This window comes from Nostoc sp. FACHB-892 (genome assembly GCF_014698795.1).
Classification (GTDB): Bacteria; Cyanobacteriota; Cyanobacteriia; order Cyanobacteriales; family Nostocaceae; genus Nostoc.
Map to the genome: position 1 here is coordinate 173,014 of NZ_JACJTR010000012.1, position 47,386 is coordinate 220,399.

Here is a 47,386-nt window from a genome sequence, read left to right on the forward strand (position 1 = left end):
CAAATAGGTCGCAATTTACTAAAAAAAACGTTACCAGAGCGACTAGCAGATCGATTGTTTGAAATTGTCGATCATCTCAATCAGGGAATTGAGCTTATTACAGATCAAGCAGAACGTAATGAAATTGCCAAACTGAATCTATTGGCAGGTCAGAAAGCAAAAGGAGCGATCGCCTATACTGTGGCGAAAAAATATTTAGCTACAAGTAGAAAATTGCTAGCAACTTTAAGCTGGCAAACAAACTATGATCTGACATTAGATTTATATGTAGAAACAACAGAAATCGCGTATTTATGTGGCGAATTTGAAGATGTAGAACAGTGGGCAAGAGTCGTTCTACAAGAAGCCAAAACGGTTCTCGATAGCGTGAAAGGTTACGAAGTCAAAATTCAAACCGATATCGCACAGAACCAGCCATTAAAAGCAATTAACACAGGATTGCAAGTTTTGCAACAACTGGGAATCAGTTTTCTTGAAACGGCTAGTCAATCAGGTACTCGCTTTGAACTGGACACAGTTTTATCCCTTTTTATCGAGAAACCAATTGGAAACTTAATTCATTTACCCGAAATGACTGATCCGAACCAATTGGCGGCGATGCGAATTCTATCCAGGATCACGTTTGCTGCACAAAATGCTGCTCCTGCATTAGTGCCCCTATTTGCATTGAAGCAGGTCAACTTGTCAATTCAGTATGGCAATGCGTTTGTGTCACCTTCGGCATATGCCACTTTTGGTTTAATTCTTTGTGGGATGGTCGGAAACATTGAGGGTGGCTACCAGTTTGGACAGCTAGCTCTAGAGATGTTGTCACAGCCAAACACCCATTCACTCAGAGCTAAGACGCTGTTCGTTGTCAATGTTTTCATTATCCACTGGAAAGAGCATTTGAGAGAAACATTGGAGCGCTTACTAGAAGGTTATCAAAGCGGGTTGGAAACTGGAGATTTAGAGTTTGCTGCCTACTGTGCTATCTCTTACTGCTCTCAATCGTTTGAAGTCGGTAAGGGACTTATGGAACTTGAACGCGAGATGAAGATATACAGTGAAGTACTCTGTCAAATCAAGCAGGAAACTGTAGTCACCTGGATTCAAATATTTCAGCAGTTGGTTTTAAATTTGATAGGATGCTCAAGCAATCCCTACCGTCTAGTGGGGGAATTATATAATGAAGAGAATAAACTGCCACAACATGAAGCAGCAAATGATGGAACTGCTCTGTTTGAGGTCTATTTCAACAAACTTTTCCTGTGCTACCTATTTTCCGAGTATGCACAGGCTGTTGTAAGCTCAAGCCTAACAGAAAACTATTTGCCTCAAATCACAGCGACACCTTTTGTTCCTTTGTATTATTTCTATGATTCTTTAGCAAGAATTGCAGTATACCTTGGAAGCAGCGATCAAGCAAAGTCGGAAATCCTCAAAAAAGTTGCTGTTAGTCAAGAAAAAATGAAACAATGGGCTAATTCTGCACCGATGAATCATTCGCATAAATATCATTTAGTTGAGGCAGAGAAAGCGCGAGTTTTAGGCCAATTGCTTGAAGCAGAAGAGTTCTACGAGCAAGCGATCCAGGGAGCTAGGGAAAATGGATATATCCAAGAAGAAGCATTAGCATACGAATTAGCTGCCAAATTTTACTTATCTCGCGGTCGGGAGAAATTTGCTCAAACTTACATGAAAGAAGCTCACTACTGCTATGAACGTTGGGGAGCCACTGCGAAGGTCAAAGATTTGGAAATTCGCTATCCAAAGTTTTTTCCTCAATCGCCAGGTATGGCTTCCACGTCAATTCGCACGACTTCTGGAAACACCTCTAATAACTCAGACATTCCTTTCGATTTAGTGACGCTGATGAAAGCATCTCAGGCGATTTCGAGCGAAATTGAACTGGATCAGTTGCTCGATTCCTTAATGAAGATTCTAATCGAGAATACTGGCGCACAAACAGGAATTTTAATTTTGCAAGAAGCTGGAGAATGGAAAATTGAAGTTACTTGTAAAATGAATTTCGATCTGGGTGAGAACACTTGCACCATAAAAATGGTGCCGTCGCTTTCAATAAGTAGCTGCCTTCCCACAGCGATTATTAACTATGTTATTCGCACAAGAGAAAGCGTAGTATTGAATGATGCAACCCGTGAGGGCAAATTTACGCTTGATCCTTACATTAAAAAGCATCAACCTCAGTCAATTCTATGTGCGCCGCTCTTTAATCAAGGCAAAATAACTGGCCTTGTGTATTTGGAAAATAATCTATCGACTGGAGCTTTTAGTAGCGATCGCATCAAGATGCTACAGCTTTTATCGGGACAAGCTGCGATCGCCATTACCAATGCCAAACTTTACGCTGAAGTGAAGGAACGAGAAAGCCGTCTCATACAATTTATCGATGCAATGCCGATTGGGGTTACTGTCCATACCTCCACGGGACACATTACCTATGCTAATCGGGCAACTTATCTATTAACAGATAAAGCTGATCTCTTAACGGAAGCACCACATCAGCAAATCTCTGAAATTCATCAAGTTTATAAAGCTGGAACTAATCAGTTATATCCTACTGACCAACTGCCCATTTTTCGGTCTCTGGAAGGAGAGACGGTTACTGTAGATGATATAGAAGTTCGTTTATCAGATAAAACCATTCTTGTACAAATTTCCAGTACACCTGTGTTTGATAAAACTGGAAAGATTGCCTATGCTATTACCGCTTGTCAAGATATAACCGAACGCAAGCAAGCGGAAAAATTGTTAGCCGATTACAACCGCACCTTAGAGCAACAGGTTGCAGAACGGACAGTAGCTTTACAGGAAAGCGAAGCCGCACTATGCTATCGAGAACAGGAATTGCGACTAATTACTGATGCTCTTCCAGTTTGTATCAGTTATGTGGATACCAATCAACGTTATCGCTTTGTCAACCGCACCTATGAGATGTGGTTTAACTGTCGACGAGATGAGATTCTGGGTAAATCTGTCTCTGAACTTTTGGGTGAGCCAGCTTATCACATTGTGGAACCCTACATCAATCGAACACTGGAAGGGCAACTAACAAACTATGAAGCAGAAATTCCCTATCCGCTTGGCAAAAAGCATATTAGTGCTACCTTCATTCCAGATTTTGATTTCAATGCTCAAGTCAGAGGATTCTATGGTCTGATTACAGACATTGGCGAACAGCGAAACGCTGCACTGCGTGAGCGCAAACGCGCCGAAGAAGCCTCAATCCTAGAAGAACGCAACCGCATGGCGCGAGAAATTCACGACACTTTAGCACAAGCTTTCACTGGGATTCTACTGAATGTTGGAGCAGCGACACAAGTGCTAACAGATGATTTAGAAGCGACACAGGCACATCTAGAAATGATCGATGAATTGGCACGAACCGGGCTTGCCGAGGCTCGTCGTTCAGTGGTAGCGCTCCGTCCCCAACTATTAGAAGATGGCAGTTTACATAGTGCCCTTTATCGTCTGGTAGCTCAGATGAGAGCTGCTGCTGATACCGCTCTTATCTACGAGATGAAAGGCACAGCCTATCCAATGCTTGCCGAGGTTGAGAATAACTTACTACGGATTGCACAGGAAGCACTAACCAATGCCGTAAAATACGCTGATGCTTGCGAAGTTCGTGTTGAATTAGTGTATGAAAATACACAATGCATCTTGTGTGTTAAAGATGATGGAAGGGGCTTCGGGGTTGGTAGCATACCAAGAGTTGGCGGATTTGGATTGCTGGGAATGAGCGAGCGTGCAGAATACATTGGAGCACAGCTGACAATTAAGAGTCAACCTGGGCAAGGAACAGAAATTGTTGTCATTGTAACTCGAGAGTAAAAGTTATTAAACAGGCACTTATTATAAAAGCAACGTGTAGTAATATCTCAATTTTTAGTTTTGTACTTTCAATTTTTTAATAATTATGAGGCAATCAATGACTATTCGTGTTCTGATTGTTGACGATCATTCCATTATCAGACAAGGATTAGCAACCATCATTAACCGCGATCCAGAAATGACGGTGATTGCTCAAGCAGAAGATGGGCAACAGGCGATAAATCACTTTTGTGATTACAAACCAGATGTAACGCTAATGGATTTACGGATGCCACAGATGGGAGGAGTTGAAGCCATTACTGCTATTTGTACTGAATTTAAATTTGCCAGAATTGTTGTGCTAACAACCTACGATAGTGATGAAGATATCTATCGCGGATTGCAGGCAGGCGCTAAAGGATATTTACTTAAGGATGCTAAACCCAACGAACTTTTGAGTGCGATTCGCACAATTCATCGCGGTCAGCAGTATATTCCACCATCCGTAGGGGCAAAACTGGTGCAGCGGATGAGCAATCCAGAACTAAGTGAGCGAGAGTTAGATGTACTTCGTTTAATGGCACAAGGAATGAGTAATTTAGAAATTAGCACTACTTTGAGTATCAGTGAAAGCACTGTTAAATCTCACGTTAATCGAATTTTAAGTAAATTAGGAGTAAATGATCGCACTCAAGCCGTAATTGTTGCAGTTAGACGAGGAATTGTCAGTTTGTAAGCAAGTTGTACTAAGGTTTGAATTTGGATTCCAACTAAAGTTGGAGTTAATCTTCCACTTATGTATGGACTGATTCATCAATCATTGTATTGTAAAAAAGTTTCAACTCTGGGTGGACTACAAACAAAAGTCAATTACATATATTGAATTCATGCAAATACAAAGAGCAATTTAGTTACTTTGCTTGAGTTTGCTTTGCACAGATCGCACAAGAAGGGGTATATGATAATCGCTTGCGATGAGCATACTTCCCCTCGGAGGTATTCAGTGAGTTATGATCATGACCACAGTTCGTTATATCATGTCCGGTTGATTGCTTATTAAACCCGAAGAACCCCACCCCGCCAAAGCTACGCTTTCTTTCCCCTCCCGAAGAGCGGGGAGGGGTTGGGGGTGGGGTGCAATGACTATGGGAATCGTAACTAATTATGCGGACATGATATTATTCGTTCCACCTTCAACACAGGATCACATACAAGGCGTGCTGGATGCAACCGTGGTGTTAGTGATGTATGGGGATTACCAATGTCAAGAGAGTGCAAACGTTTATAGGCTAATTAAAGTTATTCAGCAACAGCTTAGTGTTTTTTTAGGAGAGGATTATTTGTGCTTTATATTCCGTCATTTTCCACAAACACAGAGCCATTCTCATGCTCAACGTGCGGCTGAAGCAGCTGAAGCGGTTGGCGTGCAAGGCCAGTTTTGGCAGATGCACAACACTTTGTTTAACTATCAACAAGAGTTGGGAAACAGTTATCTTGTGGAGTATGCCAATAATTTAGGACTAAATATTCCCCAATTTCTGCAAGATATCTCCAATCAAGTACATATAGCTCGCATTCATCAAGATATCGAAAGTGGATTACACAGTGGAGTCACTGCCGCCCCAGCACTGTTTATAAATGGAATTCGATATACCAATCGCTGGAACCTTGAACAGTTGATGGCAACTATTGCCACTGCAAGTAATTAATGAGAAAGGTCAGCAATTATGCAAAGAAGAACCAGTTTTGAAAGTAAAGGTCTAAGGGACTTCCCAATAAAAAAATATACCATCACTGCGGGACGCTACGCGTAGCTTGCTTCCCCAAAGGGGTACGCTATAGAGGCAGGGGGAAAGCTCCTCACCTCGAAGCAATCTTTCTTACCCCGTTATGCCTGATTGTGGGTGAGAAGGACTTTCTTGCATCTCCCAACTTGACCGCCTCTGTCTATACGCGGGCGATGGAGCCTAAGTCTCTCATAATCTTGAAGGGCGGACACTTTGACGGTTTCCAGGGAGAGGGCTTTGAGATTGCAAGTACAACTGCCTTGGAATGGTTTGAGAAATATTTGTAGCAAGCTTAAAAGTCTTTCCAGCATTCTGAAGCAATCTGACAAGACAGAAACTTTGAGAAAAAACAAGGAAATATACAAAAAGTTCTAAGAGCTTACTTATGATTAAGAGTGAGTCTAAGACGGTAACAAAAATCCATGACTTTGATGTTGCTGTTGTAGGTGGGGGTGTGTCAGGTGCCTATTGTGCCTGGCGACTCCAGCGAACTCCAACTGAGCAACTTGGATCGGATCTCGCGCTTCTTGCCAAGCAGCACCCAAACAAGAAGCTACGCGTGGGTTTGTTTGAGTATAGCGATCGCATCGGAGAGCGTTTATTATCATTACATCTTCCTGGTGTCGATCTGCCAGTAGAGCTTGGCAGTGTGCGTTTTCTTGAAAGCCACAAGCGCGTAGTGAAGTTGGTAGAACACTTTGGGCTTAGTAAAGAAGAGCTTCCGGTGTCCGATCCCAATGGTAAACACCTTTTCTATCTCCGTGGATACCATTCCACAGCCTCCGACTGGAATCGACCAGGGTTCGATCCGCCCTATCGATTAGAAAACAGCGAACTAGTACCGATATCCTGCTTGAAGCACAACTGCATTTACAACCAATTAATGGATAACTAAGGAGGCGGCAAATAAAAGCTACATCGATGCAAAGTAGATTTTGACTGCTTAATACACACATCATTTATCAATAGGAACAATCTCATGACACAATCTCTCTGGTTTTTTGGCGCTCGCCTCAACATCATTGCCGATCACACAACAACTGGAGGTCAGTACGATCTGATCGAAGGCTACTTCCCTCCTGGATCACAGACTCCTCCCCATCGCCACACGCGCTATTCTGAACAATTATATGTGTTGGAAGGAGAAATGACGGTCTGGGCAGGTGAAAATAAGGTTGTACTGAATGCTGGTGAAAGCTTTTTGATTCCGGTTGGCACACCTCACGTTGTTGCTGCACTCAGCGATAAGCCAGCTCGCGGCTTGGTCGTTGCTTCTCCCAGTGCCTTTGCCCGGCTGATTGCAGCAGTGGGAACGCTGGATGAGACACAACCAACGGATATGGAGCTAGCTGAACGCATTACTGCTGAGATTGGTGACGAAATTCTGGGGCCGCCCGGAGCTTTACCCACCGCTTAATTCTATAAGAACATTGTAATCCTTTCAGCATTGGTCGATTTCTTAATTTGTAACAGTCGATACTTTGTTCTTCAGCGATCGCTAGAGGCTGGTGAAATCATTGGGCGCGTTGTCATTGAAATATAATCTATTATGAAAAATGGAAAAATCGGCGTTGGTATCATTGGTGTTCATCCCTCGCGCGGATGGGCTATGACCGCGCATATACCTGCGTTGCAAGCATCACCTGATTTCAAAATCGTTGCATTGACAAATTCAGATCCAACTATGGCAGAGGAAGCGGCACTCAAGTTTAATGTACCGTATGCCTTCCAACTTCACGAGGATTTGTTGGCGTGTCCAGATGTGGATTTGGTTGTCGTTACCGTCAAAGTGCCATATCACTTTGAATTGGTGAGTGCTGCAATCCGGGCTGGAAAATCAGTTTATTGCGAATGGCCTTTGGGTAACGGACTGCAAGAGGCAGTTGAACTGGAAGAACTCGCTAAAAAATACAAAGTTCATGCGGTGGTGGGATTGCAGTCTCGCACAACACCGGAGGTTAATTTTATTCGTGACTTAATTCGCGATGGTTATGTAGGCGAGGTTCTGTCCGTTTCACTTATTGGTTCAGGAATGATCGGCAAAGCAATGATTCTTGAACAATTTGCTTACACTTTAAATCCAAAGAATGGCGCTGGCATGATAAACGTTGCCTTTGCCCATGCGATCGATGCTGTGGGTTATGTGCTGAACTCTGAGTTGAGTGAGGTCATGGCAACGTTAGATAGCAGGAGAAAGACAGCGCAGGTAGTCGAAACAGGGGCGATCGTTGCGATGGAGACACCAGATCAAATTGTCATCAGTGGTAAAATGAATAGTGGCTGCATGGTTTCTGCCCATTTTCGAGGGGGTTTATCACGAGGCAGCAATTTCAGATTAGAGATTAATGGGACGCAAGGCGATCTGATTGTCACAAGTTCGCTTGGCTATCCTGGGCTTGGCGAAACTAAAGTCCAAGGCGCTCAAGGTGAAGATGCTGCTCTTCAGGATCTTGATGTCCCGCAAAAATATGTAACGGCAAATGCAGATATAGGGATAATAGCAATGACTGTTTCCAATAACTATGCCCTACTTGCCGCCGACTTTAAAAGTGGAACAAAAACAACACCGACATTTGCAGATGCCGTGATTTTGCACCGTCTCATAAATGCAGTTGAACAATCGGCTGCAACTGGTAGTAGACAACATACTTAAAATTCCTGCGAAAGATTGCTAAACATCATTCGGTAATTACAAGCATCATCATAAAAAACTAGACGGATCGAGCGAACAAACCTACAGGCAAATCATTACAATCGGACTTTTGACTGCTCGTGAGTTAGAGATGCTGTGACAGATTATAGAAAAATGCTATTCTGCACTGCCATACTATGAACAACCCCGAAAATCCTCGACTACCTCTGCCGCCTTTCGATCATGAATCTGCCATCCAAAAAGTCCGAATTGCAGAAGATGCTTGGAACACACGCAACCCTGAACGAGTATCACTTGCTTACACGTCGGATAGCGTTTGGCGCAACCGCTCAGAATTTCTATTTGGTCGTGAGGCGATTGTTCAGTTCTTGACACGCAAGTGGCACAAAGAATTGGACTACCGACTGATCAAAGAGCTTTGGGCTTTTCGGGACAACCGAATTGCTGTCCGCTTTGCTTACGAATGGCATGATGATTCTGGCAACTGGTTCCGTTCCTACGGCAATGAGAATTGGGAGTTTGACAAATATGGATTTATGCGGTGGCGTATTGCCAGCATCAACGACCTGCCAATTCACCAGAACGAGCGCAAGTATCATTGGATACTTGGTCGTCGCCCCGATGATCATCCAGGGTTGTCCGACCTCAATCTTTGAAAACCGAAGCAACACGAATATTTCTAACAAACCGCACTTATTTGGTAAACCTGGGCGGCAAAAGGGTCATCACTGGTTGTAAATAAATTTTTTACCTCTCAACAATCATACAGATCATCATGAAAAAACAAGACGGAAAAATTGCAGCCGTGACAGGGGCATCTAAAGAAATTGGTGCCTCAATCGCCCAATACTTAATAGCCAAAGGTAAGGAGAAAAATTATGAACATTAACAAAAATGACACTGCAATAGTAGTTATTGATCCGCAAAACGATGTCTTGAGCGAAACAGGGGTTTCCTGGGATTTAGTAAGGACCAGCGTCAAAGACAATAACACCATCGAGAACATTGAGGGAATCTTCAAAGCCGCGAAAGAGCATGAATTTGAGGTTTTCATCTCCCCTGACTATTACTACCTCACCGACTACGCCTGGAAATTTGCCGGAACTGTAGAACAAATGATGCTTAAATCTAAAGAGTTTGATCGTAGGGGTGTGTTGAACCTCGACGGTTTATTGGGGTCGGGTGCTGACTGGCTTGATCGCTACAAGCCCTTTATTGAGGATGGCAAAACAATCGTACTCAGTTCCCACAAAGCTTATGGCCCACAGAGCAACGATTTTTGATTGCCTACACACCATTTATGGGCAAGTTGGTAAATCAATAAAACACGTTCTGCAACATTTATTTACAACGTGTCCCAATTTACACGTATCCCGGCTGAACCCCGACGACAGTATCTCTCGGAATCATTTATAAAAAACTAGTAACCTGACGCAGCTCGAGGATAATTTGAACAACACCAACTACAGCTATAAGCCCAATCAACTTCATAGCTGATAAACCCGCGCCAGCTACAGCGAGAATTAGAATAACAGCTGCTGCCACAAAGCGATACCCGGCCCGGACTTTGCAACGTAATCTGGTGTCAGTGCTAACACCAGTAAGATAGATGATTCCAAGGGTAAAAAAGCACAGCGCCAAGCTAACGCAAATAAGCCAGCGATCAGCAGACGGCAGTACCAGACTTGTATCACTTGCTAGGGCGTGCTCCACCCCAACTCCGGTAGCGGCAATACCAATCACCAAGGGTAAGTGCATATAGACCCAAGTCTGATAAGCTCTTATGTGGCGGCAAGCACGAGCAGCCTGGATTGCTGAACCACCAAGGTTGTCAAAATACAGCCACCACAAACTAAAAGCGATACTCAAGCCAAACATGGCAGTATATGCTGATGAGAAATTCCACTGCTGCTGTGCGACACCATTAACTACTGCTAAGACTGTCTCGCCTAGCACAATTAAGGTAAATAAGCCAAAACGCTCAGGCAAGTGTGAAGCATGTGGAGCCAGTTCCACATGCACAGACTTTCCTGCTGTCAATACTATTCCAAATTCTACTGTCAGCGCTAAGATCCAAAACCCAAATCGCAGTGGCATTGGTACAAATGCCGACGCCAGCCAAACCAATGCCCCTAGTCCAGAACCGCTCGCGATTCGGGTCGTTAGTGGTCGTGCTGCAACTATATGCTTTCCAGCACGTAAGAATTCGAGGATAAGCAACACCCGAACAACAGCGTAGGAAAGGGCGAAACCAACTGAACTTTTACCCAACCCGTCGTGTACGTTCACAGCTAGTGCCGCCACTGCAAGCATTTGTAAGGCGGTCAGGAGTCGGTGTCCCAAATCATCAGTATCAAATAAATTGGCGTAGAACGTAGCTCCAATCCAAGACCACCAAACCGGCACAAAAAGCAGCAAAAAGCCAAGGAAGCCCGATAGTGAGACATCCCGATTGAGATTGTGAGCAAGCTCCGAAATCACAACCACGAAAAATAGATCAAAAAAGAGTTCCAACCACGTCGCGTGCCGTTCTTCTTCCTTACCTTCACTAATACGTAATTCAGGAGATTTCAACCATTTATTCATACCACACACTCCAATACTGCTCGCTTTGTGCATTTTCAAGCATAGAAATTGGGTTCGGGGTAAAGGTTTTTCTTTCCCCCTTCCCCTTTTCCCCAAAACCCGACAAGTATTAGTTCGCTTTCGTAATTTGGCGGGGTAAAGGTGTTTTATCCTTTTCCCTTTAACCAATCCGAAAAAGCGCATTTTTGGGTCGGCAGACTAGTATTGCCACACACTCCTTAATCAACTGTGCATAAATTGCATCGTTGTATTATCAGATGGTATAAATTGGCATTGATGGCATTCAGATATTGTTTCGGCCAAAGATATGGGCAAAATAACTTGAAAACGGGTGTTTCCTGGTTCGGAGAACAAGCGGATTTCGCCTTTATGCTTTTCAACAATTCGGTAACTAATGACTAAACCTAAACCTGTTCCCTGACCCACCCCCTTAGTGGTAAAGAACGGCTCGAATATCCGCTTTTGGATCTCTGGCGGAATGGCTGGACCGTTGTTGGCAATTTCTACTAGCACACACTTATTTTCTTGTGCTGTGCGAATCCTGATTTGTCCTCGTCCACTCATTGCATCAATCGCATTGTCAATCAGGTTCGTCCATACCTGGTTGAGTTCGCTACCATACACCGAGATTAGCGGTAAGCTTTGGTCATAATCGCGTGTTAAACTAATGCCGCCCTTGAGCTTATGACCGAGAATAGTCAGCGTACTTTCAACTCCCTGGTGTATATTCACCTCCTGCATCGGAGCCTGATCCATATAGGAGTACTCTTTAATAGCTTTGACCAGTTCGGAAATGCGCCCCGAACTTTGGTCAATTTCGTCCAACAGCTCAATTCCTGTGAGTGTAGCGTCGAGCCAAGCTAGAACTTCAGTGAGTGATTCTGGGGGTAAATGCTCCACAATGGTATCCAGGCATTGAGTATCCAGTCCTCCCCGGACTAAGGAAGAAACAATTTTCCAGCCATCAGGTACGTTGTGTAAATCCAGCCAGCCTGTCATCTCTTGCTCGTGATCGCTCTGCGCCAGTAAATCTTCTAAGTCACAGGGGGTTTCGGCACGTACAATTACTGAGTGAAGCAAGTTGTCAAGAAACAACAGTTGTTCTTTTGTCATTTGCTGGTGATTGAGTTTGAGTCCAAGGTATGGCAATTGTTGAAAGATTTTGTGCAAGTGCTTCCCACCTCGGACGACGGCTGTTGCAGGGTTGTTCAACTCGTGGGCTAGACCAGCTGCTAAAGTGCCGAGTGCAATTAGCTTTTGGTGGTGTTGTGACATAGATTCTAACATTTGCACCCGTTGCGCCGTGATGATTAAAAGGTCACGCGTAATCGACGGACAGGTTGTCAGCATTTCCCAGAAAGTATCTGTGTCCCATTTCAACATATAGCTTGGTTTCACGGCACGCACGTTGACGAGATGGTGAGGAGCATCTAAGAGAATCAACTCATGACCTGTATATGTCCCAGCACCAAAACTCATGACGTGTTTTTCTGCATTGCCGACCTTTTTGGTAAACTCAATTTCGCCTTCTATCAGCACATAGAAATAGTCTAGTGGTTCTCCCTCAATGGCTATGTATTCTCCCGAAACCAGACATAGTTGGCAGCCGTGTTCAGATAACCATTGCAATTGCTCATTTGTCAATTGTGCAAAAAGTGACACTTGACGCAAAGCATCTAACATAATTACACCTTACTTAGATATTGATGGATGAACTGAATAGCGATCGCACCCTCTCCAACGCCAGAAGCAACTCGCTTTACAGAGCCGTTACGCACATCTCCAGCCACAAATATGCCTGGTACACTGGATTCAAGCAGGAAGGGTTGGCGATCCAGCTTCCATGCCTTTGAACATCGTTTATTGGCTATCAAGCTTGGCCCAGTTAAGATAAACCCTTGTTCGTCTCTCTCGACAATCCCAGCCAACCAATCAGTGTGTGGCTTTGCGCCAATTAAAATGAACAGCAGCTTTGTGGGAATGGTTTCCTGTTCGTGGGTTTTAGTGTTAGCGATCGTAATTGCTTCTAGGTTAGTCTGGCCATGAGCCTCGACGATGTGGGATTGAAACTGTACTGTGATATTGTCTGTTGCTAAGATTTGGTCTATCAAGTACTTTGACATACTTGTAGCCAGTGAGTTGCCACGTACCAACATAGTCACATGGCGAGCATACTTAGAAATGTACACCGCAGCCTGCCCGGCTGAGTTAGCTCCGCCAACTACATAAACATCTTCATTTTGGCAGGAGAGTGCTTCCGTCATTGCCGCACCGTAGTATACACCGGCCCCAGTCACATTCTCAATGCCGGGCACATCAAGCTTGCGATATGAAACACCTGTGGCAATCAGCAATGCGTAACAGCTTAATTCTGTCCCGTCTTTCAGCTTGATGATGCGACAAGAATCTTGCAAGCGAATGTCAATTACCTCTTGAGGCGAGAGAATCTCTACCCCGAATCGTTTAGCTTGAGTAACGGCGCGGCGAGCTAATTCCGATCCAGCAATTCCTTGGGGAAAGCCTAAATAGTTCTCGATACGGGAACTCGTCCCTGCTTGCCCCCCTGGAGCCTCTTTCTCAATCAATACTGTGCGTAGGCCTTCAGACGCTCCATAGACTGCTGCTGCTAAACCAGATGGGCCAGCCCCCACGATCACCAAGTCGTAAAAGGGCATTTGGGCCTGCATCTTCAACCCGATTTTTTCAGCAATTTCGGCGTGCGTTGGCTGTATGAGATACGAACCGTCAGGGCATATTACTAGTGGCAAATGCGTGGTATTACATTGAGCATAACTAACCCACTGACGCGCTTCTTCCTCTGCCTCAATGTCCAACCACTGATAAGGCATATAGTTGCGGGACAAGAAGTCCTTAATATGATGACTTTTGGGCGACCAACGGGAGCCAATAACGCGAATACCTTCAAAGGGTGGCCGGTATGACGAAACCCAATCGTCTAATAAATCGCTAAGAACTGGGTACAGAAGATCTTGTGGCGGCTCCCACGGTTTCATAAGATAGTAATCTATCTTTGCTGTATTTATCGCAGAGATAGCAGCATCGGTGTCCGCATAAGCTGTTAGCAAAACTCGTTTTGCAGACGGGAAAATTTCCATAGCCTGTTCAAGGAACTGCACGCCCGACATTTGTGGCATCCGCTGGTCTACCACACACAGGGCAACTGTCTCGTTACGTAATTTTACCTGTTGCAATACTCTCAAAGCATTTGCACCTGAGTCGGCTCGTAGTACCCGAAAGCGATTGCCATACTCATGTCGGAGATCTCGCTCTATTACTCGTAGAACTCCGGGGTCATCGTCAACAGTAAGTAGTATAGGATTAACCAAAATTGCTCCTTTCTAGGAATGATGTTTGTAATTATTTAACTAGCCATAAAGCTGGTTTCTAGTATACAATATTACAAAAACTGACTAAATTAGGCTAAGTGTGCTGGGGAAGTTTTTCTTTCCCAGCACCCCCTGCTCCCTTTACTCCTTTTAACAAATAACTTTCCTTAACCGAACTGTATTGAGCGTAGTCCTAATAGCTTTGGATAAACCGCCGTTTCCTTGTTGGAACTATGTATCTTTTATCTAATTAGGACTACTAAAATGTCTTTTAACGCAACTTACACACTTGCCAGCTGAACAGTTTCATACTCATCCAAAACGGTTACACTATCGCAAAATGCACTCATCATCAGGAATTGTTTCACGTTCTGCGGTGCGCCGACCATGTAGAGGTCAACATCAGAACCCAGTTTTTGTTTAGCGAAAATCAGAGACCGTAGACCAGCAGTAGTAATACATTCCAGGTCTTGTAGTAGTAAGACTAGACGAGTGATTGGCTGTGCTGTAGCTTTAGCGATCGCTTCCTGAAAATGTACCACACCATTAGCATCCAATAACCCAGTTAAGGAGATTTTGGCAATACCATTACTGACTTCTAACAGGGTTGCGTCAAAAGATACTTGAGTCGGAAGAAGTCTGACTCTAACTTTCAGATCGTCTTGCGTAACTGGCAGTTTGACTGTTAGGTTTGCAGCATCAAAATCGACATATCTTTGCCCATTGATCCATACATCGCCAATCCGCACACTGCCTGGTGGTAAGATATCTGGTGCAACTCGCAGAATGTTGTCCTTAAAGCCACCTGGTTTTGGTTTAAAGTACAAATCCATTGGCTGTTTAGTAATCAGCAGATTTGTATAAACGCAAGCTAAATAGGCCAATTCAAACGAGTGATAACCGCTCATTGAGTGGCTCCCCTTGCCTCGTTCCGTTCCTAGCAAGTAGGGAATCCCATTTGACAGAACATTAAAGTAGATACCCCCAGCCACGTAATCGAGGAACCAAGCATTATAGAAAGCTGCCGCTTCACGGGCTTGGCGTTGATACTCAGATTTATCAAGTGAGCCATTCAAGATCAGGTAAGCTAAGATAGCTTGTTCTTGTTGCCACCAAGCTTTCCGGTTATGCCAGACAAAGCGGTGTACCTCTTGCCCTGGTTTTAAGGTGCGTTCGACTACATCGTACCACCCCCCACGTTGTTGGTCGCTACCGACTGCTGGCATGATTTCTGCAATCTTTTCTGCCAAAGTCACATAGTTTTCTTTTGGTTTCAGGTGGTTCATCCGCATTAAGTTCCAAGCAATTTTCAGGTTATGACCCACAACTGCTCGATTCTGCTGCCATCCCCAAGTTGTATCGTGAGTCCAGTCCTCATAAAAACGTTCTTGAACAAATGGGCTATGGTCATAATCTGGGAACCGCTTCTCAATGGTGTCGAAGGTGTACTCCAGGAAGTTTGCGTATTCTTCTTTGCCAGTCGCTAGCCAAAGATTGATCAAATAAGCTGGAGCATGATCGCCTACAGAGTTCCAGTTCTTCTTGGCGCGATTGTGGCCTAGAGTCTGAGAGTGAGGACTGAGAGTAATCGGATCGATGTGGGAGAAAAATCCTCCTTTCTCTGTTTTGTCCAAGAAATACTTGTTAAACAGATTAATCGTCAAGTCGATATCTTTGATGATCCGTGGATCGCCTGTTATCCGATAGGTTTGGGTGGGGCCAGCCAGGGCATAAATTTGCTCATAAGCTGGAATAGCATCATAATCATCTCCAAATTCTGAAGAGAATATTTTCTGCTCGCTGCCACCTGGTTTGACATCAACAGCATGATACCAATAGCAAATTCCTTCGCCTTCATCGAGAAAACGCATGTGTTGGCGGAGGTATTCAGTGCCTTTTTCCGCAGCTTCAAGATAGCGATCGTCTCCAGTCATCATGTAGGCTGTGGCAAAACCATAAACTAGACGAGAAATGGTGTCAGTTTCCTGACGAGTACTATCTTCTTTGGAACCAACTAAACCAATGCCAGTGCGATATTTTCGATAATCAATTTCGCCATCTTCAAACTGGGCTTTGAGGTAAAAATCGCCAAGGCTTCGTATCTGCTTAACCCACCAATCTGGTCTTTCAAAAAGATACTCGTTTTCTGTTCTACCCAGAAAAACTATGTGTTTAGCTTCAAACTTTTGCTCGCCTGCTTCAGGATAAAAAATGCCATATGCGAAAAGATAGCAATTTGGCACGAGCAGCGAACTTATTTGGCTAGTGCAATCAAAGAAAGGCTCATCTAAATTCCGTACTAGTTCAGCATAGGTCATTGAGGTCAATGCTACTTCAAACTTCCTGCCATCTGACGTTTTGAGATCAAAAGTACCAGAATCTCCCTTACTTGAATCAAAAGCGGTAACATATCCAGCAATCAAATCCGAAAACGAAAAGCCTACATTACTCATTGAATTAACTCCAAATTGAAAATTCATTAACTGAAAACTATTTAGAAATCAGAACAACAACGCTACGCTCTTTAACGGAATAGACATTATCTGAAACTACAGTTTCTTGCCCTGGCTCTGCAATATCTATCGGAGAAGGAAGAGCAGTATCTACGACTCTGTACCATTTTCTATCTTTAATAGAAGGAATTTCAAACTCTAGATCCTCCCAGTACATATTGAGCATGACATGAATATCTGCTTCTTCTTCAAAGCCACCGAGAGTAAATGCAATAACTCTCGCATGAGAATCGTGCCAACCTGGTTTGAACAACTTGCAGCCATGCCAAGCAATGTCTGCTAAACCGCGTTCGTTAACTTCACCAGTGAAAAAATTACTACGACGTAAAGCAGAATGGCAGTAGCACTTGCGGAAATTAATCATTAGTTTGAAGAACCTGAAAATATCAGCATTCTTCTGAGCAAGATTCCAATCTAACCAACTAATTTCGTTATCTTGGCAGTAAGCGTTGTTGTTACCCTTTTGAGTACGTCTGACTTCATCACCAGCCACAACCATTGGCACACCTTGAGAGAGCATGAGAATGGCTGCAAAATTTTTAATCTGTCGCCGACGTAATCCATCAATTTGGGGATTGTCAGTTTCTCCTTCAACCCCACAATTCCAACTCAAATTGTCATTGATGCCATCCCGATTGTTTTCACCATTCGCGTCATTGTGCTTGTGGTTGTACGAAACTAAATCATTGAGGGTAAATCCATCATGACAGCTAATGAAGTTGATGCTGTTAATTGGTAAATGTCTGCTCGATTGGTAAAGGTCAGAACTTCCAGCAATGCGCCAAGCAACTGCCCCAACCATTCCTGCATCTCCTTTAACAAAGCGCCGGATGTCATCTCGAAAACGTCCGTTCCATTCTGCCCAACGATATCCAGGGAAATCGCCAATTTGATAAAGCCCACCGGCATCCCAAGCCTCGGCAATGATTTTGGTGTCAGCTAGTGTTTCGGATGTTTCAATGTGCCAAATCACCGGCGGATGGCTCATTGGTACCCCGTCTTGGCTGCGAGATAAGATGGAGGCTTCATCAAAGCGGAAACCATCGACATGCATCTCTTTCACCCAAAATTCCAGGCAATCTACAATTAACTTTTCTACTATGGGATGGTTGCAATTGACGGTATTGCCACACCCGGAGTAGTCCATGTAGTACTGCTTATCCCAAGGCACTAGGTGATAAAAGATATCATTAAAAAGACCTTTAAAGCTGATGGTTGGGCCTTCATGGTTGCCTTCGTCGGTGTGGTTAAAGACTACATCTAGAATGACTTCAATCCCTTCTTTGTGTAAAGCCTTGACCAAATCTCGAAACTCTCTGATATGATTTCCGACATCAGGGAAAGCACAATATGAAGCTTCAGGAGCAAAGTAACTGTGGGGGTTGTATCCCCAGTAGTCTTTTAGTTCTTTACCGTTGACTTCTCGGAGAAGGTTCTTTTCGTCAAAGTCAAATATTGGCAGCAGTTCAACAGCTGTGATTCCTAACTCTTTCAGGTAAGGAATTTTCTCAATCATTGCAGAAAAAGTGCCTGGGTGTTTGCAGCCTGAAGAAGGCGATCTGGTAAATCCGCCAACGTGTACCTCATAAATTACGGTGTCGCTCATTGGGCGGTTAAGCGGGCGATCGCCTTCCCAGTCATAATTAGATGTATCAATAACTACACTACGCATAGATGTAGTCAGGTTGTCTTTTGACCCTAAAGCATCGTTGCGCTGCCAAAGAGTATTAGTGTTTCCTCTAGCATAAGGGTCAAGCAGTACCTTATTTTTATTAAAACGGTGTCCTGCTCCGTGTAAATCAGGATTCCCATTAACTCGATAAGCGTAGTGAGCGCCCGGTTTTAACCCTCTGACATAGACGTGCCAAAAGTGAAAAGTTTTATTGAATTTTGGGTTTAACTGAATAATTTGTTTTGGCTGCGGAGCATCATCACGATCAAACAGCAAGAGTTCAACAGAGGTAGCATGTTCTGAAAAGATGGAAAAGTTTACTCCATCTTTGTCTGGTATCGCACCGAAAGGGTGTGAACATCCCGATTCTAATTGGTAATCAGGTATTTCTAGTTCAACCTGATATCTATCTGTAGTTAAAGTCATTCTCTCTGTCCTTATAGCATTTAACTGGTGGGCCATTTAGCACGCTTTTAGCCATCAAAAAATTATTAATGGTCAAAGTTGTGTTAAATTACCCCTTAATTGTTGACTACAATATTGCCCTGAAGAAGGGTTACTGATTGGAAAACCTACTTATACATCTATTCAGTAATTACTGAGTCAAAATTTCGCAACTAAAGTGAAAAATTTAAATCTACTCATTTCGGTAATTTAATTGCCTGTTAAGTAGTTTATACGAATTAATTTTAATGAATGATTAATCTAGTTACAAGGGTTTAACTTTTGGATGAGGTTTGTATTATTTTGATAATAAATAAGTAATAATGTTTTCAACTATTTACAATATTTAAATTTTAGGACGCGTTAGCTCAGGCTAACGCATCCAGGCTTTATATACAATGTAGAAGGAAAATGAAAAGTTTTTACAAGTTATAATCTAATACAGTTCAGTTAAGCCTAAAACTCTTGCCAAAGTCAATTTTTTTAACGAACCGCCAAGGACGCAAAGAGAAGAAAGAAATGCTTAACTGAACCGTATTGAGTTATAATCAAGTTTTATTTGCTTTGGTAAATTAATAATCTATTACCGGATTAATAAATCATTAGTCTTTACTTGCTGTTTCTTAATACCATTTTTTCGCGTTGTTCTCTTTTTGGATTATACTAATACGATTCGGTTAAGTTTTTTTATAAGTTTTAAGCTTACGCTTCATCAGCCAGCCTATGCTACCTATTGCTAGTACACCACCAATAGCACTCGGCTCAGGAACTTGAATAGTATTCTCAACACTTAAGAAAGTTTGTCTAGTCAGACCTAAGAACAAGCTTGTACCACCGGCTACTTCAGATGCAGCGGCATAGGTAAAGGCGTTGACACCAGCAGTCAACGGATTAGATGCAATCCGTGAGCCTGTGGCAGTATTAAAGCCCGAATCAAAAATATCGGCATCGAGGATGTTTATGCTGCTACCTAAACTCGTCAGAGCTGCGTTAATCCGTGTGTTTTCCTGTTGAAAATTATTATTATCTCCTAGAAAGAAAATAGACCCGTGGTTTTCTAAGAAATCTCCTAGAGAGGCAATCTCGGCATCAGTGAAGGAATCATCTGGCAAAGGGCTGATAAATAAATCGGCACTAGAAAGTACAGCGGGAGTAATTAGATCGCTAACAATTGTAGATGTTACACCAGTAAAACTGTTGTAGAAGCTATTAATTTCAGATTCAATAGCTTCTATAGCAGTATTATCCCCGCTACTAGTACTTTGTACAATTACATTGGTTCCACCTCCCAAGATATTAGTAAAAAATTGTACATTTCCTGGATTTATCGATTGATTAGATGAAGCCACCAACGGATTCACGATATTAGCATCACCGGAGACAATAAAAGTGCCTGCGTAAGAACGTGAACCTATGCTGAATGCTAATATTACCGAGGCGGAGTAAAGCGCTCTTTTGATGAGTTGCATGATTTTTTAGAAATAGTGTGTAATGAATTAAACTGTAAAAAATAAATCTTCTTTGTCTATACTTTTGATGAATTGGGAAAAATCACGCATTTTGAAAATTAGTGATTTCCCAAAACTATCAAATTAATCTGATAACACCTGTTCTGCACATTGCTGGATTAATTTGGCGATTAAACCTGTCCAACCAGTTTGATGGCTAGCACCAATACCAGCGCCATTATCTCCATGAAAGTATTCATTGAACAGAATCAGGTCGCACCAATTCTGGTCAGTTTGGAATTTCTCTGTTCCACCATAAAAAGGTCGTCTACCAGAACTATCTGCCAGAAAAATCTGGATCAGTCTTTGAGCTAATTCAATTGATACTTCCTTAAGCGTCATCATTTGACCTGAACCGGTGGGACACTCAACTTTGAAATCGTCGCCGAAGTAGCGATAGAATTTTTGTAGGGATTCTAGTAGTAGATAATTAATCGGAAACCAAATTGGCCCGCGCCAGTTGGAGTTACCGCCAAACATTCCTGTGCTAGACTCAGCAGGTTCGTAATCTACCCGATACTCCCGACCATCTACGGTCAAAGCATAAGGATGAGACGCATGAACTTTAGAAACAGACCGAATACCATAAGGGCTGAAAAATTCTGTTGCATCTAACATTTTTTCTAAGATGCGACGGAGTTTATCTGGATAAGCGATCGCTAGCAGTCGGCGCTCACCAATTCCTTGTTTCTGCATACAAGCAATATTTCGGGTCAGATCGGGGCGATTTTTCAAAAACCATTGTGTCCGCTCTCTAAAACCTGGGAGTTGTTCTAAGGTCTCTGGTTCTAAAATGCTCACCGCACATAATGGGATTAGCCCTACTAGCGATCGCACTTTCATTGGGAATTGATGACTATCAGGTAAATGTAGAGCATCGTAGTAAAAGCCATCAGTTTCATCCCATAGCGCGATTTCAGCTTCACCAACGCCGTTCATGGCATCAGCAATGTATAAAAAATGCTCAAAAAACTTGCTGGCAATGTCTTCGTAGGTAGAATTTTCTTTGGATAACTCTAGGGCGATCGTCAGCATATTCAGAGAATACATCGCCATCCAACTTGTACCATCTGCTTGTTGCAAATATCCACCAGTTGGTAGTTGAACACTGCGATCAAAGACACCAATATTATCCATACCTAAAAAGCCACCCTGAAAGATATTTTTGCCCTCAAAATCTTTCCGGTTAACCCACCAAGTAAAGTTCAGCAGTAATTTTTGAAAGACACTCTCCAGAAATTTTTTATCCGCACGACCATAGATTTTTTGCTCAATCTGATAAACTTGCCATGCTGCCCAAGCATGAACCGGCGGATTCACATCACCAAAAGCCCATTCATAAGCAGGTAGTTGACCGTTAGGATGCATATACCACTCCCGTGTCAAGCGGCTCAGTTGCAGCTTGGCAAAATCCGGGTCAATCATGGCGAGCGGAATTACATGAAAAGCTAAATCCCAAGCCGCAAACCAAGGGTATTCCCATTTATCGGGCATGGAGATTACATCGTCGTTAAATAAATGAAACCATTCATGGTTTCTGCCATTGAGCCGTGATGCTGGCGGTCGAGGGCCAGCCGGATCGCCTTTTAGCCATTGGTCGGCTACATAGTAGTAAAATTGTTTACTCCATAGCATCCCAGCAAATGCTTGTCGCTGCACATTACGCCTGTCTTCTAACATCGGCAACGGACATATTCGCTGATAAAATTCATCCGCCTCGCGCTGGCGCTGTTGCCAAACTGTATCAAATTCAGTCCCGAATGGTGCAGTTAAATTTTGCACGTCACTTAACCGCAATCGTACTGTCTTGGTTGCGCCTGCACCGACGTGTAATTCGTAACGAGCAGCAAACTTAGTACCAATCCGATTGGGGTTGACAGCCGTTTTTTGCTCATTCACTACATAATTATTTATGCCATCTTTAACGTATGGTGAAGCATTGCTGACCCCAAATAATCTTTGATTATTAGTTTCATTTTCTGTAAAAAGTAGTTCTGGAGTTTCATTACAATACAGCCATCGAGTTGCTAAAGAAGGGTGATAAGCTTCGATGGTGCTGAGGTCAGAGTTAGATTGGCTAATTTTTAACCACGGCTTTTCTTCTTGATTACCAGTCCAAGACCAAGTGTTGCGGAACCAAAGCGTTGGTAACAAATGCAGCGTTTTTGCTTCTGGGCCTCGGTTAATCACACTGATTTCAATTAAAATGTCGTCGGGTGAAGCCTTAGCATACTCAACGAATACATCAAAATAGTGGTCTTGGTCAAATATACCTGTGTCGATTAATTCAAACTCTGAGCTTTGGCGACCTCTGCGGTGATTTTCTTCTACCAGCTGGCTGTATGGAAAAGCAGCTTGGGGATATTTATAAAGATATTTCATGTAGGAATGAGTCGGGGTGTTATCCAGGTAGAAGTAGTATTCTTTAACATCTTCCCCGTGATTTCCCTCATTCCCTGTGAGGCCGAAAAGTCTCTCTTTGAGGATTGCATCTTCACCATTCCAGAGAGCGATCGCAAAACATAGTCGCTGATGATTATCAGAAATTCCTCCAATTCCATCTTCTCCCCAGCGATAGGCGCGGGAGCGGGCATGGTCGTGGGGAAAGAATTCCCAGGCGGTACCATCAGGGCTATAGTCTTCCCGTACCGTTCCCCACTGGCGTTCGCTCAGGTAGGAACCCCATCGTTTCCAGTAGGCTGTGCGATCACGGTCTGCTGCTAATCTTGCTTCTTCTTGGGTCATAGCGATTTAGGATTTTGGATTAAAAATCTTTAGCACAAGGTTGTTTTAAGTGGCTCAAACAATACTCTTTATGCTGATTTTGGATGAATGCAAAACTTAAAATTTAGAATTCTCTGTGGTAGGTTCTGTTGCTATCCAGGCGCGAAGCACTTCTGCTACCGTCCAGGCTTGAGCAATACAACCTCGTGGGGTGAGTGGCTCATTACCATCAAAAATCTCACTGAGACTACCTACGCCGTGAGCGCGTAGATGATTAGCCATTGGCTCAAGTAGACTCCGAGCTTGTACTGGATCGTTGAAAACACGTAAGTGGGCTAAAACAAACGGCCCAATCAGCCAGCCCCAAACCGTTCCTTGATGATAAACACTATCTCGCTGAAACTGATCTCCACCGTAGTGACCTTGATATTGTGGATGGTTGGGGTCAAGACTGCGTAAACCGTGGGAGGTGAGAAGCGATCGCGCACAAGATTCCACCACACCCCGCTGTTGAACTGGAGTCAGGGGGCTTTCTGGTAATGACACAGCGAATATCTGGTTTGGTCGCAACGATTCATCATGTCCCTCAGGCCCATCTAGAACATCGTAGCAGTAACCAACTGCATCGTTCCAGAAGCGCCCAAATCCTGTATTTGCCAGCTCTTGCATCTGCTTGTATTCTTGGTAGGGCTTACCCAGCTTTCGTGCAAAGTTTGCCATAGTTCCCAAAGCATTACACCACAAAGCATTAACTTCTATGGGTTTGCCAATGCGTGGCGTAACCACCCAATCACCAATTTTGGCATCCATCCAGGTGAGTTGCACTCCTGTCTCACCTGCATAAAGTAGACCATCATTCGGGTCTAGGTGAATGTTGTAGCGCGTTCCTTGACGATGCCAATCAACAATGTCTGCTAGCACAGGAAAGAGTTCACTTAGCAACTCGTCGTCTTTTGTTGCCCCATAGTAAGCGCGAATCGCTTCAAAGTACCAGAGGGTTGCATCCACTGTATTATATTCTGGTGCTTCACCGGCATCGGGAAAGCGGTTAGGTAACATACCTTGGTCTACGTAGCGGGCAAAAGTACGTAAAATAGGGCGTGCAAGCTCTGGACGACCGACCGAGATTGTTAAACCAGGTAAGCTAATCATTGTATCTCGCCCCCAGTCACCGAACCAATGATAACCAGCAATGATTGTTTTGCCGTTGGGTTCATCAGGCAATGGGCGACTGACAATGAATTGGTCGGCAGCGAGGACTAGCTGATGCACCCAGTCTGGATCTGCTTTGGCATTGACACGGCTTTGTTTCCAGAATCCGAGCAGCTTTTGCTCAAGGGAGCGAGGTAACTTTAAGGCTACTTGGCCATCTAACTTTGGATGGATCTCTGTGCTGGCAACAAAAGTGAGTGATTCACCGGGCTGGAGGGTAGCGTCAAAGGTGGCTGCATGTAGATGATCTTCGCGATCGTCGAGTCCGCGATCGCGTTCTCTGGCTAAGTCAAATTCATAGTACCACTCGTGGGCTGGTGTTGCCTGACCGCGATCGCTTAATAGATACAATGGCACAGCTTCCCCAAAAGCAGTAACACGGACACCATATTCAATAGCATCAACGTTCATCTGCCAGCCTCGTGCATGTGTGCTACCGTGATAATCCCGATAATTTACCAGTGCTTTCAGCTTTAGCATCAGTGGTTGAGTGGCACGACGCAGGTAATATTGAAGATATGTGGTATTGCTGCCGGGTTGCATCCATATACGTTTTTCCAATAAAGCATCCGCACAAGTAAATCGCCATGTTGGTATTGTGCCTTCTAACTCGAAGGATTCAATGCGCTCATAGCCATCTGGATTAACGGCTCCACCAGCCCAGCGGCTGGCTCCAAGGGGATAATTGCGTCCGTCATACAAAACTGTTTCATCTAACTTAGCTAGTAACAGAGTTCTCATCAGTGGTGGCTTCAATGCTGCCACGAGTAATCCGTGATAGCGACGTGTAAGTATACCTGATACTGTCCCTGAAGCATAACCACCGATGCCATTAGTTACCAACCATTCTCGCCCTGCTGCCAAATCGAGAACACCACAAATTTCGCGTCCAAAGTTGATACTCATAAGTGATAGTAGGTTCTGTACTCCAGATCACAAAGACTCTAGAACGTTAGAGCCAACACAAACTAAGCTGTTTTACATCAAGGCCGCATATTTAATCTCTTTACTCTGTGTTCTCTACGCCTAATAAGGTTAAATAAATTACTTTTAAACCGTAAAGGCACAAAGAGAGCAGGGAGAAAAAACAGATTTTAGAAGTCACCTTAAAAAGGTTAGTACCGCAAGGCGGAATTCAAAACTCAAAATGAAGCTCGCGGACTCGCTCTAAGCGTTCGCGTAGGTCTCGTAGAGAAGCCATGCTGTTGGCGTTCGCGTTAGCGTCTCTGAAAGAGAAGCCTTTTATAGAGAAGGCTTTAGGCTGCGCTAACAAAATTCAAAATTCAAAATGAATACAGCATAAGCGTTTCATTGATTTAGAATGGGTGGTTTATTTACGCCTTGCGGTACTATTGTTCTAGTTTACCTATTGCTCATGATAGTTCCGGCTCAATCCCCCATCTACATAGAACGTTGCACCTGTGATGTAGTCAGCATCGGCTGAGGCTAAGAAAGAAACTATAGGTGCAATATCCTGTGGTTTACCTAAGCGACCCAAGGGAATGTTTTTTAACAGCGCTCCTAATTTTTCGGGGTCATTTAACAGCTTACTATTGATTGGTGTCTCAATTGCTCCAGGAGCCACGTTGTTAATTGTAATTCCCAGAGGGCCAAGTTCAACTGCTAGGTTACGCATCGTCATCTTTACACCGCCCTTGCTGGCACAGTAAGCAGTGAAGTGGGGAAACGCTATTTCCTCATGGGTAGAGCTAATATTGATGATTTTGCCGGTTCGCTTGGTTTCGATGAAGTGCTGCACTATCGCTTGAGTAGCGAAAAATGTCCCTTTGAGGTTGAGATTAATCACTGCATCATAGTCGGCTTCGGTGATGTTCCAGAAATCAGCATTTCGACCGTCAATACCAGCATTGTTTACTAAAATGTCTAACTTGCCAAAGTATTGAATACCCTGGTCTATAAGTTGACGGATGTCGCTAATTACACTCAAGTCAGCTTTAATAGTTAAGCCTTTGCTGCCAGCAGCTTCTACTTTCGACAAAGTTTCTTCAGCCCCTTCGGGATGAGAGCGATAATCAATCACAACATCTGCACCTTGTTCAGCCAGATGTACGGCAATAGCTTGACCAATTCCTCCACTACTACCAGTTACTAAAGCTACCTTACCTTCTAGTTTCTTCATTAGCTTTCTCCTTTTAGAGTATTTTGATGTTTTCAGGTCTTATAAAACAGGATTCAGGAGTCAGAATTCTGGATTCTTCTTTAAATCTACTGATGCTTTTGCAGATGTGGCACCTTAACATTCTTAAAAATACAACGATAATTGGGAACATGAAAAAGTTTGCCGGTCAAAACTTCACGTTCACCCATAGCTATCAGTTGAAAAACTCCCACAGCAGTTAATGCACCTAGTGGAGATGCAATACAATAAAGCCATTGATTTTGCCAAGACCATGCTACGAAAGCAGGCCCCATACTCCGTGCTGTATTCAAACTGGTACCAGAAATGGGCGCTCCCAACCAAACCATAGTTGCCACTAAAAGCCATACCATTAAAGGTGTCCAGCGCAATAGCTGATGATGACTCAAAAAGATAAAGATAGACAGCACTAACATAAATGTCATGAAAACTTCAGCTAGGAATACATACCACAAGGGATAGTTTATTCCAGGTAAAGTAATACAATAATTGACGCTGATCAGGTAATTTCCCCACAAAGCTAATGCTAAAGATGTGCCAATAATTGCGCCCAGAAATTGACCAATAATATATCCAATTAAGTCCTGTTTATGCATTTTGCCTTGCATCCAAAATGCCAATGATAAGCAGGGGTTTAGGTGCGAACCACTCAGTTTTCCTAAAGGGGAAATGCTAAATAATGCACCACTTCCAGCGAAAATGAGACCATTAATTAATAAACGAGGACTCACAGCTGGGATGAGATGCTCCATAGGCAAGCCTTTGCCAAAATTGAAGGTGATTATACTGAATCCAACCAAGAGATTGAAAGCAGTTCCCACCAACTCTGCACCATATTCAGACCAATTTAGAGTTTTCCAATTTGCAAAAGTATTCATGAGTTTATCTCTGGCGATCAACAATTAAGCTTTATACAGCAATTCCATTAAGGTTTTGAACAAAGATTAGCGACTTCATTAAGGATTTTTATGCTCAAATTGTTCATCTCCTATTAAGAAATGCTGTATATAGTTAAGTTGAAATTACCTCAATTGATCTGCAATGGTGGTGGATTATCCTGATCGACATATCCTTGGCTAATTTCAACAATATTACCATCTGGATCGGATACCCAAACCGTGCGCCACCCAGGAATAAAGCTATCAAAGTTGAGTGGTCCAAGGGTTACTTTTGCATCTTTGCCGATTTCAGCGAGTTTAGCATCAACATCATCAACCTGGAAACCAAAATGACGCCAAGCTGGATATGTGGGGCCATCTTGGTTGGCTAAAGGAACAGGGGTTTCTCCTTTTGCTTGGAAGAGTTCAAGGTACATATCACCCAATTTCAAAAAGACAATCTGCTCATTATTGCCAATGGGTGCAACTCTTGCTCGCTTAAAGCCGAAATATTTCGTGTAGAATTTTTCAGTTGCAATCGGATCTTTGCAGCTGATTGCCATTTGTGAAACTTTTAACAAAGCCATTACTTCAGTCCTTGCTGACACAAAAAAGTGAACTTAGTTACGCGTATGATCCATCGGGATACTGAATTACACCAGCAAAGTGAACAGCGATTTTGCGATCGCGCAGTACCCAGTTATCATAGAAACTTACCTCGCCAACATCGCCATTGACACTTCTGGTCTTCAAGCTTTCGACTATCATCAGCGTGTTCTCGGTTTCAGCCCACTGGTTAAGTTTGACCTCAAAATCTTCTAGACTGAAGATGCGACTTTCAAAGAACTCTTTGAGTGCTTGACGACCACGCACATAAATCGGTTTGCGGTTTTCGGTCAAGGTGCTAATAAGCAGCACATCTTCAGCATATTGGTTGAGTAAACCATCTACATTTTTCGCTTTAATGAAACCGATATGCTCTTTATAAAACTTGCCCAATGGAGATGTAGGTACTTCTGTTTTAGCTGTTTCTGCATTTACATAAGTTTTATCTGGATACTGAATTACGCCAGCAAAGTGAATAGCGATTTTTCCATTTTGCAAAAACCAGTTATCGTAGAACTCCACACTACCGACTTCACCGGTCTTACTTGTGGTGGTTAACTCCTCCACCATCATCAGCGTGTTTTCAGTTTCAGCCCACTGGTTAAGCCTGATTTCAAAATCTTCTAAACCGAAAATACGACCTTCAAAAAACTCTTTGAGTGCTTGACGACCTTGTACGTAAACTGGTTGGCGGTCTTCGGTTAAGGTGCTAATGAGCAGAGCATCATCAGCATACTGATTGAGTAAACCATCAAGATTTTTAGCTTTAATGAAACCGATATGTTCTTTATAAAGCTTGCTGATGGGAGAAACAATCAATTGTTCTATTGGTGTACTCATGGTAGTCCTATATGTAGAGGATTAAAACTGAAGGAAGTTATGGCGACGGTAGGAATGAAGGTGAGCAGAACTAAGGTGAACTCATTTGTAGTTAGGGCTAGTTTCTAACTACAAACAAGTGCGGAGTTTCCCGCCGTAGGCATCCCCTAAAATTTGTGCTATTCTATTAAACCCAAAAACCAAAATGATAAGTAATTTGTCCATTACGGATAGTCCAGGCATCGCCAACTGATACTTGACCAAGTTTGCAGTTGAATTTTGCTTGGAAAAAAATAGCGTTTTCTGCTTCTGTGAAATCTAGAGATTTGATATCTATATATTCAATTGTTCTTAAGTAGTCGTGAAAGAATGTTTTAATATTTTCACGCCCATTAATTGTGATTGGTGCAGGTGTATTCTCAAAACCATTAAAGAAGGTGATTAACACAGCATCTTCCGCATAATCCCTATCTACCATCTCATCGATTTTTCCGGCAGAAATAGTTTCGATATGTTTGTCAAAAAATTGCCGTCCGGGTGAAATTGTTGAAACTGTCATTTTGATATCTCCTGTAATTTTTAAGGAATTATAAGTATGAAGCGCCATTAACTACGCATTTATTGTCATGTGCGCTCCAAAACTTCATTTTCTTGTGGATGTCTGCAATATTAGAGTTGAGCAGACCCTTCATAGTAACTAAGCGAATCAACAATGTAGGTTGCAATTACTGGCTTACCAGTATAAGGCGATCGCTTAATAATCCAAGTTTGATAAGCATCTAAAATAATGCGTTGACTTTTGGCTGCTGGTGGATTCCATACGCTAGCTTCCCATTTGACGATGACTTGAACGCTCGCCTCGTCTCCTGAAGGCTTAACATTGACTTGCTTTAATGTATGGACTTCATCAAAGAAAATTCCGATAACGCGCTCGTACCAACCTTTAAATCCATCAAAACCATAAACTGTAGCTTCAGGAAAGCGCATTTCTAGACCTTCTTCAGCCAGTAAAGGAATATAATCTTCAAGTGGAGCGTGAACATCTAGTTTCAAATACCAGTCCGTTGCTAGTTGCTTAATTTCTAATTCGGTTAAAGGTGCTATTTTAGCTACTGTCATTGTTTTTCTCCCTTTTAATTCAGTAAAAATTCTGGTCTATTATTGACCACACTTGACGCTAATCTTTGTACCGACAATTTCGTTTGTCAGTACCAAATCAATTAAAAATGGCCCATTATAATCCAATGCTTTTTGGATAGCTGGAGCAATCTGATCTGGCTTCTCTACCCGAACAGCTTGAACCCCTAAAGATTTTGCTAATTCGGCGAAATCGATATTTGGGTTGCACAAATTAAAAGAAGATGGGTAGTCATGTTCTGGTATTTCCTGCTCGCCCCAATAGTGCAGAATGTTGAGCTTCAAGATTTGATAGCTGTGATTATTACAGATGACAAATTTGGCATCTATATTGTGATGGGCAGCAGTCCAGAGAGCTTGGATAGTATACATACTGCCGCCATCACCCGTGAACCCAAATACAGTTTTATCTGGATTAGCCAGCTTAATACCGATCGCTCCAGGAATACCAACACCTAGGGAACCACCTCGTGTTTGGAAATATTGTCCTAGTTTTGTCGGTGGTATGTACCGACAAAGTTCTGGAGAATTGGTAATGGCTTCATCGAAAATAATTGCATCTGCTGGCAAATGGGCAGCTAATTCTTCTGCAAAACGAGTCATGTGCAGAGGTACTGAATCCCGAACCGCCTTGTCAGCTTCCAATCGAGCCGCCGATTCCCGCTTCTTGTCCTCAGCTATTCGGCTAGCCCTAAGAGAAGCCTCTTGCTTCTGTTCAGGTGTCAAAGTTGACTCAAGGGCAGTGCTTAATTTGCTAAGACTAGTTTTCGGATCGCCAAGCAGCCCCAGATCCACCGGAAAATTCTTCGCTATTTCGTAGGTATTCAAGTCAATGTGAATTACTTTCGCTGACCGGGCAAAAACTCCAGACAGCGCCGGAAATACCTCTGGAAAAACGTAGGTTCCAGTAATCAAGATTACGTCTGCTTGTGATGTAATGCGACGGCTATCATCCCCAAACATGTGACCTAACAACCCTCCGAATAGAGGATGTGTGGCGCTCATATTTGCTTCCGATGAATCTGCTCCCCAAACTTGTGCGCCGATGAGTTCGGCTACATCTGTCAACTCAGCTTGGGCATCGGAAAAAGCTACACCATCGCCCATAATGATCAGGGGATGTTTAGCAGCAGCCAATAAATTTGCTGCTGTTGCCAGTTGGTTGGGTTCGGGCGCAACCCGTGTCACTGGAAAAGAAGTCGGAACAACCTCTTCATAATTAGGAGCATCAAGGATATCCATCGGTAGGGAGACGAACACCGGCCCCATAGGCGGCGTAGCAGCTATTTTGATAGCTCGGCGTAGCACGCGTAACAAAGAAGAAGGATCGACTACCCTAGTTGACCATTTTGTTACAGGCTTGGCCATGCTGACCAAATCTGCTGCCATTTGGGCATCCATCGCATCGTAGCAGATACCAGCTTCGCCAGCCAGTACTACTAATGGTGCATGACCGCGCATGGCCTGATAAATCATCCCGATGCCATTACCTAAACCGACTCCACTATGGAGTTGCACAATAGTAGGCTTTTTGGTGGCGCGGGCATAGCCATCACCTGCACCTACTGCGATTGTTTCTTGCAATGCAAAGATATACTCAAATTCTGGATAATAGTCTTTTAACGCATCTAGGAACCCCTGCTCAACAGTGCCAGGGTTGCCAAACATGTAATTTATACCATCTGCCAGAAGTTGTTCGATCATTGCAAACCGACCATTTCTGTTAGCTATCAAAGGCTTCTCGTTGCTCTGTTTGGTCAAACTTACCATCCGTACCGCCTCAGTCCTTTATCCAGAACTTCCACTACCTTTTGACCAGTTGTATAAGAATCTGCGGTAGACCGACCTGTAATAAATGGATAATCAACAATCACAGAGATTTCTTTGCCAAAATTACCGTGATATGCTCCATCTGGACCGGTGGCATCTTGGAGAATATACTCTAGAGGATAGGGAGGTGGTCCCATGTTAATGTCTGCGCCAACAAATCCTGTGCCATCCTTGTAATCATATTCCTTGCAATGACCTGTGACGTGCTTACCCCAAATAATGCTCTTGCGGTCTGCTAAGTCACGAGCAAAGGCTAGACAAGTTACACCGTAGCATTCTGCTGCGATTGGCTTACCTTTTTTGTAAAAGCTGAGAATCAGGTCGTGAACCCGATGGTTATTTACTAAATCAACAATAGGGCCACTACCACCGACTATCAGTAGAGCATCGTATTGTTCCAAATCCTTCTGCACTTCATCTAGTGCATTGTTGTAGGCTTCCATTTCCCGGAGGAATTTTTCAGCACTCCAGTAAGGGCGATCGGGCAACCATTGTGACAGGATGATTGGATTGTCCAGTCGTGGATTCTTAGGATCTTCCAAGCGCTTGACTTTTTCCGCCATCTCCTGGGATACAACTGTCCGACCTAAAGGTGGGTCAATATAAGTAGGGTCCATGCTAGGAGGGAGCGCTACTGGCCTTTTCCCTGTTGCAGTTGCAAAATCAACCTGATACCCCGCAGCATCGAAAGTTTCTAAGGGGCCTACTAGCTCTTCACCCCAATAACCCCATTCTGATAGAATTGTTAGAATCTTTTTCACAAGATTGTCTCCTAGTGATAAATATGTTTTCCAATAGTCAGCTTGCAACTCTCAGTCTTGAAACAGAGGGAGTGGGCCTTCTACTTGAGAAACGATTAGTGGCAACAGATAACTGTTGAATTTGTTCGGTAATCGCATCAATGAATGGTTCAACCTCGTGTTTTGAGCGACCAGTAACAAGGTCACCGTCCACCACAACACCTGTAGGTGATGTTGTATAAACTGCACCAGCATTGAGAATATCTGCAAGGACAACCTCATGGCAGATAACTTGTCGGTCTTTGAGTAATTCAGGTATTGGTGTCAGTATCCAAAGACCGTGGCAGAGTGCGCCTTTAATAATCCTGGGATTTGCCATTGCTTTGGCGTAAAACTGTACAGCCGGTGAAGTGCGAACTTGTTCAGCACTAATTGGCTGACCTGTTGGTGGCTCAAAGTAACGCAGACGCACGCTAGTATAGTTAGCGGTCATAATCACAGCCGCGTAGTCGTTAACATCTACGTTTTGAAAATCAATGTTTACATCTATTGTTCTAGGCGTATTGCCTGTATCTTCATCACTAAAAAAACGAACGCTCGGCTGATTCCAGAGCCTAGACATCAGATGTACCGTTGCTTGAAGTTTTGAGAAGCGTTTTTGATATGCTTCAATTTCTTCAGGGATGAACTCACTTTCTAGAAGAATTGCGATTTTTTTCCCACCAAGGGATCTAGGTATCATATTGGTTCAATATTCTTAGGGTCACTAGATTCTTATTTTGGAATGTATGTGACTTATTCTTAAGCCTTTAACAATAACTTTAGAGAGGCTAAAACATAAATGCAAGGGTGAATGTTTTGCAGAAAGGTTACTTTTTTTATTGGCAAGATTTTATGTAAATTTAAAAAGCCTAAAATAAAATTACAATGGTTGATTTTTTGTTAGAAGGTTGTATTTTTTTGGTAATTACGGCTCGACAAATACTCAGAATAACCTTTATACTGCAAGTAAGAATTCAGAACTAATAAAATTTTAATACTTCAAAATAATAAATTTACGAAAATAAATAATCGTATTATATTTTTATCAATTCTGAGTTTTGACTTCTGATTGCGGAATTATGTGTAATCAGAATTCTTCTCCCAATATCAATAATAATTGGCAATTTTTTACAGACTTATCTTGACTTAACTATGAATTCAATCAACCAAGAAATTTCTTACAAGCTGGAGCTAATGCGAAATGCTCTGAGCGAAACTGGTGCAATGGGCGTGCGATTGCGCGGTTCAGATTGGTTTGCTTGGGCTACTGCTGGTGGTTCTAACACAGTGCTACTCGCTAGTGAGACTGGAGTAGCGGAAGTTTTGGTAACTGCTAAAGATGCCTGGATATTGACTGATGAGATTGAAGCTCAACGCTTACAGGATGAAGAGCTTCCGGGTAGAGATGAGTCGTCAGATCGTCTTTACAAACTGCACATTAATCCTTGGGCTGATAAGGTTGCCCGCGAATCTTTCGTGCGTGAGGGCACAAACGGGGGAAAGATTTTGACTGACATTCCTACTACCCATGAAAGCTCATTACCTCTGTCACTCATAAATCAGAAGCGGGTGATTCTGCCAACAGAACTGGAGCGCTATCGGCGAGTAGGGCGTTTAGCAAGTGAAGCCATGACCGAAGTACTTTTGAAAGCCCAGCCTACCTGGACAGAGTACCAACTGGCTGGAGCGGGTGCAGAGGCGTTGTGGTCAAGAGGCCTACATCCAGCTTTGACGCTAGTAGCTGGAGAAAGGCGTCTGCCCCTATACCGTCATGCCACGCCCAAACAAGAGGCGCTGGGACGTGCAGCAATGCTGGTTTTTTGTGCGCGGGGATACGGTCTATATGCGAACCTGACGAGATTCGTCTTTTTTGGTTTGGAACAGGCCAATGCAGAGACACGAAATTTTGCGTCTCTGCATTCTCATGTCCATAAGATTGAAGCTGAAGCTTTGAACTTGTGTGTTCCTGGCACGCCTCTCAATGAAATTTATGACGCGCTTGGTCAGGCTTATGAGCAGCATGGTTATCCCGAAGCAATTCGCCAACATCATCAAGGAGGAACTACAGGCTATTTATCTCGTGAAATCATCGCTAATCCAACTACGAGCGAAAATTTAGTGGAAAACATGGCTGTAGCCTGGAACCCAAGTTTACCAGGAGCAAAGGTTGAAGATACTTTCATCATTCAGAAGGATGGAGGGCTAGAAAACCTAACTTTCGATCCAAAGTGGCCAAGCGTGAAAGTTGAAGGACGCGATCGCCCCTTACCATTAGAAATTGACTAAAATTGAGCCAGCCGCAAAGAGCCATTGATATGGTAACAATGGCTCTTGCGGCTAGTTTGTTCTAATTTTATTGGTGGTGAGTCACCCTTCCATAAGTTTCAGTCATTGCTTTGAGGCGATCGCTAATCTCTGGCGTTAAAGCTGCGGACTGATATCGCCAACCCCAACTCCCTACATTTTTGCCAGGAAAATTCATCCTAGCTTCGGTACCTAATCCCAAAACATCCTGTAGAGGAATAATCGCCTGATTAGCTACAGAACTTAGTGCCAATCGAATCAAATCCCAGTGGATTCCAGACTCACTCTGACAACCCAAATAACGCAAGACTTGTTCTTTTTCTGAGGGTAACAATTGATTGAACCAGCCAACTGTCGTGTCATTATCATGAGTACCCGTGTACACAATACAATTAGACTGATAATTGAACGGTAAAAAACGTTTTTCAGCTTGTGAACCATCGCCAAAAGCAAACTGTAAAATTTTCATACCGGGAAATTCAAATCTGTCTCGTAGAGCATATACCTCTGGTGAAATTTCTCCCAAATCCTCGGCGATGATTGGCAGATTACCTAACTTCTGTTTGAGTACCTCAAAGAAAGCCTTTCCAGGAGCTTCAATCCATCTACCATTCATAGCAGTTGTTTCGCCCTGCTTTACAGCCCAGTAAGCTTGAAACCCACGAAAGTGATCGATGCGAATCAAGTCTACATAATTAAGCATAGACTGGAAGCGTTGCACCCACCACTTGAAGTTCTCCTGCTGTAGACGCACCCAGTTATAGACTGGGTTACCCCAAAGCTGTCCAGTCGCGCTGAAGTAATCTGGTGGTGTTCCTGCCATTAGTGCTGGCTCACCTGTCTGTTCATCAAGGCAAAAGTTGCCGGGATTAGCCCACACGTCAGCACTCTCGTGAGCCACATAAATTGCGATATCTCCTAGTATCTGAATCCCGCGCTCATTAGCATAACGCTTCAGTTGTGACCACTGCGAAAAAAACTCAAACTGTAGATATTTATGGTAAAAAACTTCATCTGCAAGTCGCTGCTGCCATTGCTCGATCGCTTCTGGTTTGCGTTGAGCGATCGCGACTTCCCAAGTATTCCAACTAGCGCCCTTATGAGCATCCTTGAGCGCCATAAACAAGGCATAATCATCTAGCCAGTAAGCCTGAGTGTGACAAAACTCCTGAAATTCCTGCTGCTGAATTGATGTTGCACTAGTTTTGAAGTTTTTGCAGGCTTTTTGCAGCATTGGTATCTTCGTTTGGATAACCTGCGAAAAATCTACTCTTTCAGTCGAAAACTTTGGTAAATTTGTGAAATCTTCAGTTAGCAAGCCCTTTTTTTGTAGCAGTTCTGGGCTGATTAACAGGGGATTTCCAGCGATCGCTGAATAAGAAGCATAAGGAGAATTACTATCTCCGGTAGGCCCTAATGGCAATATCTGCCAAAGCTGTTGTTTACTTTCTATTAAAAAATCAACAAAGCGATAAGCTTCCGATCCAAAGTCACCAATACCAAACTGACTAGGAAAAGAAGTAGGATGTAGCAAAATCCCGCTAGATCTAGGAAAAGGCATAATAAACCTCTATTTTAAGAAATGAGAATAAAACAAATGACAGAACTGACTAGCACAGGATTACGAGCTTATCCGAACTATCTCAAGTGAGAAACTAACAAAACTAAAATTTGTTGTGACTAGTTCTAGTGCCTTCAAAAACCCTAAAATCGTGATAAATATTGGTTTTAGGATATGTATAGACGCTTTTAGCAGCTTGCCGCAGGCATCGCAGTTTAGGTAAATGAATAAAGTCGAGCTAAGTGGTATGGCGTTCATAAACGCTGCTGACTGGTTTCATGCAGAACTCGAAGAAGTATAACTTTTTGATCTACGATCTAAGATTAAGAGGTATAAAACATAGATGCAAAGGTTAATGTTTCGTAGAAAGTTTGTATTCTTTTGCTCTATTTTTTGGAATTAATTGCTCACTAAACATAATTCTCTCAATCTCAACCTTTTTAATTTTTTTCAATCGAGATTAATCGGTCTATCACTATATCACTATCAAAATAAGATTGCCCTACATCAAACTCATTCTTAATTTAGAGAAAATGAGATGACAACTAAATAATAAGTAAACTCGAAAAAATGCAACCTTTAACCAAAAATTTAACCATTGCCGTCATGTTGTATATTTTATAAATTCTTTCATGGTTAGGTTATATCTGATGCAAGGCAACTTTGGGTATTAATACGGTCTTTATTTTTTATAAAAAATATTTTCCTAAAATGAAATACTTGGTAAGTTGAATTTACTTGTAAGTTTACCCAGCCTTTATGGTAACTATCGAAAAAATAAGTTTTAGCTTTAATTTCCAAAGCTAGTCTGTACAACTACTTTTAGAAAATGTCTAATTATGAAGTGGGGAATTTATGGTTCACAAATCTTTTAGTCGCCGTCATTTTCTTCAAGGTGCCACTCTATTCAGTGCTAGCGTAGCAACTTCAGTACTTACTTCTAGTCGTACTGGAGCTACTATTGGCGATGAGTATTCGGAGGCTGTTGTTATCGGTAGTGGCTATGGTGGGGCTGTTGCTGCTCTACGTTTGGGACAAGCTGGTATTCAAACATTAGTATTAGAACGCGGTCGCCGTTGGGAAATCCCATCTCAAAATAATCAAGACGTTTTTGCAACTTATCGTAAGCCTGATGGTCGAGGTGCTTGGCTTAGTTCGACAACTTTATTCGGGGATTCTGTAGATACATATACAGGAGTTTTAGAAACTTTAAGAGAATACGGTGCAAATCCTTTGTGTGGTGCTGGAGTTGGAGGTGGTTCACTAGTTAACAATGCTGGTGTTGTAGTACCCAAGAGTCGTTATGTATTTTATCAAGTCTTTCCTCGGTCAATCGACTATGATGAATTGGTTGATGTTTACTTTAATCGTGTTCGTAAAATACTGGAGCCAAGCCCTATTCCAGCCGATGTCTTAGCTACCAAATACTATGAATCGACCCGGTTATTTCAACAACATGCAAGTAGGGCAGGATTTGCAAATTATCTCATAGATTTGGCTGTTGATTGGAATGCAGTTCGTGATGAAATAGCTGGAACCAAAGTAGCTTCTGCGAGTATTGGAGAAATTTGGTTTGGCTGCAACAGTGGAGCGAAGAAAAGTCTAGACCGCAATTACATACCCCTAGCAGAGCAGACTAAATATGTTGAAATTATGCCTCTGTGTGTAGTAACGGCAATTTCTCAATTACCTAACGAAAAACTTTACCGAGTTTCATACAATCGGATAAACACATCAGGAAAAATTCTGGAAACAAAAACTGTTACCTGCCGCTATTTGTTTTTAGCTGCTGGCTCTATAGGCACTTCCAAACTTTTGGTTAAGGCTAAAGCCACAGGCAAGTTGCCTAAGTTAAACGATCATGTTGGCAAAAATTGGGGAACTAACGGCGATACCGTTGGTCATCGCTCAAATTTACCACCTATTAAGGATCAAGGAGGATTTGCAGGTGCTATTCTTGAACATTACGATAATCCTATAAGTCCAATTATCCTGATGAATTATCCACAATGGAATAATCCTATAGGATCACAAGAGTGTCTTGGTATGGGTATACCAGAAGCTAAGGGGGTCTTTAAATATGATGCAAGCACGGATTCTGTGAATTTATACTGGCCTTCATACCTTGACAGCAATAAACAACATATAGATGCTACAAAGCTTACGTATAAAATCCTTGATGATGCCAATTTTAAAAATGGGAAGCAACCCTCAACAGAGTTTGTTTACCAAAATGTAGCTCATCCTTCAGGAGGAGCTACTATTGGCAAAGCTTGCGATCAATACGGGCGGGTATTCGGTTATAAAGGGCTTTATGTCGTAGATGGCGCGCTTCTTCCTGGCTCTGCTGGAGGTGCAAATCCTTTCTTAACTATTGCAGGTTTAGCAGAGCGCGCTATGGACAAAATTATCCCAAAAATTAAACACGGAGGCTGGTAAATACTTCGTTTATTACCTGAATATCTTTTAGGAATAAAAATAGAATTTGCTGGTGTTTAATTTGCATCCTAAAAAACTTTACTATGTCATTACTGCTAGCTTTAAATCAATGTTTGCAAAGAAAAAGTTTAAAGCTTAATATTTTGACATTATATATAAGTTTTTGCTTCACAAATATACTCAATTAATCCAATTAAATAATTCAGGATGTAGAGGTATATGGTTAATAATTTGTATCGTCGTCGTCGTTTTATTCAAGGTGCCGCCTTTTTCGGTGCTGGTTTAGCAGTTTCAGCAGGAAGTCCTATTTATCGGACAAGTGCTACTAGTAATTATGAGGACACAGAAGCGCTAATTATAGGTAGTGGCTTTGGTGGGTCTATCGCATCTCTACGTTTGGCACAAGCTGGTATTCAAACACTAGTATTGGAGCGAGGCCGTCGTTGGAATATTCGCTCTGATGGGAACACTTTTGCTGATTTCCGTAATCCTGATGGTCGAAGTGCTTGGCTGAGTCCAACAAATTTATTTGGTCAGTCTGTAGACGTGTATACAGGAGTGTTAGAGACCTTAAATGAAGATGGCGTTACTGTTTTAGCTGGTGCTGGCGTTGGAGGCGGTTCTTTAGTTTACAACGCTATTATTTACCAACCTATTCGCGAGTTATTTTATAGAGTTTTTCCTCGTTCAATTAGCTACAAGGAAATGGATGAAATTTACTATCCTCGCGTTCTTTCAATGTTGAGGGCAGCACCAATACCAGACGACGTTTTAAAGACTGATTATTATGAGACAACGCGATTTTTACTGGAAAACGGAAAGAAAGCAGGCTTACCTACTCGATTACTAGATTTAGCTGTTGATTGGGATATAGTTCGTCAAGAAATTCGAGGAGAAAAGATTCCTTCTGCTCTTCAGGGTGAACATTGGTTTGGTATTAATAGTGGAGCAAAAAATAGCCTAGATCGCAATTACTTACTTCAAGCAGAACAAACTGGATTAGTAAAGGTTTTACCTTTACATATAGTCACAGAAATTTCTGAATTACCGCGACGTGGTTATCGAGTTAAATGCCATGAAATTGATGAAAGAGGAGAAGTAATTCAGTCAAAAACTTTTACCTGTCGCTACTTGTTTTTAGCAGCTGGTTCTATGGGGACTTCTAAACTTTTGCTCAAGGCTAAAGAAAAAGGCACATTACCTAGATTGAAGCCTAGTGTCGGACAAAATTGGAATAATAATGGAGACATGGTTGCCCAACGTTCAAATTTACCAAAGCCTGTAATTGGCAGAGGGGGTCCGTCAGGCGCTGTCGTGGAAAACATTAATAATACTCAAAATCCGATTAGTCTGATGAATCTGGAAGATTGGTCTGGTGGCGCAGGAACACAAAGGTGTCTGACTTTGGCTATGACAAAACCAAAAGGATTTTTCACCTACGATCGGTCTACAGATGATGTCAAGTTACACTGGCCTGAACAAGAAAATAGAGATAATTTATTAGCTGCAAAAGTTACTTATACAACTCTTGATGGCTCGATTACCACCCCTACTACAACACCAAAGACAGACGTTAGTGCCTCTATCTGTGCCCATCCTTTAGGAGGCGCTGTCATGGGTAAAGTGTGCGATCAATACGGTCGGGTGTTGAATTATCAAGGTTTGTATGTTGTTGATGGTGCGCTGATTCCTGGGCCTACTGCATGTACAAATCCTTCCTTCACTATTGCAGCTATAGCAGAACGTTGTATGGAGAAAATCATTGCAGAAGATATTCATAATAAAAGATATGCTCTTCAAAGAAACGATCATTCTCAGTTTGTTGCAGCTAGGGACTAAGAATATTCAAATTATAAACATGGCTGCATTTTCAAGGTTTTGTTCGTAAAAGGATTTCCTGGTTTTTAAGTAGGGAAAGCAACTATTTTGATTGGTATAAGCTAGCACATCTAAACTACAAGCAATGAGAAATAGTTATTTATCCCTTGCTCAAGGTGTAAGCATCCTTTGTCTAACTTTACAAAGCGCTTCTGTGCTGGCTGAAACATTACAACCTCCTGCCAGTTCTGAGCCAGTTGTAAACCCTACCATTCTGGAAGTACAAGCCAGTGTCATTGAAGCATTGGAGCCTACTTCAGAGATACTTAGCTTGATGACTCAGACTGCGGCTGAAGCCGTTCCTCAAGATGAGATTTTCCATACACTTTCTTCTGAAGCCCAAGTTACCTCTGTGAGCCAACTTGCAGATGTGCAGCCTGCTGATTGGGCTTTCCAGGCACTCCAATCTTTGATTGAGCGCTATGGAGTTATTGCAGGCTATCCTGATGGCTCTTACCGAGGCAATTCAACTATGACCCGTTATGAGTTTGCTGCTGGAATCAAAGCAGTACTTGAGCGAGTACAAGAGTTGATTGCATCTGGAGTAGAAACGCAAGTAACCCGCGAAGACTTGTTAACATTGCAACAACTGCAAAAAGATTTTGCAATCGAACTGGCAAGTTTGCAAAATCGTGTAGATAATCTGGAAGCTAATACGGCAAAGCTAGAAGCCAATCGGTTTTCCACTACCACCAAGCTTACAGGGCTAGTTGTAGCTGCTGTTACTGGAGGGGGTTTCAGTGGCGATCGCATTATCGATCCTAAAGGTGCAGAAATTGCCAATCAGAACCCAAATGCCACCTTTGTTTATCGTGCTTCCCTAAATCTTAATACCAGCTTTGGCGGAACTGATTCGTTGTTAGTCCGTTTAGAGGCAGGTAGCGGTTTAGGGGACGATAATGCCGCAGGATTTTTAGAGCCGACTTTTGGTAGCGTCCTAGATTTTTCTTATCGTTCAGCTATCAATGACGAAGTTTTACTGACTCGTCTCTACTACAGCTTTATGCCCTTTAAGGACTTGAAAGTAACTCTAGGCCCAACAATTACCGCCCCAGATTTTGTTGACAGGAATAGTTACGCTAACCAAGGTCACTTAGACTTCTCTACTCTGGCATTAACGAATAACTATATTCTTTTGCCTGTTTTAAATTTGGGAGCTGGGGCATTCATGGAATGGAACCCAGGAGGAGGGGCATTTAAAATGCGAGCAGTTTATGTGGCTGGAGATGCCGCAAACCCTAATCCTAATAGCCAGAGTTCTCGTACTAGTGTATCGCCTCTAGTTAACTTATTATTTTCTGATGGGGATGGAGAAAGTAGCTTGTTTAAAGATCCTTATCAAGGGACTGTTGAACTAGAGTATGCACCCTCTAGTGCATTCGCTGTGCGTCTTCAGTACAGTGGCGGCAATCTATTTGATGGTCGATTTGATGTTTTTGGGGCAAACATTGAACTAGCGCTCTCGCAACAACTAGCTATTTTTGGTCGTTACGGCTATGGCCGCTACAATAACACTGATTTTGGCGACATTCAGCCTAATTACTGGATGGCAGGGTTAGCGCTCCAAGACCTGTTTGTACCAAGCTCTTTGGCTGGTATTGCCGTAGCCCAGCCCTTTATTGAAAATGCAGTGGGCAACGCTACACAGACTAACATCGAAGCATTTTACAATCTACCACTTAGCGACAATATTCGGATTACACCTGTAGTACAACTTATTACTAACCCTGCTAATCAGGAAAGCAACGGTACGATTGTTACAGGTACTTTACGAACAAGCATATTCTTTTAAAACAACCACCACAAAAAGAGGTTTTTCTGTGATGCGGAAATTTTCTTTGATGGTTTTGGGCTGTGTACAAATTTTGCTACTGGCTTCTTGCCGTTATACTTCCCAGAACGCCACATCTACCTCTGCACAGGCAGCAACGCAGCTTATAGATACGGCTGTAGCTGCTGCTTCCTTATCTGAAATAAGATTACCGCCAGCATATCTTATTTCACCAATCAAGGTTTTGCAGAGCGACAAATACTCTGAGGGAATTGTCTTAGACGGTGAGGGCAACCTCTACTTCTCTCAAACTAAAGCGGGGACAATCACAGTTGTAACTTCTGAAGGCTTGACTAAAATTTGGGCTACACTCCCAGGTGCTAACGGTCACAAGATTATGCCCGATGGTACTCATATTGTTGCTGCCAAAAACTCGGTAGTACAGCTAGATGCTGACGGCAAGCTCCTGAAAGTGATTGCGAAGGAATTTAATGGCAAGCCCTTGGTGTATCCTAATGACATTACTATTGATTCATCGGCAGGAAGTTTTTACTTCACCGACTCCGGTAACTCAAACCCCCAGACTCCAAACGGCGCAGTTTACTATGTGGATTCTACAGGAAAGATTAACTTAGTCAGTACTGGATTGGCTTTTGCCAATGGTATTATTCTTAGTCACGATCGCAAGCGGCTATTTGTTAGCGAAAGCAATAAGAATCAAATCTTGGCCTATGACATACTGTCACCGGGAAAGGTCGGTTCGCAGAAAGTCTTTGCCCAACTCCCTGTCAAACAGGGAGAGCAAATCGACAATAAACCTGATGGGATATGCAAAGATCCGATGGGGAACCTTTACGTGGCTCACTATGGCATGGGTCAAGTCCAGGTTCTCAATCCTGAGGGCAAGCTGATCCGCCGATATTCAACTGGTAATCTCACCACTAGCAATTGCGCTTTTGCAGGCCCGAAGCTCGACCAACTATTTGTGACTGGCGGTATAAAAACAGAAGACGGCTATGGAGGAATATTCCGCTTGGATATTGGCATACTCGGATTAGATACCCGCCAAATGGGAACAGATTCCCGTTAATCGCTACTTTGCCAAAGTAATACAAACAAGGTCTTAGTGAGTGTAAGTATGAAATTTTGGAATTTCATACTCGTATTTAGCAATGCTAAGTTTTTGATTGAATAAGTCGATTTTAAAACTTAGTTCGGTATAAAGTAGAACCGAAAAAATGCAAACTTATTCCAAAATTTTAACCATTGTGTTTGTAGTTGAATTTTGTAATTCTTAAACTAGAAAAAAATTAGGATGGCAATTAGCAAAAACAGCTAAATAATCACAGTTCCTCTTAATTTTTACACAGCAAGCAAATCTAGTTAACCAAACTTTCCCCACTATATAATCCAGCTACTAAGGAGAAAACACTAACCGCCTAAGTAACATATTCAACAACAAACTCAAAGGAGAGACGCATGAATTTGCAAAATAAAGTTGTTATTATCACTGGGGCTAGTGGTGGGATCGGCGAGGCAGTTGCCAAGGAGTTAGATGCAGCAGGTATGAGTCTAGTACTCACAGCGCGATCGCAAGATAAACTCGAACGGCTGGCCTCTAAACTACAAAACGCCAAAGTTGTTCCGGGTGAGATCACAAACCCTGAATTGCCACAAAAATTGATAGATTTTGCTATCCAAACTTTTGGTCAACTTGACGTAGTTTTCAACAATGCAGGTGTAATGACTATAGGGCCAATTGAAAGTGTTGATATCGAAGCAATCTGCCAGATGGTTCGAGTCAATGTGGAATCTGCTTATAGAATAGCTTACACAGCATTGAGACACTTTAAGCAATCTGGCAGTGGATTTTTGATCAATACTTCAAGTATTGCTGGACTAAAAACAGCTCCAGAATTAGGCGCTTACTGCGGTACTAAATTTGCTATTGAGGCCTTTACAGATTCCCTGCGCGTGGAACTTGCAGGAACCGACATTCGTGTATCAAGCATTGCTCCAGGTACTGTGGATACTGGCTTATACGAGAAGTGGGGTGAGGAGCAAAAGAGTTTCGTTTATTCCGGAGGTGTACTGCAATCGGCGGACATCGCCCGTTGCGTTCGTTTCATATTAGAACAGCCAGGTAACGTTCTGATTCCCAGGCTCATGGTAGTTCCAGCCGCTGAACCAGTATAAAGCTATGGTGAGTAGGTTTTAATTTACGCTCTAGAAAGAAAATACAAAGGATACAATCATGACTACAGAAAAAAGAGTTGCACTGATTACAGGAAGCTACAAAGGTCTTGGCTTTGAGATTGCTAAAAAATTGGCAAAGCTTGACAATATTCAAGTGATTATAACTGGTCGCGACAAAGCAAAAGGATTAGAAGCTCGTGAAAAATTGGCCATGCAAGGTCAGGAAGTAGACTATTTACCTCTTGATGTCACTGATGATAAAAGTGTTGAAGACTTTGTAACTGCATTACGCAAACAGTATGGGCGAGTAGATATATTAGTCAATAATGCAGGGGTCAACCCTGCAAAAGAACCTGAGGAAAGCAGTCTTCTTACTGCTAAATTGGATACAGTTATCTCGACATTTACAGTCAATACAGTTGGTTCTTTACGCGTGTCTCAAGCACTAATTCCCCTGATGAAAGAGCGTAATTATGGACGCATTGTTAATGTATCCACTGAAATGGCATCCTTGAATTTTATTAGTAATGATTTTTATCCCCTTGCTCCCTCATATCGGCTGTCAAAAATTGGTTTAAATGGAGTGGCTTCTTTATTGGCGAAGGAATTAAAGGGCACTAATATTTTAGTCAATAACTATTCTCCTGGATGGATGAAAACTGATATTGGAGGAGCAGATGCGCCCTTGACCGCAGAGGAAGGTGCAGAAACAGCTGTTTATTTAGCTACACTGCCAGATGGTGGGCCTCAAGGGGGCTTTTTTGCAGAGATGAGAAAGTTTGGTGGACCCTTTCCTTTGCCTTGGTAATAGTTCCTTCAGGATAATGTGAGTCGATACTGGATAATATCAAGTCCCGATGAACACTTATAATAAGCAAATGGACATGATAAATACTGGAATTTCAACAGCATCCTGAAGTTTAGATATATGTGAATAAAGCCTGCCGAAAGCAGGCTTTTAAGATTAGGAGTACTCTATATAAAAACTTACAGCAAATTTGAACTTCGTGAGGTAAATAAATACCCTAACCATATGTTTAAGATTATTAATTTTCAAATATCAATAGACGAAAATTTTATATTTTGTAGACTTAGACTAAGATTTGTTGGAAAAATGAAAACTCAGCTATACAATGGTTCAATATTCAATTAATTCAAAAACTTCCGCACAAGATATCTATACTCCAAGCTCGGATAATCCCTTACTAGAAGTAGACTCTTTAGATTCGGAATCACAAATGGTAAGATTGGTTGGCTTTGCAGAAGAATCTCTTGTTATTGAAGTCCCGGCTTTAGAAGATTCTACTGCTTTAGAGCAGCCAGTTTCACAACCACAAAAACTTGAGACTAAACAACTCCTCTTATCTAACTCGTTTGCCAAGTTAGGCTTGGTGGGGACTGCTACCTTAGCTATAGTTTTGTTAGCGGCTGGGTTTTTATCTCAGCTGATGGACACCAGCAGTCAAAAGTCAAGAAATAATATTATTGTCTTACAAGTGCGATCACAACTAACTACTGTATCCAGTTCTCAAGGACTAGAAGAAGAAATAGAAATTTTAAAAACAAAATTAGCCTTGACTGAACAAGCAGAATTGATCAAAACCACACAACAAAACCTTAAAACTAAAAAATTAAAGCTTCCTCATCTTCTAGTCACTTTAGATATAGAATCATCAGGTGATTCTAGAAATAAACAGCCAATGACGCTGCGAAGAATGTCAACACCTATACAAAAACTTTCTCGGTCTGGGATAGTCACAGTTAAACGAGTACCTCAACCTTCACAGATGGCAAATGTGAAGCCAGACACTCAACCAGTCATTGATTTCACTCCAGCACCGACACAAAACCCAATCAAAGAATAGACAAGGTTAGCAAATTTAGGTAGCTATGGTCAGATAAATTTCACTGGTAAATTTAATAGTAAAATTGCTGCTTATATACCTTCACAAATTACCCAGGTAGCGCGAAAGATACCAAATTCTAATCTTAACCAAATCCAACCACAGACAACTTTTATGGGAAGCCAAGCACAATCACCAAATCCAAAATTGGTAGCAGTGGGGGCTAGCGCTAAAGCTGTATTAGCAACAGCTGTATTTGGGGAAACTACTAAAGCAAAGAGTAACAAAAATCAAGATGAAAACAAAAACATATTTGTTGTGCGTTTGAAACAACCACTAAAATCTGTAGATGGTGCGATCGCTTTACCTGCTAACACCGAGTTATTAACTGAAGTCCGTTCTATTTCCCAACAGGGTTTACTAAAGCTGGATGTAGTGAAAGCTATTGTACAAAATAATCGTACCCTCACAGAAAAAAGCTTACCGCAAAATGCTATGATTATTCGCGCTCCCCAAGGTAAACCTTTAATAGCAAACCAATTTCCCAATCAAGGGTCATCCATTACTGGGATGGATGTAGGGCTATTTTTCTTAGGTGCTGCTAGTAAAGCAGGAGAGTTATATAATCGTACTGATTCCCAAATTACTATAACTAGCAACAGCACAGAATATACCACTAATAACTCTAGAGGTAACATCTTATACCAATTTAATGTGAAGCTACATATAATAAGGAGAAACAAACTCGGTAAGTGAGCATACCCATGAGTCGCCCATTTAAGATTGAGATCGCCGAGAGCGAAGAGGAACTAAAAAAACGCCTACAAACAACGTCTTTGGGAAACCAGAAAGAAAAGTTACAGATGTTGTGGTGGCTGGCGAGTGGGCAAGTCAAGGAACAACAAGAAATAGGGCAACGTT

General features: G+C 42.5%; 35 protein-coding genes (1 of these 35 cut by a window edge). 17 read left to right on the plus strand and 18 right to left on the minus strand.

Annotated elements, in window-relative coordinates:
• The 8 genes from H6G96_RS17985 to H6G96_RS18020 all read left to right on the plus strand — a co-directional run.
• Window positions 1–3,837, plus strand: partial view of an AAA family ATPase gene (locus tag H6G96_RS17985; RefSeq protein ID WP_190912715.1) — the 3' portion only. 2,154 nt of this gene lie to the left of the window's left edge; only the last 3,837 of its 5,991 coding nucleotides appear in the window; the start codon falls outside the window, past its left edge; the stop codon is at window positions 3,835–3,837.
• An 85-nt stretch (window positions 3,838–3,922) separates the two neighbouring features.
• Complete coding sequence (locus H6G96_RS17990) at window positions 3,923–4,552, plus strand: response regulator transcription factor (protein ID WP_190912716.1); 630 nt, start codon at window positions 3,923–3,925, stop codon at window positions 4,550–4,552.
• Window positions 4,553–4,955: 403 nt separating this feature from the next.
• Window positions 4,956–5,525: a DsbA family protein gene (locus H6G96_RS17995; RefSeq protein WP_242063307.1), complete on the plus strand. Its 570-nt coding sequence runs from the start codon at window positions 4,956–4,958 to the stop codon at window positions 5,523–5,525.
• Window positions 5,526–5,988: 463 nt separating this feature from the next.
• Window positions 5,989–6,498, plus strand: a complete 510-nt coding sequence (locus tag H6G96_RS18000; RefSeq protein WP_190912717.1) for an NAD(P)-binding protein — start codon at window positions 5,989–5,991, stop codon at window positions 6,496–6,498.
• Between the two features lie 84 nt (window positions 6,499–6,582).
• A complete protein-coding gene (locus tag H6G96_RS18005) occupies window positions 6,583–7,020 on the plus strand; it encodes a cupin domain-containing protein (protein ID WP_190912718.1) in 438 nt (145 codons plus the stop codon).
• Window positions 7,021–7,152: 132 nt separating this feature from the next.
• Window positions 7,153–8,256, plus strand: a complete 1,104-nt coding sequence (locus tag H6G96_RS18010; RefSeq protein WP_190912719.1) for a Gfo/Idh/MocA family oxidoreductase — start codon at window positions 7,153–7,155, stop codon at window positions 8,254–8,256.
• A gap of 176 nt (window positions 8,257–8,432) precedes the next feature.
• A complete protein-coding gene (locus H6G96_RS18015; RefSeq protein WP_190912720.1) occupies window positions 8,433–8,912 on the plus strand; it encodes a nuclear transport factor 2 family protein in 480 nt (159 codons plus the stop codon).
• Between the two features lie 222 nt (window positions 8,913–9,134).
• Complete coding sequence (locus H6G96_RS18020; RefSeq protein WP_199339587.1) at window positions 9,135–9,539, plus strand: isochorismatase family protein; 405 nt, start codon at window positions 9,135–9,137, stop codon at window positions 9,537–9,539.
• A gap of 127 nt (window positions 9,540–9,666) precedes the next feature.
• Here the strand turns inward: H6G96_RS18020 and H6G96_RS18025 are convergent, their stop codons facing one another.
• From H6G96_RS18025 to H6G96_RS18110, 17 genes are all read right to left on the minus strand, one after another.
• Window positions 9,667–10,842: a low temperature requirement protein A gene (locus tag H6G96_RS18025; protein WP_190912721.1), complete on the minus strand. Its 1,176-nt coding sequence runs from the start codon at window positions 10,840–10,842 to the stop codon at window positions 9,667–9,669.
• Window positions 10,843–11,064: 222 nt separating this feature from the next.
• Window positions 11,065–12,525: an ATP-binding protein gene (locus H6G96_RS18030; RefSeq protein ID WP_190912722.1), complete on the minus strand. Its 1,461-nt coding sequence runs from the start codon at window positions 12,523–12,525 to the stop codon at window positions 11,065–11,067.
• Between the two features lie 2 nt (window positions 12,526–12,527).
• On the minus strand, window positions 12,528–14,189 hold the full coding sequence (locus tag H6G96_RS18035) for an FAD-dependent oxidoreductase (protein WP_190912723.1): 1,662 nt from the start codon (window positions 14,187–14,189) through the stop codon (window positions 12,528–12,530).
• A 281-nt stretch (window positions 14,190–14,470) separates the two neighbouring features.
• Window positions 14,471–16,642: an AGE family epimerase/isomerase gene (locus tag H6G96_RS18040; protein ID WP_190912724.1), complete on the minus strand. Its 2,172-nt coding sequence runs from the start codon at window positions 16,640–16,642 to the stop codon at window positions 14,471–14,473.
• A gap of 37 nt (window positions 16,643–16,679) precedes the next feature.
• Window positions 16,680–18,800, minus strand: a complete 2,121-nt coding sequence (gene glgX / locus H6G96_RS18045; protein ID WP_190912725.1) for a glycogen debranching protein GlgX — start codon at window positions 18,798–18,800, stop codon at window positions 16,680–16,682.
• Window positions 18,801–19,495: 695 nt separating this feature from the next.
• Complete coding sequence (locus H6G96_RS18050) at window positions 19,496–20,287, minus strand: PEP-CTERM sorting domain-containing protein (RefSeq protein WP_190912726.1); 792 nt, start codon at window positions 20,285–20,287, stop codon at window positions 19,496–19,498.
• 123 nt (window positions 20,288–20,410) lie between these two features.
• The gene (locus H6G96_RS18055) at window positions 20,411–23,071 is read right to left on the minus strand and encodes a glucosidase (RefSeq protein ID WP_190912727.1); all 2,661 of its coding nucleotides are present in this window, start codon (window positions 23,069–23,071) and stop codon (window positions 20,411–20,413) included.
• Between the two features lie 96 nt (window positions 23,072–23,167).
• Window positions 23,168–25,168, minus strand: coding sequence for an amylo-alpha-1,6-glucosidase (locus H6G96_RS18060; protein WP_190912728.1), 2,001 nt, complete (start codon window positions 25,166–25,168; stop codon window positions 23,168–23,170).
• A 460-nt stretch (window positions 25,169–25,628) separates the two neighbouring features.
• Complete coding sequence (locus H6G96_RS18065; RefSeq protein WP_190912729.1) at window positions 25,629–26,402, minus strand: glucose 1-dehydrogenase; 774 nt, start codon at window positions 26,400–26,402, stop codon at window positions 25,629–25,631.
• 86 nt (window positions 26,403–26,488) lie between these two features.
• Window positions 26,489–27,298, minus strand: coding sequence for an MIP/aquaporin family protein (locus tag H6G96_RS18070; protein WP_190912730.1), 810 nt, complete (start codon window positions 27,296–27,298; stop codon window positions 26,489–26,491).
• Between the two features lie 149 nt (window positions 27,299–27,447).
• On the minus strand, window positions 27,448–27,885 hold the full coding sequence (locus H6G96_RS18075) for a VOC family protein (RefSeq protein ID WP_190912731.1): 438 nt from the start codon (window positions 27,883–27,885) through the stop codon (window positions 27,448–27,450).
• Window positions 27,886–27,922: 37 nt separating this feature from the next.
• Entirely contained in the window at window positions 27,923–28,744 is an 822-nt protein-coding gene (locus H6G96_RS40770; protein ID WP_199339589.1) for a nuclear transport factor 2 family protein, read from the minus strand.
• Between the two features lie 166 nt (window positions 28,745–28,910).
• Window positions 28,911–29,282, minus strand: coding sequence for a nuclear transport factor 2 family protein (locus tag H6G96_RS18090; RefSeq protein WP_190912732.1), 372 nt, complete (start codon window positions 29,280–29,282; stop codon window positions 28,911–28,913).
• 110 nt (window positions 29,283–29,392) lie between these two features.
• On the minus strand, window positions 29,393–29,842 hold the full coding sequence (locus H6G96_RS18095; RefSeq protein WP_190912733.1) for a hypothetical protein: 450 nt from the start codon (window positions 29,840–29,842) through the stop codon (window positions 29,393–29,395).
• A gap of 39 nt (window positions 29,843–29,881) precedes the next feature.
• A complete protein-coding gene (locus H6G96_RS18100; protein WP_199339590.1) occupies window positions 29,882–31,630 on the minus strand; it encodes a thiamine pyrophosphate-binding protein in 1,749 nt (582 codons plus the stop codon).
• Window positions 31,624–32,451, minus strand: a complete 828-nt coding sequence (locus H6G96_RS18105; RefSeq protein WP_190912734.1) for a type 1 glutamine amidotransferase domain-containing protein — start codon at window positions 32,449–32,451, stop codon at window positions 31,624–31,626. Before H6G96_RS18105 ends, H6G96_RS18100 begins: the two co-directional genes overlap by 7 nt.
• Before the next feature lie 37 nt (window positions 32,452–32,488).
• Window positions 32,489–33,172 (minus strand): DJ-1/PfpI family protein, encoded by a 684-nt coding sequence (locus H6G96_RS18110; RefSeq protein WP_190912735.1) that lies wholly within the window; start codon window positions 33,170–33,172, stop codon window positions 32,489–32,491.
• Between the two features lie 452 nt (window positions 33,173–33,624).
• On the opposite strand from H6G96_RS18110, the gene H6G96_RS18115 reads away from it, so the two are divergent.
• Window positions 33,625–34,758, plus strand: a complete 1,134-nt coding sequence (locus tag H6G96_RS18115; RefSeq protein WP_190912736.1) for a M24 family metallopeptidase — start codon at window positions 33,625–33,627, stop codon at window positions 34,756–34,758.
• A 67-nt stretch (window positions 34,759–34,825) separates the two neighbouring features.
• Here H6G96_RS18115 and malQ read toward each other — a convergent pair whose 3' ends face one another.
• On the minus strand, window positions 34,826–36,337 hold the full coding sequence (malQ, locus tag H6G96_RS18120; protein WP_190912737.1) for a 4-alpha-glucanotransferase: 1,512 nt from the start codon (window positions 36,335–36,337) through the stop codon (window positions 34,826–34,828).
• An 855-nt stretch (window positions 36,338–37,192) separates the two neighbouring features.
• Here malQ and H6G96_RS18125 point away from each other — a divergent pair.
• The 8 genes from H6G96_RS18125 (at window position 37,193) to H6G96_RS18160 (ending at window position 47,221) form a co-directional block, all read left to right on the plus strand.
• Window positions 37,193–38,776 (plus strand): GMC oxidoreductase, encoded by a 1,584-nt coding sequence (locus H6G96_RS18125; RefSeq protein WP_190912738.1) that lies wholly within the window; start codon window positions 37,193–37,195, stop codon window positions 38,774–38,776.
• A 219-nt stretch (window positions 38,777–38,995) separates the two neighbouring features.
• Window positions 38,996–40,615 (plus strand): GMC oxidoreductase, encoded by a 1,620-nt coding sequence (locus H6G96_RS18130; RefSeq protein WP_190912739.1) that lies wholly within the window; start codon window positions 38,996–38,998, stop codon window positions 40,613–40,615.
• A gap of 124 nt (window positions 40,616–40,739) precedes the next feature.
• Complete coding sequence (locus H6G96_RS18135; RefSeq protein WP_190912740.1) at window positions 40,740–42,446, plus strand: iron uptake porin; 1,707 nt, start codon at window positions 40,740–40,742, stop codon at window positions 42,444–42,446.
• Window positions 42,447–42,477: 31 nt separating this feature from the next.
• Window positions 42,478–43,515, plus strand: a complete 1,038-nt coding sequence (locus H6G96_RS18140) for an SMP-30/gluconolactonase/LRE family protein (protein WP_242063313.1) — start codon at window positions 42,478–42,480, stop codon at window positions 43,513–43,515.
• A gap of 389 nt (window positions 43,516–43,904) precedes the next feature.
• Window positions 43,905–44,621: an SDR family oxidoreductase gene (locus H6G96_RS18145; protein ID WP_190912741.1), complete on the plus strand. Its 717-nt coding sequence runs from the start codon at window positions 43,905–43,907 to the stop codon at window positions 44,619–44,621.
• A 58-nt stretch (window positions 44,622–44,679) separates the two neighbouring features.
• A complete protein-coding gene (locus tag H6G96_RS18150; protein WP_190912742.1) occupies window positions 44,680–45,429 on the plus strand; it encodes an SDR family NAD(P)-dependent oxidoreductase in 750 nt (249 codons plus the stop codon).
• A 325-nt stretch (window positions 45,430–45,754) separates the two neighbouring features.
• Window positions 45,755–46,486, plus strand: coding sequence for a hypothetical protein (locus tag H6G96_RS18155; protein ID WP_190912743.1), 732 nt, complete (start codon window positions 45,755–45,757; stop codon window positions 46,484–46,486).
• A 153-nt stretch (window positions 46,487–46,639) separates the two neighbouring features.
• Window positions 46,640–47,221, plus strand: coding sequence for a hypothetical protein (locus tag H6G96_RS18160; protein WP_190912744.1), 582 nt, complete (start codon window positions 46,640–46,642; stop codon window positions 47,219–47,221).
• Window positions 47,222–47,386 lie beyond the last annotated feature (165 nt).

Coding starts and splice junctions, on each gene's coding strand:
- H6G96_RS17990 (WP_190912716.1), top strand. CDS start 3,923: ATGAGGCAATCAATGACTATTCGTGTTCTGATTGTTGACGATCATTCC.
- H6G96_RS17995 (WP_242063307.1), top strand. CDS start 4,956: ATGACTATGGGAATCGTAACTAATTATGCGGACATGATATTATTCGTT.
- H6G96_RS18000 (WP_190912717.1), top strand. CDS start 5,989: ATGATTAAGAGTGAGTCTAAGACGGTAACAAAAATCCATGACTTTGAT.
- H6G96_RS18005 (WP_190912718.1), top strand. CDS start 6,583: ATGACACAATCTCTCTGGTTTTTTGGCGCTCGCCTCAACATCATTGCC.
- H6G96_RS18010 (WP_190912719.1), top strand. CDS start 7,153: ATGAAAAATGGAAAAATCGGCGTTGGTATCATTGGTGTTCATCCCTCG.
- H6G96_RS18015 (WP_190912720.1), top strand. CDS start 8,433: ATGAACAACCCCGAAAATCCTCGACTACCTCTGCCGCCTTTCGATCAT.
- H6G96_RS18020 (WP_199339587.1), top strand. CDS start 9,135: ATGAACATTAACAAAAATGACACTGCAATAGTAGTTATTGATCCGCAA.
- H6G96_RS18025 (WP_190912721.1), bottom strand. CDS start 10,842: ATGAATAAATGGTTGAAATCTCCTGAATTACGTATTAGTGAAGGTAAG.
- H6G96_RS18030 (WP_190912722.1), bottom strand. CDS start 12,525: ATGTTAGATGCTTTGCGTCAAGTGTCACTTTTTGCACAATTGACAAAT.
- H6G96_RS18040 (WP_190912724.1), bottom strand. CDS start 16,642: ATGAGTAATGTAGGCTTTTCGTTTTCGGATTTGATTGCTGGATATGTT.
- glgX (WP_190912725.1), bottom strand. CDS start 18,800: ATGACTTTAACTACAGATAGATATCAGGTTGAACTAGAAATACCTGAT.
- H6G96_RS18050 (WP_190912726.1), bottom strand. CDS start 20,287: ATGCAACTCATCAAAAGAGCGCTTTACTCCGCCTCGGTAATATTAGCA.
- H6G96_RS18055 (WP_190912727.1), bottom strand. CDS start 23,071: ATGACCCAAGAAGAAGCAAGATTAGCAGCAGACCGTGATCGCACAGCC.
- H6G96_RS18060 (WP_190912728.1), bottom strand. CDS start 25,168: ATGAGTATCAACTTTGGACGCGAAATTTGTGGTGTTCTCGATTTGGCA.
- H6G96_RS18065 (WP_190912729.1), bottom strand. CDS start 26,402: ATGAAGAAACTAGAAGGTAAGGTAGCTTTAGTAACTGGTAGTAGTGGA.
- H6G96_RS18070 (WP_190912730.1), bottom strand. CDS start 27,298: ATGAATACTTTTGCAAATTGGAAAACTCTAAATTGGTCTGAATATGGT.
- H6G96_RS18075 (WP_190912731.1), bottom strand. CDS start 27,885: ATGGCTTTGTTAAAAGTTTCACAAATGGCAATCAGCTGCAAAGATCCG.
- H6G96_RS40770 (WP_199339589.1), bottom strand. CDS start 28,744: ATGAGTACACCAATAGAACAATTGATTGTTTCTCCCATCAGCAAGCTT.
- H6G96_RS18090 (WP_190912732.1), bottom strand. CDS start 29,282: ATGACAGTTTCAACAATTTCACCCGGACGGCAATTTTTTGACAAACAT.
- H6G96_RS18095 (WP_190912733.1), bottom strand. CDS start 29,842: ATGACAGTAGCTAAAATAGCACCTTTAACCGAATTAGAAATTAAGCAA.
- H6G96_RS18100 (WP_199339590.1), bottom strand. CDS start 31,630: ATGGTAAGTTTGACCAAACAGAGCAACGAGAAGCCTTTGATAGCTAAC.
- H6G96_RS18110 (WP_190912735.1), bottom strand. CDS start 33,172: ATGATACCTAGATCCCTTGGTGGGAAAAAAATCGCAATTCTTCTAGAA.
- H6G96_RS18115 (WP_190912736.1), top strand. CDS start 33,625: ATGAATTCAATCAACCAAGAAATTTCTTACAAGCTGGAGCTAATGCGA.
- malQ (WP_190912737.1), bottom strand. CDS start 36,337: ATGCCTTTTCCTAGATCTAGCGGGATTTTGCTACATCCTACTTCTTTT.
- H6G96_RS18125 (WP_190912738.1), top strand. CDS start 37,193: ATGGTTCACAAATCTTTTAGTCGCCGTCATTTTCTTCAAGGTGCCACT.
- H6G96_RS18130 (WP_190912739.1), top strand. CDS start 38,996: ATGGTTAATAATTTGTATCGTCGTCGTCGTTTTATTCAAGGTGCCGCC.
- H6G96_RS18135 (WP_190912740.1), top strand. CDS start 40,740: ATGAGAAATAGTTATTTATCCCTTGCTCAAGGTGTAAGCATCCTTTGT.
- H6G96_RS18140 (WP_242063313.1), top strand. CDS start 42,478: ATGCGGAAATTTTCTTTGATGGTTTTGGGCTGTGTACAAATTTTGCTA.
- H6G96_RS18145 (WP_190912741.1), top strand. CDS start 43,905: ATGAATTTGCAAAATAAAGTTGTTATTATCACTGGGGCTAGTGGTGGG.
- H6G96_RS18150 (WP_190912742.1), top strand. CDS start 44,680: ATGACTACAGAAAAAAGAGTTGCACTGATTACAGGAAGCTACAAAGGT.
- H6G96_RS18155 (WP_190912743.1), top strand. CDS start 45,755: ATGGTTCAATATTCAATTAATTCAAAAACTTCCGCACAAGATATCTAT.
- H6G96_RS18160 (WP_190912744.1), top strand. CDS start 46,640: ATGGGAAGCCAAGCACAATCACCAAATCCAAAATTGGTAGCAGTGGGG.